This window comes from Aeromonas sp. 600479 (genome assembly GCF_049175515.1).
GTDB lineage: Bacteria > Pseudomonadota > Gammaproteobacteria > Enterobacterales > Aeromonadaceae > Aeromonas > Aeromonas veronii_A.
In genome coordinates, this window is sequence record NZ_JAAKVF010000001.1 from 287,676 (window position 1) to 345,346 (window position 57,671).

At 59.3% G+C, this 57,671-nt stretch carries 48 protein-coding genes, 1 other RNA gene and 1 pseudogene (2 of these 50 cut by a window edge); 23 read left to right on the forward strand and 27 right to left on the reverse strand.

The window, feature by feature from the left end; translation table 11 throughout:
- Positions 1 to 1,003, reverse strand: the 5' portion of a protein-coding gene (gene hybO, locus G5149_RS01280; protein WP_005345182.1) for a hydrogenase 2 small subunit. The gene continues 131 nt to the left of window position 1, outside the view; 1,003 of the gene's 1,134 nt are visible here — the first part of the coding sequence; its start codon is at positions 1,001 to 1,003; its stop codon lies off the left edge, out of view.
- Between the two features lie 1,235 nt (positions 1,004 to 2,238).
- On the opposite strand from hybO, the gene G5149_RS01285 reads away from it, so the two are divergent.
- Positions 2,239 to 3,312, forward strand: a complete 1,074-nt coding sequence (locus G5149_RS01285; RefSeq protein WP_421211456.1) for a GGDEF domain-containing protein — start codon at positions 2,239 to 2,241, stop codon at positions 3,310 to 3,312.
- 44 nt (positions 3,313 to 3,356) lie between these two features.
- On the opposite strand, the gene G5149_RS01290 is transcribed toward G5149_RS01285, so the two are convergent.
- From G5149_RS01290 to G5149_RS01305, 4 genes are read right to left on the reverse strand one after another with little or no spacing between them, the layout of a single operon-like run.
- Positions 3,357 to 4,493, reverse strand: coding sequence for a glycosyltransferase family 4 protein (locus G5149_RS01290; protein WP_374811211.1), 1,137 nt, complete (start codon positions 4,491 to 4,493; stop codon positions 3,357 to 3,359).
- Positions 4,490 to 5,764, reverse strand: a complete 1,275-nt coding sequence (locus G5149_RS01295) for a glycosyltransferase family 4 protein (protein ID WP_421211235.1) — start codon at positions 5,762 to 5,764, stop codon at positions 4,490 to 4,492. The genes G5149_RS01290 and G5149_RS01295 overlap by 4 nt, the downstream gene beginning before the upstream one ends.
- Positions 5,761 to 7,128 carry an O-antigen ligase family protein gene (locus tag G5149_RS01300; protein ID WP_421211237.1) on the reverse strand — a complete coding sequence of 456 codons (1,368 nt, stop codon included), beginning with the start codon at positions 7,126 to 7,128 and terminating at the stop codon, positions 5,761 to 5,763. Before G5149_RS01300 ends, G5149_RS01295 begins: the two co-directional genes overlap by 4 nt.
- Entirely contained in the window at positions 7,116 to 8,435 is a 1,320-nt protein-coding gene (locus tag G5149_RS01305; protein WP_421211239.1) for a lipopolysaccharide biosynthesis protein, read from the reverse strand. Before G5149_RS01305 ends, G5149_RS01300 begins: the two co-directional genes overlap by 13 nt.
- 299 nt (positions 8,436 to 8,734) lie before the next feature.
- Between G5149_RS01305 and G5149_RS01310 the strand changes: the two genes are divergently transcribed.
- Genes G5149_RS01310 through G5149_RS01325 form a run of 4 tightly spaced genes read left to right on the forward strand, consistent with a single transcriptional unit; the run spans position 8,735 to position 13,711 of the window.
- The gene (locus tag G5149_RS01310) at positions 8,735 to 9,490 is read left to right on the forward strand and encodes an acyltransferase (RefSeq protein WP_236267583.1); all 756 of its coding nucleotides are present in this window, start codon (positions 8,735 to 8,737) and stop codon (positions 9,488 to 9,490) included.
- Entirely contained in the window at positions 9,487 to 10,686 is a 1,200-nt protein-coding gene (locus tag G5149_RS01315; RefSeq protein ID WP_337072155.1) for a glycosyltransferase, read from the forward strand. The genes G5149_RS01310 and G5149_RS01315 overlap by 4 nt, the downstream gene beginning before the upstream one ends.
- Positions 10,683 to 13,223 carry a hypothetical protein gene (locus G5149_RS01320; protein WP_337072154.1) on the forward strand — a complete coding sequence of 847 codons (2,541 nt, stop codon included), beginning with the start codon at positions 10,683 to 10,685 and terminating at the stop codon, positions 13,221 to 13,223. The genes G5149_RS01315 and G5149_RS01320 overlap by 4 nt, the downstream gene beginning before the upstream one ends.
- Positions 13,224 to 13,234: 11 nt before the next feature.
- On the forward strand, positions 13,235 to 13,711 hold the full coding sequence (locus tag G5149_RS01325) for a hypothetical protein (RefSeq protein ID WP_159159083.1): 477 nt from the start codon (positions 13,235 to 13,237) through the stop codon (positions 13,709 to 13,711).
- Here the strand turns inward: G5149_RS01325 and G5149_RS01330 are convergent.
- Together G5149_RS01330 and G5149_RS01335 are read right to left on the reverse strand one after the other, a co-directional pair.
- The gene (locus tag G5149_RS01330) at positions 13,689 to 14,135 is read right to left on the reverse strand and encodes a hypothetical protein (RefSeq protein WP_337072153.1); all 447 of its coding nucleotides are present in this window, start codon (positions 14,133 to 14,135) and stop codon (positions 13,689 to 13,691) included. The two genes, G5149_RS01325 and G5149_RS01330, sit on opposite strands and share 23 nt — an antisense overlap.
- Positions 14,122 to 14,889, reverse strand: coding sequence for a hypothetical protein (locus tag G5149_RS01335; protein WP_005351432.1), 768 nt, complete (start codon positions 14,887 to 14,889; stop codon positions 14,122 to 14,124). Before G5149_RS01335 ends, G5149_RS01330 begins: the two co-directional genes overlap by 14 nt.
- Positions 14,890 to 15,056: 167 nt before the next feature.
- Here G5149_RS01335 and G5149_RS01340 point away from each other — a divergent pair, with 167 nt between their 5' ends.
- Positions 15,057 to 15,902, forward strand: a complete 846-nt coding sequence (locus G5149_RS01340) for a DUF1194 domain-containing protein (protein ID WP_337072152.1) — start codon at positions 15,057 to 15,059, stop codon at positions 15,900 to 15,902.
- Positions 15,903 to 16,120: 218 nt separating this feature from the next.
- Here G5149_RS01340 and G5149_RS01345 read toward each other — a convergent pair whose 3' ends face one another.
- From G5149_RS01345 to G5149_RS01355, 3 genes are all read right to left on the reverse strand, one after another.
- The gene (locus tag G5149_RS01345; RefSeq protein ID WP_321537276.1) at positions 16,121 to 16,858 is read right to left on the reverse strand and encodes an HNH endonuclease signature motif containing protein; all 738 of its coding nucleotides are present in this window, start codon (positions 16,856 to 16,858) and stop codon (positions 16,121 to 16,123) included.
- 14 nt (positions 16,859 to 16,872) lie between these two features.
- Positions 16,873 to 17,505 carry an HNH endonuclease gene (locus G5149_RS01350; protein ID WP_421211243.1) on the reverse strand — a complete coding sequence of 211 codons (633 nt, stop codon included), beginning with the start codon at positions 17,503 to 17,505 and terminating at the stop codon, positions 16,873 to 16,875.
- A 544-nt stretch (positions 17,506 to 18,049) separates the two neighbouring features.
- Positions 18,050 to 19,465, reverse strand: a complete 1,416-nt coding sequence (locus G5149_RS01355; RefSeq protein WP_227340669.1) for a GumC family protein — start codon at positions 19,463 to 19,465, stop codon at positions 18,050 to 18,052.
- A gap of 241 nt (positions 19,466 to 19,706) precedes the next feature.
- On the opposite strand from G5149_RS01355, the gene G5149_RS01360 reads away from it, so the two are divergent.
- The 3 genes from G5149_RS01360 to G5149_RS01370 are packed head-to-tail and all read left to right on the forward strand — an operon-like array spanning position 19,707 to position 22,619.
- Positions 19,707 to 20,762 (forward strand): glycosyltransferase, encoded by a 1,056-nt coding sequence (locus G5149_RS01360; protein ID WP_337072151.1) that lies wholly within the window; start codon positions 19,707 to 19,709, stop codon positions 20,760 to 20,762.
- A gap of 31 nt (positions 20,763 to 20,793) precedes the next feature.
- The gene (locus tag G5149_RS01365) at positions 20,794 to 21,987 is read left to right on the forward strand and encodes a glycosyltransferase family 2 protein (RefSeq protein WP_421211245.1); all 1,194 of its coding nucleotides are present in this window, start codon (positions 20,794 to 20,796) and stop codon (positions 21,985 to 21,987) included.
- The gene (locus tag G5149_RS01370; protein ID WP_019445314.1) at positions 21,984 to 22,619 is read left to right on the forward strand and encodes a sugar transferase; all 636 of its coding nucleotides are present in this window, start codon (positions 21,984 to 21,986) and stop codon (positions 22,617 to 22,619) included. The genes G5149_RS01365 and G5149_RS01370 overlap by 4 nt, the downstream gene beginning before the upstream one ends.
- Positions 22,620 to 22,630: 11 nt before the next feature.
- Here G5149_RS01370 and G5149_RS01375 read toward each other — a convergent pair whose 3' ends face one another.
- From G5149_RS01375 to G5149_RS01405, 7 genes are all read right to left on the reverse strand, one after another.
- On the reverse strand, positions 22,631 to 22,816 hold the full coding sequence (locus G5149_RS01375; RefSeq protein ID WP_227340671.1) for a hypothetical protein: 186 nt from the start codon (positions 22,814 to 22,816) through the stop codon (positions 22,631 to 22,633).
- Between the two features lie 91 nt (positions 22,817 to 22,907).
- A complete protein-coding gene (locus G5149_RS01380) occupies positions 22,908 to 23,909 on the reverse strand; it encodes a glycosyltransferase family 4 protein (protein WP_337072149.1) in 1,002 nt (333 codons plus the stop codon).
- An 80-nt stretch (positions 23,910 to 23,989) separates the two neighbouring features.
- Positions 23,990 to 25,480, reverse strand: coding sequence for a SpoIIE family protein phosphatase (locus G5149_RS01385; RefSeq protein WP_227340673.1), 1,491 nt, complete (start codon positions 25,478 to 25,480; stop codon positions 23,990 to 23,992).
- A gap of 23 nt (positions 25,481 to 25,503) precedes the next feature.
- Positions 25,504 to 26,172 carry a tyrosine-protein kinase family protein gene (locus G5149_RS01390; protein ID WP_076493047.1) on the reverse strand — a complete coding sequence of 223 codons (669 nt, stop codon included), beginning with the start codon at positions 26,170 to 26,172 and terminating at the stop codon, positions 25,504 to 25,506.
- Position 26,173: 1 nt separating this feature from the next.
- Positions 26,174 to 28,279, reverse strand: a complete 2,106-nt coding sequence (locus G5149_RS01395; protein ID WP_216953736.1) for an SLBB domain-containing protein — start codon at positions 28,277 to 28,279, stop codon at positions 26,174 to 26,176.
- Positions 28,280 to 28,297: 18 nt separating this feature from the next.
- On the reverse strand, positions 28,298 to 28,714 hold the full coding sequence (locus G5149_RS01400) for a hypothetical protein (RefSeq protein ID WP_216953738.1): 417 nt from the start codon (positions 28,712 to 28,714) through the stop codon (positions 28,298 to 28,300).
- Positions 28,711 to 29,061: an STAS domain-containing protein gene (locus G5149_RS01405; RefSeq protein WP_005333409.1), complete on the reverse strand. Its 351-nt coding sequence runs from the start codon at positions 29,059 to 29,061 to the stop codon at positions 28,711 to 28,713. Before G5149_RS01405 ends, G5149_RS01400 begins: the two co-directional genes overlap by 4 nt.
- Positions 29,062 to 29,399: 338 nt before the next feature.
- On the opposite strand from G5149_RS01405, the gene G5149_RS01410 reads away from it, so the two are divergent.
- Together G5149_RS01410 and G5149_RS01415 are read left to right on the forward strand one after the other, a co-directional pair.
- A complete protein-coding gene (locus G5149_RS01410; RefSeq protein WP_005351410.1) occupies positions 29,400 to 29,891 on the forward strand; it encodes a molybdopterin-dependent oxidoreductase in 492 nt (163 codons plus the stop codon).
- An 8-nt stretch (positions 29,892 to 29,899) separates the two neighbouring features.
- A complete protein-coding gene (locus tag G5149_RS01415) occupies positions 29,900 to 31,723 on the forward strand; it encodes an ATP-binding protein (protein ID WP_337072147.1) in 1,824 nt (607 codons plus the stop codon).
- A 329-nt stretch (positions 31,724 to 32,052) separates the two neighbouring features.
- On the opposite strand, the gene ffs is transcribed toward G5149_RS01415, so the two are convergent.
- From ffs to G5149_RS01455, 8 genes are all read right to left on the reverse strand, one after another.
- Positions 32,053 to 32,149: signal recognition particle sRNA small type (gene ffs, locus G5149_RS01420), an RNA gene on the reverse strand.
- Between the two features lie 102 nt (positions 32,150 to 32,251).
- The gene (locus G5149_RS01425; protein ID WP_421211250.1) at positions 32,252 to 33,040 is read right to left on the reverse strand and encodes a sulfite exporter TauE/SafE family protein; all 789 of its coding nucleotides are present in this window, start codon (positions 33,038 to 33,040) and stop codon (positions 32,252 to 32,254) included.
- A gap of 105 nt (positions 33,041 to 33,145) precedes the next feature.
- Positions 33,146 to 34,582: an arginine-ornithine antiporter gene (gene arcD, locus G5149_RS01430; RefSeq protein WP_005336921.1), complete on the reverse strand. Its 1,437-nt coding sequence runs from the start codon at positions 34,580 to 34,582 to the stop codon at positions 33,146 to 33,148.
- A gap of 358 nt (positions 34,583 to 34,940) precedes the next feature.
- Positions 34,941 to 35,720, reverse strand: a complete 780-nt coding sequence (locus G5149_RS01435) for an SDR family oxidoreductase (RefSeq protein ID WP_421211252.1) — start codon at positions 35,718 to 35,720, stop codon at positions 34,941 to 34,943.
- A 52-nt stretch (positions 35,721 to 35,772) separates the two neighbouring features.
- Entirely contained in the window at positions 35,773 to 36,675 is a 903-nt protein-coding gene (gene mmsB / locus G5149_RS01440) for a 3-hydroxyisobutyrate dehydrogenase (protein WP_058058291.1), read from the reverse strand.
- A 51-nt stretch (positions 36,676 to 36,726) separates the two neighbouring features.
- Positions 36,727 to 37,839: an enoyl-CoA hydratase/isomerase family protein gene (locus tag G5149_RS01445; protein WP_421211254.1), complete on the reverse strand. Its 1,113-nt coding sequence runs from the start codon at positions 37,837 to 37,839 to the stop codon at positions 36,727 to 36,729.
- Between the two features lie 18 nt (positions 37,840 to 37,857).
- Positions 37,858 to 38,640, reverse strand: coding sequence for an enoyl-CoA hydratase (locus G5149_RS01450; RefSeq protein ID WP_421211256.1), 783 nt, complete (start codon positions 38,638 to 38,640; stop codon positions 37,858 to 37,860).
- 140 nt (positions 38,641 to 38,780) lie between these two features.
- Positions 38,781 to 39,938: an acyl-CoA dehydrogenase family protein gene (locus G5149_RS01455; protein ID WP_421211258.1), complete on the reverse strand. Its 1,158-nt coding sequence runs from the start codon at positions 39,936 to 39,938 to the stop codon at positions 38,781 to 38,783.
- A gap of 320 nt (positions 39,939 to 40,258) precedes the next feature.
- Here G5149_RS01455 and G5149_RS01460 point away from each other — a divergent pair, with 320 nt between their 5' ends.
- The 9 genes from G5149_RS01460 to G5149_RS01500 all read left to right on the forward strand — a co-directional run bounded on the left by G5149_RS01460 (position 40,259) and on the right by G5149_RS01500 (position 51,884).
- Positions 40,259 to 41,401, forward strand: coding sequence for an isovaleryl-CoA dehydrogenase (locus G5149_RS01460; protein ID WP_139407787.1), 1,143 nt, complete (start codon positions 40,259 to 40,261; stop codon positions 41,399 to 41,401).
- Positions 41,398 to 42,999: a carboxyl transferase domain-containing protein gene (locus G5149_RS01465; protein WP_421211260.1), complete on the forward strand. Its 1,602-nt coding sequence runs from the start codon at positions 41,398 to 41,400 to the stop codon at positions 42,997 to 42,999. Before G5149_RS01460 ends, G5149_RS01465 begins: the two co-directional genes overlap by 4 nt.
- An 11-nt stretch (positions 43,000 to 43,010) precedes the next feature.
- On the forward strand, positions 43,011 to 43,865 hold the full coding sequence (locus G5149_RS01470) for an enoyl-CoA hydratase-related protein (protein ID WP_058057197.1): 855 nt from the start codon (positions 43,011 to 43,013) through the stop codon (positions 43,863 to 43,865).
- Positions 43,862 to 45,832 carry a biotin carboxylase N-terminal domain-containing protein gene (locus G5149_RS01475; protein WP_421211262.1) on the forward strand — a complete coding sequence of 657 codons (1,971 nt, stop codon included), beginning with the start codon at positions 43,862 to 43,864 and terminating at the stop codon, positions 45,830 to 45,832. The genes G5149_RS01470 and G5149_RS01475 overlap by 4 nt, the downstream gene beginning before the upstream one ends.
- The gene (locus G5149_RS01480; RefSeq protein ID WP_421211264.1) at positions 45,829 to 46,797 is read left to right on the forward strand and encodes a hydroxymethylglutaryl-CoA lyase; all 969 of its coding nucleotides are present in this window, start codon (positions 45,829 to 45,831) and stop codon (positions 46,795 to 46,797) included. Before G5149_RS01475 ends, G5149_RS01480 begins: the two co-directional genes overlap by 4 nt.
- A gap of 2 nt (positions 46,798 to 46,799) precedes the next feature.
- Complete coding sequence (locus G5149_RS01485) at positions 46,800 to 47,210, forward strand: MerR family transcriptional regulator (protein ID WP_266133925.1); 411 nt, start codon at positions 46,800 to 46,802, stop codon at positions 47,208 to 47,210.
- 36 nt (positions 47,211 to 47,246) lie between these two features.
- Positions 47,247 to 48,008: a substrate-binding periplasmic protein gene (locus G5149_RS01490; RefSeq protein ID WP_421211266.1), complete on the forward strand. Its 762-nt coding sequence runs from the start codon at positions 47,247 to 47,249 to the stop codon at positions 48,006 to 48,008.
- Positions 48,009 to 48,060: 52 nt separating this feature from the next.
- Complete coding sequence (locus G5149_RS01495) at positions 48,061 to 51,063, forward strand: DUF748 domain-containing protein (RefSeq protein WP_421211268.1); 3,003 nt, start codon at positions 48,061 to 48,063, stop codon at positions 51,061 to 51,063.
- Between the two features lie 224 nt (positions 51,064 to 51,287).
- A complete protein-coding gene (locus tag G5149_RS01500; RefSeq protein ID WP_005345103.1) occupies positions 51,288 to 51,884 on the forward strand; it encodes an acetate uptake transporter in 597 nt (198 codons plus the stop codon).
- Positions 51,885 to 51,964: 80 nt separating this feature from the next.
- On the opposite strand, the gene G5149_RS01505 is transcribed toward G5149_RS01500, so the two are convergent.
- A complete protein-coding gene (locus G5149_RS01505) occupies positions 51,965 to 52,729 on the reverse strand; it encodes a M90 family metallopeptidase (RefSeq protein ID WP_337072334.1) in 765 nt (254 codons plus the stop codon).
- A gap of 77 nt (positions 52,730 to 52,806) precedes the next feature.
- Positions 52,807 to 53,244 carry a GNAT family N-acetyltransferase gene (locus G5149_RS01510; protein WP_421211270.1) on the reverse strand — a complete coding sequence of 146 codons (438 nt, stop codon included), beginning with the start codon at positions 53,242 to 53,244 and terminating at the stop codon, positions 52,807 to 52,809.
- Positions 53,245 to 53,592: 348 nt separating this feature from the next.
- Between G5149_RS01510 and G5149_RS01515 the strand changes: the two genes are divergently transcribed.
- The 3 genes and pseudogenes from G5149_RS01515 to G5149_RS01525 all read left to right on the forward strand — a co-directional run.
- Positions 53,593 to 55,092, forward strand: coding sequence for an alanine/glycine:cation symporter family protein (locus G5149_RS01515; RefSeq protein ID WP_164536693.1), 1,500 nt, complete (start codon positions 53,593 to 53,595; stop codon positions 55,090 to 55,092).
- A gap of 290 nt (positions 55,093 to 55,382) precedes the next feature.
- Positions 55,383 to 56,660, forward strand: a pseudogene (locus G5149_RS01520) (replication endonuclease); the annotation flags it as partial.
- Between the two features lie 526 nt (positions 56,661 to 57,186).
- Positions 57,187 to 57,671 carry the 5' end (the start) of an AAA family ATPase gene (locus tag G5149_RS01525; protein ID WP_421211273.1) on the forward strand. It continues 958 nt past the right edge of the window, so the window shows 485 of its 1,443 coding nt (coding positions 1-485); the start codon lies at positions 57,187 to 57,189; the stop codon falls past the right edge of the window.

The window sequence follows — 57,671 nt, forward strand, 5'->3', positions numbered from 1 at the left end:
AGGTATAGCCCCCCTCCTGAATTTTCACGTCGGGTTTATCCACCCGCGGGGTCGGGTTCTCGACCTTGGCGAGCTGGAAGATCCCCTTGCTAAAACCGACCCCCTGCTCGTTGCAGCCATAACAGGGGTGACCGATGCCGACCGGCCAGATACCACCGCCCACATCGCAGAACTCCAGAGTCGAGCAGTTGCCGTAGGTCTCCGGCCCTTTGCAGCCAAGATGGTAGAGACACCAACCCTGACGGTGACCCTCATCACCAAACTCCTTGGCAAAACGTCCTGCGTCGAAGTGCGGACGACGCTCGCAGTTCTCGTGGATCAGCCGCTCATAGGCAAACAGCGGGCGCTTCTTGCTATCCAGGGCCGGCAGCTTGCCGTAGGTGATGTAGTAGGCAACCGTGGTGAGGAAGTTGTGGGGATTGGGCGGGCAACCCGGGATATTGATGATGGGAGTACCGATATTGCCCAGCGCCTCTTCCAGACTGACGGCACCGGTCGGGTTGCCACCGCTGGCAGGCACACCGCCCCAGGCGGCGCAGGAGCCGATGGCGATCACCGCAGCCGCGTCGGCGGCAGCACGGCGAATATGGTCGACGATAGGCTCACCGGCCACCATGCAGTAGACGCCACCATCTTTCAGCGGAATGGAGCCATCCACTACCAGCACATACTTGCCTTTATAGCGCTTGATGGCGTTGTGCTTGTTCTCTTCCGCCTGATGACCAAAGGCCGCCGAGAGTACCTCGTGGTACTCCAGCGAAATGGTATTGAGGATCAGGTTCTCGATGGTGGGGTGCGTGGCGCGCAGCAGCGATTCGGTACAACCGGTGCACTCCTGCGCCCCAATCCAGATCACCGGCGGCCGTTCGGGGCTGGTGAGCGCAGTGGCCATCTTGGCGACAGCATGCTGACTTAATCCCAGGGTTGCGGCCATCCCGGCACACAATTTCATAAAATCACGGCGATTAATCCCATGAGCCGATAAAAAATTATCCTCGACCATTCTACTTATTCCCGTAGTGAGCACTTGTTTGATAAATGCTTAATAGCGGAAATGCTAAGGACTCACCCACCCTGCAGTATTGATCTCTATCAATTTCGACCGGCTTACCCCTATTTTCATCGCGAGCCACATCACAAACAAAATTAATTACCCCCAAAGAGATATTTAGCAACTCCGTAAATTTTATGAACTTAATTGGATATTAAATAATTAATCACCGCATATCCTCTCTTTCACTGTGAGCCAAATTAACATGATTGAAATCTTGGCTATACCGCTCATTTAACAATACTGATGCCCGCCCATAAATGATCCATTGAATATATCTTTACTCATCTCATTGCATATTCCATACAGTCATTTACGGGCAACCTCCTGACTTGCCTCCCCACACCAGAGCGGTCTCACGGCCAGCTGCCACCGGTAGCAAGCACGGCCTGCACGGCACGGTTTACCTGCATGTCACTTGGTTTCAGTTTGCATTTTACCTGCGCTTCAGTGCGACACGTTCTACTGTGAGCCCACACAGCACAACCCCGCTTGGCCTCCCTGCCCGTTTAACACAGGTTAATGAAAAGATGCCGCCGAGGTATGCATATCAGTATGACCTCCCCCACTCTTTATTGTCTTGGATGCTGGTGAGTAAAATATCGCGCTCACGGATATGTTTACGCATCATCGTGAATCTGCATTCAAATCATTGGAGAGAGAAAAGGCAAGGTGGAAGGCTGCCTGCAACATAGTGTACATATTTAACTCGCGATGCATTCGCTCACCCAGTTACAGATGTTACCGCCCACCCTCACACTATTTACCTTCACGTCACCCTGCGTAATTAACCAGAGCGTAAATATCCATCTCCATCGATATAGATGATAATTATTCTTGTTCAATAGCAACCAAAAGAAATGAGTTGAGATGACGATGAACATGACAAACGATAAGGGTGTTAATCATCAGCCAAGCAGTGGCTCCAGCCACTACCTTGCCTGATCGAACTCGAACTCGTTGACAGCCCTGCTCCACCTCGTGAAATGCAGCCAGCAGCGGCCGCCGTTGCAGAGAGAAACCTCCCCCTGACTGCCTCTGATAACCACGCCATGGAGCCTTGTTTCTGGCTGGCCCTACGGACACTAGCCAAGTGCGGGAATTGAACATAAAAACGAGAAAAATCAAGATAGATAGCCAATTAAAATGACATAATTGACTATAGTTCAATCGAACGTTTGAAAAACGTGACCACTTCACATGGGCCCAGCGCAATGACCACTGAACGGGAACAGTTGATCCGCTCACTGTTTGATGAGTACATCGAGCTGTATTCATCACGGGATGATCGGCTCACCACTCGGTTTAGCGACAATTTCAGCGGTTTTGCCGGCAGCAGTGATGTTCTGGTTACCGATAGGGATGAGTGGATCCGGATAACCCGCCGCGATTTTGCCCAGATCCCGGGCAGGATCCGCCTGGAAACACTCGATGTGACCCTGCAAGATCTGGCCGCTGATGTGGTAGCAGTCACCGCCTTCTTTCATATCCATCTACCGAAATCAGAACCTATCCTCTCCCGCAGAACCGCCAGACTGGTATTGATTTTTCGACACGAAGCCATGGCGTGGAAAATTGCTCACAGCAGTATCTCCATCCCTTACAGTGCGGCTCGGGAAAGCGAAATTTACCCGATGACCAGTCTGGAGGAGCGCCAACATGAGCTGGAGCTCATTATCGAGCTCAGAACCAAGGAGCTGGCGGAAGCGAACCGGAAACTGGAAGCGCTCAGCAATACCGACGGGCTAACCAATATCGGTAACCGTCGTCTGTTCGACAACTCATTAAACCAGGCCTGGGAGCACTGTATTCAGACAGAGATGCCGATTGCGCTCATCATGCTCGACATCGATCATTTCAAGCAGTTCAACGACCTCTATGGCCACGTTGCCGGTGACGAGTGCCTTCGATTGCTGGCCCATACCCTGGCGCAATCCGGGCGCCGCTCGGGGGAGTTGGTGGCTCGCTACGGTGGAGAGGAATTTGTCATCCTGTTGCCACATGTCGAGCGTCAATCCGCCTACGAGATTGCCCAACATATCCAGCGGCTGATTTTTGCACTCGCGCAGCCACACGCACAGAATGCCACCGGTCTGGTGACCGTTAGCATGGGTGTCGCCTGCCTCAGACCATCGAGTCAATGGCAGCCATCTGAACTGGTAAAACTGGCTGATGCTGCGCTCTACACCGCCAAATCATCCGGCCGTAACTGCATCAGAGTGGCGGAGTCACCCAGCCTTCCGCAACCAGTCTGCCCATAAGTCCCTCATACGCCCCCATCCTCCCCACGGGGAAGCACTGCGCGCTAACCATGCACGGCAAGGCTCAACGCATCCCATCGCAACATACCTTCCCACTGATCCAGTGTGCTTTGATAGGTATCCGCCGCGTTGTAATGGACCATGGCATGCAGGCGGGCATGATGGCCAAGTCGCTTGACCACGTCGGGCATGGCATTGAGGCTGGCCAGCACCCGCGCCAGATCGCCGGGATCGTTTGGCTGATATTTGCGGCAATTCACGTCATCGGTGAGGTGTCGATCCCACCAGGCGCCATCGGCCGGGATCACTACACATAATCCCGCCGCCATGGCCTCCAGAATGGAGAGACCAAAGGGTTCCTGATGACTGGTGGAGACAAAAATGCCGCATTGAGATCGGATCTCGTCAAGATTGGCGGGGTTGGCATACCAGTGCGTGTCTGGCAGCTGTGGCTGAGGCTGGCTACAGGGCTGCAGCGTGCCCTTGGGCTGCAGATAGCACACCATCAGCTCGGGGCGAGCGTCAGGGATCAGTTGATGGGCGGCCAGCATGGTCTCCAGCCCCTTCCAGCGCAACAACGAAGCCGCCCACAAAATGCGGGGACCACCCAGGGTCGCTTTGGGCCAATCAATCTCGCTCAAACCATTGGTAAATGGCTGCCAGTGTGACGGGAACTCGGTCTCGCCAAGCCGGGCCAGCAATGCCGCCAGGGAGCTGCGGGTTGATTCGAGATAAAAGACAAAACTCGCCCGTTGTAAGGCTCTGGCAGAGAGCCCCGAGCACCCCACAGGGCCATGGATCAGCTGAACCACCCGGCACCGCAACCAGCGGGCAGCCCAGTAACAGCAGAGATCCACCCCAGGCCCGGACGCCGCCACCAGGCACTTCACCTCCCCCAGACGCAACACCAGCCAGAGGATCAGCAGGGTCTGCCACCCCTGTTTGAGCAGATAGCCGATGCCGGACTCCCGCCCCTTCAATATGTGGGGCAGCCAAAGAGGATGATGCTGACAACGGGACCAGGAGTCGGGATCCTGGGTCAACACATGGCATGTGAGCCCGGGCATCCGTTTGGCCAACTCATCGAGCAGCACTTCGGTCGCAACCTTGGAGCCCCCGCGAAACGGGATAGGATCCACAACGATGATCTTTCCAAACACCGGCTCAGTTTGCATGCTCATCTTGCTGCTCCCTTACGGCGACCAAACCCCAGTTGCACTTTTTGCGCCACTTTTGCCATCCCACTCGCCAGCATATTGCGCCCTCTGGCAAGGAGTCGTAGCCCCGCCCAATGCATGAGTGGTCGGAAGGGTGTGGGGGCCGTGGCGTGCCAACGACCGGCCAGCGCGGCGTCCCACACCGCCGTGACCCCGTCAACGTAGCGCGCCACCGTGAACAACTGTGCAGCACGCAACTTAGCGGCCCGCCCCATTTCACATCGGCGCTGCGGATTGCTCAATTGCCGCCAGTGATCAGCCATCTCGGCCCAATCCCCCGGGGTTGCCAGCAAGCCGGTCGCCCCCTCCTCCACCACTTCGGGGATGCCGCCCACCCGATAGGCACTGACCGGAAGCCCCAACATGCCCGCCTCCGCCAACGTCAGACCAAACACCTCCTCACGGGCTCCGGAGACCAGCAGATCCACCCCGCCTCGCAAGATAGCGGCACTGTCCGGCCGCTCGCCGAGAAAGTGGACACGCTCGGCCACCCCGAGCTCGACAGCCAACGCCTTCAATGCTTCCCGCTCCGGGCCGCTGCCAATGATCAGCAACTGAGCCTCCTCCCCCGATGCCATCAGGGCAGCCAGCGAGCGGATCAGCAGATCAATCCCCTTGCGTTTGATCAATGAGCCGACGGTTGCGATGATCATATCCCCCGGTGGCAAGCCCAGCATGCCGACGACCGGCCAGTGAGCACCGCCATTCAGGCGAGCGGCATCCACCCCGTTGGGTATCCGGATCAACCGCTCGGCCGTGCAGCCATCCTGGCGCCACCCGGTCAACACCGGCTCGCTCACCCCGATCAGCACGCTTGCCTGATGAACCCGCAGGCTGAATCTGTCTCTTGGCTGGTAACGGGCATGGAGGTGGCACACCAGCGGTACCTGCAACGCCCGACAGATCCCCGCCAGCCACTGACAAGGAGCCGCGCTGTTGGCGTGCACCAGCCCAATCTGCCGCTCGGTGATGAGCTCTCTGGCTCGCCGGGAGAGGCGTCGATGGGCCGCAAGATCAAAATGGGGCGCCTGCCATCCCAGCAGCAGGCTGAACGGCTCGACCATGGTTTCTACCCCGAGGGTGGCCACCTCTGCCGCCAGCGTCGGGCTATTGCACCAGAGCAAGGGCGTAAAGCGGCTGCGATCGAGGTGGGCCAGCAGATCCAGCAGGCAGCGTTCGCTGCCGCGGATCCAGTCCTCTCCGTAGTGAACCAGCAAAACAGGGGTTGCGTTCATCCTCTTGCTCCCTTTGGTGGCACTGCCGGCAACCGGGTTGCCGCCTGCTGCACGTACTTGATGGCGGCGACGGCCAGCGCCAGCTCCAGATAGATGGGCCAGGTAAAGCCCTGAGTCAGGAAGGATCCCGAAATCACAAACCCCACCATGCTGGCCATCACCCCCTGCATCGCCGTGATCACTGCAGGAGGCATGCCAGCAAGCTGGCAACGCCAGCAACTGCGCAGGGTCACCGTCACCATGCCGATAAACAGCGCCAGCCCGACAAAGCCGGTTTCAGCCAGCACCCCGAACCAAGTGGAGTGCACCGCATGATTGAGTCCATCCCAATGGGGGCTGTAGAAGAAGTAGTTGTAATAGAAATTGGACAAGCCCACCCCCACCAGCGGATGGCCCAGCGCCATGCCCCAGGCTGCTTGCCAGGCGTAGATCCGCCCCATGGCCGAGGCATCGACCCCGCTCTCGGCGGCACCGCCAGATGCCCGATCGCTGATCCCGGCGGCGGCAAACAGCACCACCAGTGCGACCATCCCCATCGAGATCAACAGGGTTTTCGACTTCACCCGCTGCCAGGCAAACAGGCCGCTGACCGCACACACGCCAAGCAAACCACCGCGGCTCTGGGTGGCGATAATGGCGGCGGCGGTCAGCGCAAAGCCGAGCCCACCCAGTAAACGCCCCCCCACCCCATTGCCCTGATTGAGCAGCAAGCTCAGCGAAAAACCGGCAGGAAAGAGCAGCACCAACGCCAGATCGTTGGGATCCCCCAGCACAGAGCCCAGCTCGCGCCCTATGGTCACCCGGGTCCCCTCCACCAGCCCGATCCCGCTCGCCTTGTTGTAGAGGGCCACCAGCGCCACCAGACAACCCGCCACAACAAAAGTGCGCACCGCCAGCGCAAAATCCCCCGGGGTGCGCACCAGCCAGGCGGTGGCCAGGGTCATCAGATAGATCTTGCTGTAGCTGCCGGTCCAGGTGGCGATCGCCTCGCCCCGGTTGCTGGCAAACAGCACACCGATGGAGACCATCACAAAGAAGGCCGTCAGCCAGCTCAGGGCAGGACTCCAGTAGGGCTTGATCCGGCCGGTCAGCAAAATGTGCCAGACCAGCGCGCCGATGGCAGCCAGCGAGAAGAGCAGCGGGATCTTGAGGGGATAGAGCTGGGGGAACACCTCATGCAGTCGAAAAAAGGAGAAGGTGACAAACCCCAGCACCATCAAGAAGGGCCAGCGCAGGGCAAACCAGATGGCGGGAATGGCAAGGCCGAGCACCGGCAGCAGCAAGGGATGGGGCAGCCGCCACCAGAGCAGGGCCAGCACCAGACAGATGGTGCTTGCCCAGATGGCTGGCGTTAGACGAGCCATGATCCTGCCCACCATTGGCCGAGCCAGACCATCGCCAGCGCCCCGAGCGAACTGGCCCAGAGGGTCGAGAGGCGATACGGCAGCGGCAGCAACCGCTGGCTCACCAGATAAAAGGCCAGCGCCCGCACCAGATAGACCAGCAGCAGGGTCCAGATCACCCCGGCAACCCCGAAGGGGGGGATGGCGAGCAGAAAGCCTGCCACCCCAAGGGCGCTGCAGCCCAGATTGATCACCATCTGGGCATTGCTCTTCTCGCCGCTAAAGCAGCCGACATTGAGCAAGTCCGAAACATTGCGCACCGCCATACCCAGCACCAGCAGCGGAATATAGGCAATCGCCCCGTGATAGCTCTCCGGGGTCAGCCAGCGAATGAGCAAGGGGGCGGTGAGCCCGACAATCCCCGCGGTAACAAACCCCAGTACCGACCCCATCACGCTGTAGTGGGCATTGAGTCGCAGTCCATCCGGTTCGCGCAGCAGCATGAAACGGCGGGGATACCACCAGAGGGCAAAGGGTTGCAGCAACAGCCCCACCGCCAGCGCCAACTTGCCCGCTACGGCGTAGTAGGCGAGCAGCGCCTCACCCACCACATCGGCCAGCAGCCAGCGATCCAGTCCGCTCAAGGCAAAACCTGCCAGCCCGCTCACCACCAGGGGCAATCCATAGCGCAGCAGCGGCCGATAGTGCTGCCAGTCAAAGCGGATCCCGCTATCTCGCCACTGCCAGAGGCTCAGCAGCAGCGCCAGTGCAACGCAGGTCAGGGTGCCGGAGGCCAGCACCCCGCTCACGCCCCAGCCGAGCCAGAGCCACCAGCCAGTCAGCAGGGACTGGATCACCGCCTTGCCTGCGGTCGCCACGAAAAAGAGCCGCGCCTGATTGCGCATGCGCAGCCATGCCAGCGGCACGCCGATCACCCCTTCAAACGGCAGGGCGCAGAGCACCCAGCGCACATCCGCAAGGCGGGTTTCCACCGGCAGCCAGGCTTGCACCAGAGGTGCCAAGAGCCAGAGCAGCACCAGACTGGCCAGGGCGATCAGCCAGACCAGACCAAACATGCGGGCCACCACCTGCTGGCGCTCCTGCTCATCTTTCGCCAATCCGGCAAAGCGGTAGAGGGCATCCACCAGCCCGAAGCCGAGAATGAGGGAGCCCAAGTTGATGAGGGTCAGCAGCACCTCCAGCTGGCCGTATTCACGAGGCTGCAGCTGATGGGTCAACACTGGCAGCATCAGCAGGGAGATCCCCTTCATCAGGAGCAAGCCGCCGGCGTAATAGAGCATGGCAATCTGGTTCACACCAAGTTTCATAGGGCCTCCCAGCCACCCGAAGCATCCTGCTCTGGGTCAGCTACCGCTAATGCAAAGCCCACGCCACTCACTCCCGCCCTGAAGCGATTGCTCCTCTGCGCGGCTTAACCGTCCAGAACAGGCCCAGAATGAGACTGGCATTTGCGTTTTGCACAACGCCGGCTGCAAATTGCACCGACCGGCGCAATCTGACTCTACTCTTAGCCCCATTTGGCCCGATCTAGCTGGGGCCGTCCTGTTGGCCCGATCCCTGCTTTCTGCTTAGCGAGCAACGGACTGCACCAGAGGGAGAGGTCGCCATGAACACCATCAACCTGCACCGGATGAAAAGCTGGGCCAAACAGGGAGAGACGCCACTGGCTCGCCAGGTATGGCGACTGGCCAAAAGTGCCCGCCACTGGTCATTCCCCGTGATCCCTCCCCTGCATCGGCTGCTTTATCGGCTCTATTTGCTGATCAGCAACGCGCTGGCGACCCTGACCCGCACCCTCTGGTGGACCCCCTTGTTTCAATCTCGCCTGACGGCCCCCGCCCCGCGCCTCTATCTCTATGGCGGCATCCCCTATATCAGCGGTCCGGTCACCATCGAGATTGGTGCCGACTGCCGCCTCAGCGCCGCCATGACCATCAGCGGCCGGGCATCGAGCCAGACACCAAGGCTGGTGATTGGCCGCAATGTCGGGATTGGCTGGCAAACCACCCTGGCGGTAGGCAGCAAGATAGTGCTGGGGGATAACGTCCGGATTGCAGGGCGTGCCTTTCTGGCGGGCTACCCGGGGCACCCGGTCAACGCCCGCGATCGCGCCCGGGGCCTGCCGGATCGCGATGAACAGGTGGGGGCCATTGTGCTGGAGCAGGATGTCTGGCTTGGCACCGGGGTGATGGTGATGGCCGGCGTCACCATAGGCGCCGGCACCATTGTCGCCGCAGGCAGCGTCGTCACCCGGGATCTGCCCGCTGGCGTGCTGGCGGCAGGGGTACCGGCCACCGTACTGCGCACCTTGCAGCCACAGGATCACAGCGACCCCGCACACGCTTCGGAGACCTTTGCATGAAACCACACTCACTGCCGCAACTGGTGGTATTGGGAGAGGATTGGGGCCAGCACCCCTCCAGCACCCAGCACCTGATCAAGCGTCTGTTGCCCGATTATCAAGTGCTCTGGGTCAACTCCATCGGCATGCGTTGCCCCCGCTTTACCCTTCATGATCTCACCCGCATCGTCCGCAAACTGGGGGCCATGCTGCGTGGCGCGCACCATGCTGGTGGCCAGTCGGTTGCGCCATCAGAGGTCAGCAGCCCCCGGGTTCTGCCGCCGCTCGCCTTGCCACTGCCGGGCAGTCGGCTGGCGGGCAAGATCAATGGCCACTGGCTGGCGGCGCAGATCCGGCGCCAGTTGCCCGAGTTGGATCGCCCCTTGCTCTGGATCTCCCTGCCCAGCGCCGTCGATCTGATTGGCAAGCTCGAAGAGCGGGCGGTGATCTACTACTGCGGCGATGACTTCTCGGCGCTGGCGGGGGTGGATCATCAAGCCATTGCCCACTGCGAAGCCCGACTGGTGGAAAAAGCCGATCTCATTCTGGCCGCCAGCCCCGCGTTGGCCAGCCGCTTTCCCCCCCATAAAACCCGGCTCCTCAGCCACGGTGTGGATCTCGAGCTGTTTATGCCCCCCAGAGAGCGTCCGGCAGATCTCCCCTCCGGCCGCCCCATTGCCGGATTTTACGGCAGCCTGAGCGACTGGATTGATATCCCCCTGCTGGCAGAGACGGCCGCCGCCCTGCCCCACTGGGATCTGGTGCTGATTGGCTCGGTCCAGACCGATATCTCCCCCCTCAAGGGGCTCCCCAATATCCATCTGCTGGGGCCCCGTCCCCATCACACGCTGGCGGCCTATGCCCAGCACTGGCAGGTGAGTTTGCTGCCCTTTGTCGACAACGCCCAGATCCGTGCCTGCAATCCGTTGAAATTGCGTGAGTATCTGGCCGCAGGGCGCCCCATCGTCAGCACCGATTTTCCGGCGCTCGATGGCTATCGGGATCAGATCCAGCTCCCCCGCAGTGGGGAGAGCCTGGCCCAGGCCATCAATCGGGCCGCCTTTGATCAACCCAATCCGGGCTGGTTTCAGGAGAGTGGCTGGGAGGGGCTCACCCGCAGCGAAGGGCGCTACACTCGGCAGCAGCAGGTGGCCCTGCAAAGCTGGGATCACAAGGCTGCCGAGCTGAACAACTGGTTGAAGGGGCTAGCCGGATGAGCAAAAGGCTCTGGCTGGTTATCCTGCTCTGCGCCAATGCAGCGATGGGCGCTACCCGGCTGGAGGGGCAGACCCCGCTGCCCCTGACAGGTAACCAGACCCCCCAGCGGCTCGATCTGAGCACCCACAACTGGCCAATAGGCAGCGATGATGAACTGGTGATCGAGGGCCATAACCCCAGCGCCCGCCCGCAAACCCTGATCCTGCGTATCGACGATGAGGCCTCGGTCAACTACCGCAGCCGGGTCAATCTGGAGCGGATTGTCGCCCCCGGCCCCTTCACCCAGCGCTTTGCCTTGAGTGAGTGGCGCACCAGCCAGCCCAGAGCGCTGGCGCTGGACAAACTCACCAAGCTCTATCTCTTTATGGCCGATAACGCCCCCTCAATGACCATTCACCGCTGGTACTGGGAGCCCGGTCTGACTCTGCCTGCGGGCACCATTGCGCTGGATCTGGGGGCGGCGGCTGCGCCCCGCTTTACCGGCTTTGAGCCCCTGAGCCCGGGGGATCCCCGGCTGATTGGCCACCCCACCGCCATCTTGCGCCCCTCCGGCGATGCCCTGGTGCGCGATGGGCTGCGCAATCTGGATGGCGTACGGTTGGAGGTCGCCAAGGGGCGCTACCAGCTCACCCTCTGGCTCGATGACCCCGGCGAGTGGGAGTATCTGCCCCACCCCTTCGAGCGCAGCGTTCTGGTCAATGGCGAGCCCATCTGGGCCGAGCAGTGGCAACCGCAGGAGTGGCTAACGCAGCGCTATCTGGCGGGACAATCCCGCGAGGCACTGCCAAACCCGGATCCCTGGCAGCTGTTCGGGGCACGACAGGGCGGCCCCGTTCATGTCACCCTGAACCACCCAGGCGGCCCGCTCACTATCACACTGGTAGGTCACTCACCGGATGCCAAGTACCTGGCGGGACTGCTGCTTGCCCCCTATCCGGCCCCCACCAGCAAAGAGGCGCTCCCGAATAGTGGGAAAGATCACGCTGTATTGGCCGACGCTACCGCAATCGTGCTGACCAAGCAGCGCCAGCTGTTTTTGGAGAAGTGGACTCTGGCCCCCTATTCCCCAACCCCAGCCCCTGCTTCGCAGCAACTGAGCCTCACGCCGATTACAGATGCCGCCCCAACCCTGCAGATCGCCCCGCTATCTGCGGCCGATGCGTTGCAGCAGGCTTCACAACCGGTGCTGGCGGCCCGTGGCAGCCAGCTGTTGCTGGAGTTTGCCATACACGCCGCCACCGACGATCCGGCCCCCTTGCTGGTGATCCAGCCCCCCGAACAGGCAGGATCACCGCTGGCGCTGATCCCCTATTACGGCAAGTGGCATCTGGTTCGCCCGCAGGCGAGCGGCACCCTGTTGGCCCCCTCGGATCAGGAGCTGGTCGAGGGGATCGCCGGGCTCACCCTACTGGCAGGCGTACCTCGGCGTCTGGTGCTGCAGATCACCGTCCCTCGCGATGCGCCTGCCGGTCACTATCTCGGCAATATTCAGCTGCTCAGCCAACAGCAACTGGTGCAGCTGCCACTGACTATCGAGGTGCTGCCGTTGACCCTGCCCGCGGCCAGCAAGCCGGTCGGCATCTATGTCGAAGCGCCCCCCTATCTCAACTGGCTGAGCCCCAACCCCGAGGCGCTAAAAGAGCAGATCGCCACGGCCAGTCGCTGCGATCTGGCGCGGCTCGCCAAGCTGGGGATCAGCGGCCTCTCGCCCGCCCTGCCACAAGATGAAGCAGGGATGCGGGAGATCATGGGAGAAGCGGCCGGGCTCGGCTTTGTGCCCCCCCTGCTGGCCTATACCCCGCTCAAACGCTGGGGGGGCGACCCTGCCAGCCAGCTTGATCAGTGGCAAGCGCGGCAACAGGGGCTGACCGCCAGCGGCTTGCCCCCGCTTGCATGGAGCCTCTTTGATGAGCCCGATCTTGCCACCCTGCCCGCCATCACCACCTTGGCGCGGGAGATGAAACGGCGGGATCCGGCGGTGATCCGCGCAGGCCACTTCAACCACCCGGGTCAGGTTGGTCTGCTCGCAGAGGTGGAGATTGCCCTGATCAACGCAGGCTTTGGCGCCGACAAGGCCGATGTGGCGCGGGTGCGCCAGCACAAGGTCACCCCCTGGTTTTACAATCTGGGCACCCCGAGAGCCGCCGGGTTCTATCTGTGGCAGAGCGGCGCCGAGGGCTATTTGCAGTGGCATGGCCGCATGCCCACCGCCCTGCCCTATGACCCCACCGATGGGCGGGAGAGCGACTTTATGCTGCTCGGCCCGCAAGCCTGCGAGGCGCACCGACTCTCTCACGATCTGTTGCTGTTGCAGCAAGCCATCGAGGATCTGCGCTGGCTCGCCTGGCTGGAGCAGGAGGCCCGCTATCAAGTGGAAGCCGCCCTGCTGCTGGAGCGTCTGCGGGATCAACTGCCGACCCGCTGGCAGGTGGCAGAGCAACTGCCCTCTGCCGCCTGGATCCAGTGGCGCCGCGAGATTGAACAACTGGCCAAGGGATTGAAAACATTGCAAACTGGTGCCAACTCATCCTCCTGAAGTGACTGCGTATGGCCAACCAGATTCCCCGCTCCACCGCAAAAGACAGCGCCCTGCGCCGCCTGTTGCCCCTGATGCTGCCGCTGCTGATCCTCACCGGTTGCGCCCGTCAGGAGCCGGTCAATGAGACCCTGCCGATCCTCAACCAGCTGCGGGAACAACAGCTGGCCGAACAACCCCAACTGCAACTGCAGTACCAGCAAGCGGAGACACAACTGCCAGCGGATCAGGAGCAGCAGTTGCATCAGTTTTTAGGACGCAAGGATCCGGCCCGGATTGCGCTGGTAAGCGGCCCCGGGCTGCAAACTGACATGCTGGAGAGTGCGCGGATGGCGAGCGTGCGACTGACCGCCCTCACCCGTTTGCTGGGAGCTCGCGCCATTGAGCTGGAGCCCCACTATGACCCCATGCTGGCCCCCAATACCTTGCTGATCCGCATTCTGCCAAGCGGTGAATCGGGGGCTGTCACCCCATCGGCGGCGCAATAAGGCCGAGGCAAGAGGTTGGCAAAGCCACCCGATAGAGGGGATAAGGGGTCAGCCCCCACAATTTGCGCCAACCCTGGGTCAGACGGTACGAGAGCAGCGGCGGACTCTGGTGCAGCTCGCCTAAAAACATCACCCCCTGACTCATCCCTTCACCCGCCAGCGTCACTGACATCGCCTCACTATCCGGCGCCACCAGCATGGCCTGCAACAGGCCGTCACAGCGGGGATGGGCCAGCTGATAGCTGACATAGGTGCCGCCCAATACCGGCGTAGCCACCCGCAAGCGCCATCCCAACTGGACCAGCTCCATCAGCATGGGCTTGGCCCCCTCGTTAACTGCCCGGTTCTGATAACGCCAACCCATGGCGGCAGCACTGAGCAGCGCCACCAGCAACAGCAACAGATATCCCCTAGATAGATGCATCACGGCGTCCCCGGATAAAGAGGATGGTCATCACCAGCAACATGATGGCCCACTGGTAGAGCTGGGCCAGCGAGCCGGTATGCAGCCAACCATACCAGCGCAGATCCAGGCTCATCAGCACCAGCCGCAGCTGATTGGCCCCGATATAGAGCAGGCAAACCAGCAGCAACATGGGCCACTGCCGGTAGAGTGGGCGCTCCGGTGCCAACCAGCAGCAGGAGACCAGCCAGGAGAGCACCACCAGATAGAGTTGAGAAAACGAGGAGCACCCCTTGAGCACAATCAGCGCATGGCCCCCCAACCGCTCGATGCGATTGCCATCAAGGCGAGTCTCCCAGCCCAGCAGTTGCAACCACTGGCCCACCCCCCAGGCATCGAGCGCCAGCACAGGGCCGGAGAGCAGGGCAAACACCTGCTGCCCCCACAACACCGCCACGGTAAAGGCGAGCACAATCTGCAACACCGCCCGCTCATCGCCACTCTGATGACGGCGCCATAGCGAGGCCACCAGCAACAGACAAGCCAGCGCCTTGCAACTGGCGCTGGGGATCAGGATCAGCAGGATAAAGAGGGCGAGCGCTAGTGGATGCGGACGCCAGCTCGGTGCAACCCGCGATGCAATTTGCCACCAGATAGCAATCAGCAACACCACCAGCAGGTTGAAGTGGCCCATATTGAGCCACACCATGCCCCACTGATTGGCCAAACCAAGTAGCAGCCAGTTGGGTGCCCACTGCCAGGGACGGATCTCCATCGCAACTCCTGCCGGTTATCAGCGCTTTTGACCGCTGACGCAAGTTCTCGCAAGTTCCATGCCTGCCCGGCCTCACCCGGACCAAACCAAATCAGAGGATGCAACAAAGCTGGCACGCTTTATTCATTCCCCCTGCTGGCACTAGCGCCAGGGAGAAGGAGTGAGCAATGAAACTCAAACCGTTGGCAGGGCTGCTGGGGATGTTGTTGGTAACCTCCCCCGCATACGCCTTGACCGAAGTCGATACCGAACTGCAACTGCTGATGGATGTGTCGGGCAGCGTCAGTTCATCGGAATTCAATTTGCAGTTACAGGGGTATGTGGACGCCTTTTACAGCCAGGAGGTACAGAGCGCCATCCTCGATACCAGCGGCGGCAAGCTGGGATCCATTGCCGTACAGATGATCATGTGGAGCGGAGCAACCCAACAATCGGTGATGACCGACTGGTTCCACCTTTATGACATGACCTCCATCAACAACTTCGCCGCCACCCTGGATGCCCTGGTACGCCCCTATGCGGGGATGACGGCCCCCGGTTCGGCGATGGCCTTTGGTGCCCAGCAGTTTGATATCAACGACTACACAGCCGCCCGCCAGGTGATGGATGTGTCGGGTGACGGCATCCAGAACGCAGGTCTGGATACCTCCACTGTGCGGGATCAACTGCTTGCCTCCGGCATCGATACCATTAACGGCATAACCATCGGACAGGACTATCCCGATGGGGTACTGCAGGATTGGTATCTCAACAACATCGCCGGTGGTCAGGATGCGTTTGTGATCAACGCCACTACCTTTGCTGACTTTGGCAATGCGCTGGAGCTCAAACTGGCGGCCGAAATTGAGGGGGGCATTATTCCGGAAGGTGCACTGGCCGCCCCCATCGAGGAGATCCCGCTGGCAGCCCAGCTACTGCTCGGTATGCCGCTACTGCTGGCCTGGCGCTATCAACGCCGAACTCAGGGCCGTCCGCAGCAAACCAACTGGCAACAAACGCCTGCCATCGGCTGATTTATCACCCCGTGTGTTGCGATTAGGGAGCTATGGCTCCCTGATTTTTTTGCTGGTGCTATAACCTGACATATCCAAATGACTGATGATTTTCAAACTAGTCACTAACTCTCGTTTGATAAGCAGCAACGAATTATGTACAGACTCTAAAAATTTTTACCATATGTCGCTAGACAGTACTGAAAACCCCATGCGCTATCATCCTCTTGAAACTCTTGCTATCCGAAATGTTTTTCTCGATGACAATTTGGACAAAGTGCAATCACATTATCCAAGGTGTCTTCCCCACCAACCGATAATGGAATAACATGATGAACTTCCAAATATGGCGAGTTATCTTTCTTTCGAACAAATGGAGCTGATTTTTCACATCCTTCACAACAACCTTTAGCCCTAATTAAAGCTTCAGCTACAACATCTGGATTTCTTTTATAAACCGATATAGCAACTGTTACTTTTTGAGGGTGTTTCTCTGCATTTTCAAGCCGCTTCCTACGCTCACTAGGACTAACAGCCAGAGCACGTGCCACCTCATCGTTGAAGTTTTCATTAAACTCTTGGATTGAGGTAGATGCATAGTCTTCTATAGCCTTTAAAAAAAGATCAAGAGATAGATCATCCCCTTTATTCATCCATGCATTTACTTTTTCGTTTTTATACGTATCTATTGCATTTGGAGAAGGGAAGTTATTTAGCCTAAACAAGGGTGATGTGTTACCTGTTGTTATGCCGATTTCACAACTTACGTCATCAGAAAGCTGCTTCAAATAGAATTTCTTTGCTCTATTTTTTTCTCCTGCCAAAGCGAACCTCTCTTCAAGCACTGGGTGAAAAAATTTCAATTCTTTATCACGTTTATTCTGAAAATGTGGCTGTTGTTCCCTTTCAAATACAAACCCGACTCTTTCCATTCGCTTACGCAATTCTGAATAAATAATCTCTCTATCATTTCCCATAAACTATCTCTATTTCAACTATTACTGTGCTTGACCTTGAGGTCTTCAATGGCAAATGGCGGACGGCGCTTGTGTAACATGCGATGGCAATTAGCGCATACAGGCCGTAAATCTTCCACCGGATCTATGAGGTACTCCTTGCCAATGTCAGCAAGCTGGCGAAGGTGGTGAACCTCTATATAACCACGCCCAATATCTCCATATGCAGACTCAAAGTTGAAATTACATATTTCACAACTGTAACCATAGTACTCTAGACATGCTTGTCTCGCATGTGGGCTTCTGTCATATGTTTTTGCTGTCACTGTTTTAGATTTCCCCTCTGCATATTTTATGATCGAGGATGGCGATTCTGGTGCGAACCCAAAACATTGGCTTCCTTGAATTTCAGCAAATATTTCACTCGCAATTGAGTCTGGTACTGTCAGACCTCCAGCCTCAGGAGTCCACTTAAAACTAGGGAATTTATCCTGAAGAACTGATAAGGATATAATTGGCTCTTCGGATAGGGCTTTGAAAAGCAAATCAGTACGAAGAGCCATTTTCCCCTGGATGGCTTTTTCTTTATCCCAATGTGGTAATAGGTAAGGGGTAGACGATACATACCCACACCCAATTATTCCTTTTGGTTCTACCCCGAGCTTCATGAGAAAAAAACATCCCCAGTTACGATCTTTTTTGTGTTTCCACAACTCCAATGTATATCATAAGGCTTACCATTATTCACCCGGTATATAGCATCGCTCTGATCTACCCAACGCCAGCGCTTCGGATTCCATGTATAAAGATATGAATTCATAAATTTTTCATCCATAATTAGAGTTAGCCAGAAGGTAACATTACTATTTTTTAGTAAAACCTTTATTCAGGCCCGTATCATTCTACATAAATACCATTAACAAATATTTTTAGAATGATTACATAAACAACCAGCTGAAATTCATTGGTGGCCTAATCATCAACGTCTTTCGTGGGCTCATCTTTTACCTCTGTGTAAAATAACAGTCAATAAACGGAATTGGATATCTCTACCAAAGCTAATCTTTGTCAACACATCTGAACAGTGCTTGACGTAAATCATATCAAATGCTGTAGCTGACCAAGAAGATGACAAAGTCTTATAAAAAAGCCTCATCATGAGGCCTTTTCAGAAATATTCAAGTTCCGGCTGATAGCCAGCTTTTGTGGCAATCACCCCGGCTCTGGTGACATGGGCAACACCTGCCCATCGAGCGCCTGATCACTATGGGATGGATAGTCCGGCATCGGCTCGCAGTAGGGAATACGGCTTAGTACCGGTGCCTTGACCAGGGCGGCCAGTTGATCGGAGCGGCGCAGGCTGGCATCCGCCAGTTCGGCCACCAGCGCCAGACCGCAGCCCAGCCCCAGCCCGCCAACAATGCCCGCCAGCAGAAACAGCCAGAGCGGGTAGTTGCTCGGCTTGCTGGGGGCAAAGGGTTTGTCGATCACCTTGATCCGCTCCCCCTGCTCGAAGTTGCCCAGATCGCCGGTCACCTTGGCCTTCTCGTAGCGCAGCAGCAAATCCTGATAGAGGGTGCGTTTAACCGCCAGATCCCGCTCCAGCTCGGCGAGCTGGCGCTCGGTATCTCCCTGGGAGTCGACCACCTTGTCCAGCCCATCCAGCTGGCTCTTCAGGCCGGCGGCGTTTTGCTCCGCCTCCGTCAGCTGCGTCTGGGCCAACTGCCACTCGGGCCCGCGGGCCATATCCGGTTGAGATTTGAGCTGCTCAAACTCCTGCTGCAACTGGTCAATCTGATAGCGCAGGCTCTGAACCTTGCTGTGCTCGTCGCTGTAGCGGGCCCGCAGCAACACCAGCTCGGTGCGCATCAGTTGCAGCTTCTCATCCAGTTGGCGGGCCAGCTGGCTCTCCTGCCCCAGCGATAGCTGATCGACCCGTGCCTTGGCCTGCTGCAGGGTGATCAGGCTCTCGGCATAACGCTCCTGCAAGCCATAGAGACGGGCGACGTTGGTACTCTGCTGCTGGGGCAAGGCGCTGGCATGCTCCCGTTTAAAATCGGCGAGCAGCTGCTCGGCCTCTTGCAGTTCGCTGCGGCGGCTGTCGAGCTGGCTTTGCAGGAAACGTTCGGACGATTCCGCCGACTGGCGCCCCTTGCTGAGCAGGTTGAAGAAAAAGCGCCGCGAAATGGCTTCGAGCAAACCGGCGCTGTTGGCCGCCGAATCCGCTTTGACCTTTATCTCGATCACCTCATCGCCGATCAACCGCAGCGAGACGGCACTCGAGAGCCAGTCCATGATGGCATCGCGCTGGGCTGGCGGGGTCTCGTCATTGACCAGACCGCGGTCCCGCGCTACCCCGTCCAGCACATAGCGGCTGCGCAGCAGGGCTTCGAGCACCGCAAAGCGATCCTTGAGACTCTCCTGAGTGATCAGATCCTTGAGGGTCGGGGTCTGGTTGGCATCTTGCGGCACCATAAAGGTGGTGCGGCTCTCATACTCCTTGGGGGTGAGCAGACCGACCGTCACGCCCACCAGCGGCATCACCAGTACCGGGATCACCAGCAGATAGCGACGGCGCCAGGCGGCAAAGAGAATGATGTAGAGGTTGTAATAGAACTGAACAGGCATGGCATCACTCCCTGAGAAAAGCCCTCCCCCCGCTCGATGCAAGGGCAGTGCCACCAGAGGTGCTGATCGCCTCTGTGGGCAGATCGCAAGAGTGGTACAAGATTCGCATTCTCCCGCTATCCGGGGTGTCACCCCTTCCCTTGCCGGAGCGCGAACCATGTTGTCATCAACCCCGTCGCACAGACCCCATCCCCGCAGGGGCGCCTGCGCCCAGCCCGTCTTACAACCTGTCGTGCAAATCGTGCAGCACCTGCAGCCCGGCGGGCTGGAGACCATGGTGCTCAACCTCACTCAGGCAAGCCCGGCCGAGCAACCGGTGCATATCATCTCCCTCGAAGGGCACAAAGGGGATGTGCTAAGGGCATGGCCCGCCCTGTATCCCTTCGCGGGCAATATTCACTGTCTGGAAAAGCCCGCGGGCTGGTCGCTGGCGACCCTCTGGCGGCTCACCCGACTGCTGCGCCAACTCAAGCCAGCCGCGGTACATACCCACCATCTTGGGCCCATGCTCTATGGCGGCCTCGCCAGTCGGCTGGCCCGGGTGCCCACCCTGATCCACACAGAGCACGATGCCTGGTATCTCGATGATCCCCATCAGCGCACGCTGGCCCTGTGGGGGCTGCGCGCCTTCAAACCCATTCTGGTGGCCGATGCCACGCCGGTGGCCAACCAGCTGCTGGTCAAGCTGGGCCAGCTGTCGCCAACCGTGATCCCCAACGGCATCGATGAACAGCGTTTTGCCCCGGGCGCCGCCGCCCTCGCCCGTCAGGAGATGGGGCTGCCACAAGGGGTCAAGTTGATTGGCTGCGCCGCCCGCCTTGAGTCGGTCAAGGGTCACACCTTGCTGCTGGAGGCGATCCGCGCCCTGCCGGAGGAGGTGCATCTTGCGTTGGCAGGGGTCGGCAGTTTGCAAAATGCGTTGCAACAACAGTGTCAGCAGCTGGGGATCGCCCATCGGGTCCATTTTCTGGGGCTGGTCGAAAACATGCCGCGCTTCTATCAGGGGCTGGATATCTTCTGCCTCCCCTCGCTGGCAGAGGGGATGCCGCTCTGCGTGCTGGAAGCACAGGCGTGCGGGGTACCGGTGGTGATGAGCGATGTGGGGGCGGCCAGAGAGATCGTCTGCCAGGCCAGCGGCCATATCCTGTCGGAGCGGGATCCCGGCCGCCTTGCCCAGCTTCTGGCACAAGGGTTGCTGCAGTGCCATAGCCTGCGTGCCGTCACCCGTGAGTTTGTGTGCCAGCAAAGCAGCTTGAGCCGGATGGCTCAGGCCTATCAGCAGCTTTACAGCCGCTGATCAAGCGACCCGATGACCAGAGGAGCATCCCATGGAATGGATCATGATCGTGTTCTGGCTGTGCGCTGTACTGGTGGTCTACCACCATGTCGGCTATCCCCTGCTACTCAAATTCGGTGGTCGGCAGGCGCGCAAGGTAGCCAATCCACCCCGCCCTCTGGATCGAGGGTTCAAAACAGACGCCACCGATGAAGCGCTGCCGACCATCACCCTGTTGATGCCGGTCTACAACGAGGCGGCGACCATCGCGGCCAAGCTGCAAAACCTCGCCAGCCTCGATTACCCCGCCGACAAGCTGTGGGTGCATGTGCATTTCGACGGTTGCAGCGACAACAGCTACCCCATTGCGCTAAGCCAGCTCGGAGATCCCGCCCTGCAGCAGTTGCAGATCAGGCTGTTTGATCACCCCCGCAATCGCGGCAAGGTCGCCGTGCTCAACGAGGCCATGACACGGGTGCACAGCGATCTGGTAGCCCTCACCGATGTCTCGGCCCTGCTGCCCATCGACAGCCTGCTGCTGGCGGTCGCCCATTTTGCCGATCCCAAGGTAGGGGTGGTCGGGGAGGCATACCGGTTCTGGCAACCGGGCTCCCAGGGCGAGGAGAGCTACTGGCAGTATCAAAGCCAGATCAAGCTCTGCGAATCGGCCCTTGGCGGCATGCTGGGTGCCCACGGTGCCTTTTATATGATGCGCCGGGAGTGCCTCACCCCGCTGGCCGCCGATACCATCAACGACGATTTCATCCTGCCGATGCAGGCCATCGCCAAGGGGTATCGGGCTGTCTATGACAATCGCTGCGCCGCACTGGAGCTGGAAGTTTCCGATGCCGCGCTGGAGGCGACACGACGCAAGCGGATCGGGGCTGGCAACACCCAGCAGCTGCTGCGGTTGCTGCCCCTGCTGCACCCCAAGTTCGGCTGGGTTGCCTTCAACTTTGCCAGTGGCAAGGGGCTGCGGGTGTTGATGCCGCTCTGCCTGACCCTGCTTTGGCTCTGCGCCATCCCGCTGGCCACCCAATCCCTGCTGTTTCAACTGCTGCTGGGGCTGCAACTGCTGGGGTATCTGCTGGTCATCTTGATCCAGCTGACCCCTGTGCACCCCTGGCCCAATCTGTTTCGCAAAATCCACTATCTGGTACTCGGACACTGGTACAACGGCATGGGCACCCTGCGCTACTGCCTGCGCGCCCCCATACGTTTCATGTCACAGGAGAAAGCCGTATGACACACCCCATTCCAAGATTGACCCTGGTGGTCAAACGCAGCATGGATCTGCTCGGTGCCACTTTTGGCCTGCTGCTGACGCTGCCACTGTGGCCGCTGATCATGCTGGCCATCCGGCTCGATAGCCCGGGGCCGGTGTTCTTTCGTCAGCTGCGGATCGGGCGCAGCCACGCCACCCATACCGAGCTCTTTTTCATGATCAAGTTTCGCACCATGCGCGCCGACGCCGAGGCGGCCACCGGGCCGGTCTGGTGTGGCAAGGGGGACAGCCGGATCACCCGCAGCGGCGACTTCCTGCGCAAAACCCGGCTCGATGAGCTGCCGCAGTTTATCAATGTGCTCAAGGGGGAGATGTCGCTGATCGGCCCCCGCCCGGAGCGACCCGGTATCGCCAATCGGCTGGAAGATGCGGTGCCGTACTTTATCGAACGCACCTATGAAGTGGCCCCCGGCATTACCGGTCTGGCGCAGGTCAATCAGGGTTACGACGAGTCGCTGGATGATGTGCGCAGCAAGCTCGCGTTCGATCTGGCCTACTCGGTTGCTCTGCTCCACCCCTGGCGCTGGCTGGTGCAGGATGTGCATATCATCGGCAAGACGATCGCCATCATGGTCGGCAAGAAGGGGCGCTAATCCCGCCAATCTCAGCCACATCTCAACCCCATCAGGCCATTGCCACTGCAATGGCCTTTTTTTATGGCGCATCCTTGTTGCAAATCAATGGTGATCACAGAGAAGTCAGCGATCTGATCGCCATCATCTTGCCCCATCCATCCAAAGGCCTGATGCCAGATTAACCAACCGCAGGAACCCAAGCGTTGCGTGATCACAGAAGCAATCCGCCCCCTGCTTCCCATAACACCGGCACATAAAAAACGAGTGGCCAGCAGCCACTCGTTTTGGCGGGTTTCGCTTTGTGATTCAGACGCCGTAGACAGCCAGAATATCGGTCACCCTGTTGTTGACGCTGTACCCGCGGGCGATGGTGTTGCGCGCCGCCTGACTCATTTTGCTGCGCGCTATCTCATCGCTGCGCAGCCAGTAGTTGACCAGCTCCGCCATGTCCCGCACATGGCCGGGCTCCACCAGCCAGCCATTGGATTTATGGTCGATCAGGTTGACCAGGCCCCCCACCGCAAAGGTACAGACCGGTATGCCGTGGGCCATCGCCTCCAGGGCCACCAGCGGCAACCCTTCAAAGCGGGAAGTGATGCAGAGCAGGTCGATGTTGTGCCACTCATTGGCCATGTTCTGGAAACCATGAAGCTGGACGCGATCACCGTACTGCTGCCATAGAGCCCTTTTCATGGGGCCATCCCCGTAGAGATGAAACGCGCCCTCCGAGCAGAAGGCGGCCAGCTGGCAGAATGCCTCCGGCCCCTTTTCCGGCGAGAGGCGGCCGACAAAGGCAATCCGGTTGCCAGTTACCGCTGCCGGCGTCGCAGGCATGGGGACAAAGTTGCTGATCACCGTGCTTGGCACAGGCAATTTGCGAGCGATGGGCTCGCTCACTGCAATACACTTCGCAAAACGCGCTGTGGTACGATCCAGCCAGCTGTAAAACTTCAGCACCCCCTCCCCGTCATCCCCGCTGTGAAAAGTCGAGACCACCGATTTACCGGTGAACCAGGCTGTCAGCCGCCCCAGCACCCCGGCCTTGTAGCCGTGGGTATGGATCAGCACAGAAGCAGGCTGGCGAGCCAGACGGCGCATAAAGTCGCGGCTGTTGTGGCACACCTCATAGGGCAAACCCTGCTGTTTGAGCAGGGTCGTAAAGGGGGTCATGCCGTGGTTGCTCACCAGCACTATGGTGGGGCGAAATCCCCTGGCCAGCAGATCGTTGGCCAAGTGGATAATGTGAACTTCTATTCCACCGACCTGACGCGCATCGATGGCCAGCCAGATCTGCTGCATGGGTAACATAGGCACCTCCTCCCGTGGCTCCATGCCACCTGAAATGAGGCGTTGCATAGAGCGGGCCAGTCAGGCAAAGAGGGGCTGGATCAGGCGCCGGGACAGGCGACCAGCAGGAGGGTCATGTCATCGAGGGCGGCATCATTGATGCGCTCATCAAACCAGCGGGCAATGCGATGAGCCAGTTGCTCAAGACCGGGCCCCGAAGTCAGGCAGATCTCCTTGAGCTGAGCCTCCCAGCACTGGCGCTCTGCGGCATCACGGCTATCGAGCAGGCCGTCGGTCCAGAACAGCAGGATCTCGCCGGGCTTGAGCTGACGCTCATTGGTCACGAAGTGGGGATCCGGGCGCAAACCGGGCAAGGGGCCGGTCACGCCGACCTGACGGATGGTGCCGGGCCCGATCAACCAGGGCGCAGGGTGGCCCGCGCTGGCCCACTGCACCCGCCCCTCGTTGCCGAGCTCAATACAGAGGGTGGTGAGCAGGGTAGCCCCGAGGAGCGGATCACTGTGAACCGCATTGGACAAGATGGTCAGCAAACGGGCGGGGGCGCGCTCCAGATCGTGCGCCGTCAGCAAGCCGCGCAGATAACCGGCATAGGCATGGGCAAAAAACTTGGCTTCCGCGTCGTGGCCCATCACATCCCCGAGCCACAGCACCCGATCCTTGACCAGCAGAAAGTCCCCGCCCCCCACGGTGGCCGCGCGGGTTTGCAAAGCCAGCTGGTATCCCCCAATGGAGGTGGAGGGCAATAACGGGCGCAGCGCCGAGGTCATGCGCTGATCCAGCTGCTCGCCCCATTGCGACTTGAGCTGCTCCGATCGTTGTAGCACCCGCGAAACCGCCAGCAACAGGTCCTGCTTGGTGATGGGTTTGACCAGAAAGTCATCGATCCCCAGCGCCCCCGCCCGACTCTGGGTCCACTGATCCTGATGACCGGTCAGGAAGATAAAGGGCACCCCCTTCATCTTGGGATCCTTCATCAACTGCTGGCGCAGCCCAAAGCCATCGATCCCCTCCATCTCGATATCGGAGAGCACCAGCGCGGGGGGCTGCTTTCCAAGCGCCAGCAGGGCGGCATGGGAGTCGGCATAACTTTCAACCCGGTAGTGCTCATGGAGATAGGCGGTGAGCAGGGCACGCATCACCTTGTCATCGTCGATCACCGCGAGCACCGGCAGCTGGTTGACCGGGCCCTGCTGGCGAAGAGTCACGCGATTGCGCTCACCGTCGCGAGAGAAGTGCACCTCGGCAAACAGCTGGTGCACCAGCGCCAGCCCGTATCCCCCCTCCTGCAGTTCATCGGGTAACGGCGCACTGGCAAGACTGGGTTGCGGGCCGCCATCATCCTCCAGTATCAAACTCAAGCCCGTTTCATCTTCTTTCAGAGTGAGCCAGAGCCGGGTCGCGGGAGGAGCTGTGTGCTTGACGCTATTGGTGGCCAGCTCACTGAAACAGAGCAGCCAGTTGGCTTGATCCTTTGGGGAGACCTGAAACAGGGAGAGTCCCTGTGCCAGCCGGTTGCGCAGTTCGCGCACCGCCTGCAGGGTTGCCGGAGCAGATCGCAACCAGTCATCCATATCGGGCCTCCATCAGCGAGCGATCAGATCCGGAAATTGAGCAAGGCGCTGCGCCGACACCAGCGCTTGAGCCATTCGGTCACCCGGTTACTGGGCAGCCGGTTGAGTTCGCGCAGGATCTCGCTGGCCAGCCCCGGGTTGAGTTTGTCGTTATAGACAGCGCCAACCAGATTGGCCTCGGCACGGGTCAGTTTATCCACCGCACTTTGTACCACGGTCGTCGGGGTCACCCCGGCCAATACCACCAGCAGCGCCCCTTCACAGGCCCCACACACCTGATCGGCCGGAATATTGCCCCGATTGAGGGCGGTGAGCGGCGAGGTATCGAAGATCACCACATCGTAATGCTCCAGCCAGCGAACCAGCAGCTGACGCAAGGTATCCTTGTTGCGAAAGGCCATCAGATCCTTGCCCGGCGCCGGGAGCAAGGACAAGGAGCGGCCAGTGGCCACAGGCTCGGGCACATCATTGGGACCCCAGGCAACCGCCGTGGCGCGGCCGGGGTGATAGAGATTGAGATCCACCAGCAGGGTGCGCAGCCCATCCGCCTCCGAGCGCCTTGCCAGCGCATCGCAGATGGAGCTCACCCCCTCTCCCCCTTCTGACGAGGTGACCGCCAGCGAGCGGATCCCCCGGGCGACCGTCGCCGCGTAGAGGGATTCGAGCTCCAGATATTGAATGGGGATGCTCATATCAAAGCGTCCCGACCAGGGCCACCACCGAAATCGTGGTCAAAATGTCGCGCATGCCATCCATGAAAATGGCCCAGTTGCTGCTCTTGCTGTCAGGGATAAAGACGGTGTCCCCTGCGCGCAGCACCGGTAACTGGCTAAAGTCGGGCTCTTTGGCAAAGCCGTCGAGATCGAAGCTGCGGGCCTGATCCCCCTGACCACTGGTGGCCATGTTGATCACCACAATCTTCTTGATATAGGCGCTGCTGGTCGGGCCCCCTGCCTCGGCCAGCAGATCCAGCAGGGTCATGGAGGAGTCAAAGCGGTAGCGACCGGGACGGGCTATCGCTCCCAGCACCCGAATGGTGTTCTCCTTCGGCTCGTCGAGCCAGGGACGATTCTTCTCCGGCAGGTAGATGGAGTCGCCGGGCAGCACCTTGGGCAGCAAGGTTTCATCGCCGGTTTCAAAGTAGAGAGCAAGGTCGAGCTTGCTGACCCGCGCAGTGCTGCCACTGCGATGGGCGATACGCACATTGCGCAGATCCGCCGCTGCAGTCGGGCCATCGGCGGCCGACAGGATGTCGATAAAGCCCATCTGCTCATTGAAGGCATAGCGACCAGGGGCTCCGACCTGACCGAAGATATAGATGGAACTGTCCGGTGACTGGCGCACCCACTGGGACTTGTTGTCACTGGGATCGGTGGGCAGCTCGGGGATCATGATGGTGAATCCGGCCCGGATCTTCGGCAGGCTGGCGAGCGCCCCCCCCTGATGGAGAAACTTGTCGAGATCAAACAGGGTCGGCGTGGCCTGCCCCCCTTCGGCGGTCAGGATCTGCACCTTGGCGATATCGGCCCGCTCGTTGGGGCCACCGGCGTGGGCAATCAGATCCAGCAGCGACATCTCGTCAGACCATTCATAACGCCCCGGGATCCGCACCGCCCCCATCACCATCACCGCCCGCCCGGGTGCCACTTTCAACCAGGACTTCTCGTTGATATCAGTTTTTTCCGGCACAAAGATGGCATCACCGGGTTTGACTTGGGGCAGCGCCTTTTGCATCCCTTCGGTATAGGCCTGCAAGTCGATGGGTTCGATCGTGCCATCGGTGCGCAGCAAACGGATCTGGCGACTCTCGGCATAGCGGGTCGGGCCGCCGGCATTGGCCAGAATATCGAGGAAGGAGTCCCCTTCCCGCCCCTCATAGGCGCCGGGTTTGAACACCTCGCCCATGATGTAGATGGTGCGCGCCCCCCGTTTTATCTGCTCTTCATCCTTGGGCACGAAGATGGTGGCGCCCGGCGCCAGATTGGGCAGCAGCTTGTTGTTGCCGGAGTCGAGATAGGCTTTGAGATCGAACAGCTCGGGGGCATCACCATTGATCACCCGGATCCGCTCCACCCCGGCAAAACGGGTCACCCCACCGGCTCGCATCAGCAGATCCACGATGGAGTTGCCACTCTTGAAACTGAAGGCGCCGGGGCTGTTGACCTCGCCAAACACCTTGATCGCCTTGCCGGTATCGCCATCCCCACCTGCCGCCAGGGTTGCCGCATCAAAATCAATCTGCACGTTGCCGATCAAAGGGGATGCTGGCACGAACACCACATCAAGGGATTGCAATGGCGGCAACACGCTGGCATCGCCGGTATCGAGATAACGCTTGTAGTCGAAGCTAGAGACCGTGCTGCCACGCCGCACCTGCATATTGTTGAGCTGGGCACCAGGCACCAGACCGCCAGCGGCATCGAGGGCCATCTGCACGTTGCCATCGGGCGCCAGATCATAACTGCCGGGTTTTTTGACATAGCCCATCACGCTGATCAGCAGCCGCTTTTCCAGCAAGGTGACGGTCAATTGAGAGAGGTTGTTGTAAACAGGTTTGAGGGCGGTACGGATCAGTTCATCCGCCTGTGGCAGGGTCTTCCCCCCCACCACGACATTGCCAACTTCAGGCAGTGCAATCTCTCCCTGCTTGTTGATCTGGAAAGGTTGGTCAAAAGCAGGCTCACCGGGTTGCACTATGGCCAACCGATCACCGGGAGCCAACAAGGTGGAAGCCAGTAACGGGCAGGTGAACAACAGCAAGAGAACACAGATCAATCCTTCGAGAGAGCCCCGTTTCATAGACATCCTTTTCGTCTGTTACGTCTGCCCCCATTGGCGTAAGGGGTGCCCTGACCAATCAGCACGACAGCCATCCGCTGTTGTCTGTTGCAGCCGCAAACGTACTTGTTGTAGTGATTGTGCCAACACGGTCTGACGCCAGGCTACATCCGACCAGAGCCGTCCGTGCATATCCCGTTCGATATCAATACGTTGAGATTGTAGTCTTTTCAACTCGGCAGGCATACACCCCTGCAGACTCGCTTGCTTTAATTCCGTCAGCTGCAAGTCGAGTTCCTTCTGACGCTCATCATAACGAGACCAGACCCGCCGTTCATCCTCATTGACCGGAATTCGGGTGGGTCTTGCCTCGGCCATGCCGCCATACCCCTCCGGCGGCCACTGCGCGCAACCCGACAGCAGGATGGATGAGAGCAGGATACCAACCCGCTTCATGATGCAGCGGCCATCATGCCGCGAGAGCGCATATAGGCTTTGATGCTCTCATGGCAGGGGATCACCCGGTCGATATGCAGCATCTCCAGCAGGTCATGAGGTTGGCCAGGCCCACAGACAAGCGCCATCTGATGCCCGTTCATAATCAATCTTTTATAGAGAAATACCAAGGCTCCGATCCCCGACGAGTCGATAAAATGAACATCGCTGATATCGGCCAGGATATCTCCTGGGTGGGTCGAGAGGGTTTCAAACAACGGGCGGAGCTCACTGACGGCCATCGCGTCAAACTCGTTTTCCAGTACCACTACCTGGATATCATTAAGGGTGTAAGTCATGCTTTCCATCGCTAGCTCCTTGTCGATTCTCAGACTATTTGCTGTCACGGCATTCAGCACGCTGCAAATGTTATGCCGGGCAGTGCCACGGCTCTTGTTCTCCAAATGATACTCTTTGCGCCTTATTCGCCGACACCCACTCCTCGTTTTGATTGCCAAATTGCAATTAACCTCCCCCGCACGTTGCAAACTGCAATTCACCTTGGCCGAGATCGCCCGATAACAGGCTAAATAGCTGATAATTCAAGCCCATTAGACCGGGCCCGATTATTGCTTGCCTTTGGACACACTTCACAAGCCACCGTTGGCTCGGCCCCCATGCCGCCATTTTCCAGGAAGGAGAGATCATGAAAGCAGGCCTTTACATCGCACCACTGCTGGCAGCCCTTTGCGGCACCGCATACGCAGCCCCCTCCCCTGACAGCGCCGTGTTGAAGGTTGAAGGCGCCATCAGCAGCCCCACTCATCAGGCTCTGGCCCTGTGGGACAGCGCCATGCTGGATCAACTGCCGGTACACGAAATCAAAACCCATACCCCCTGGTATGACGAAGCCAAGACTTTTCGCGGCCCGCTGCTGCAAGATGTATTGGCCAAGGTCGGGGCAACCGGCAAACAGCTCACTATTACCGCGCTCAATGACTACTCGGTACAGGTGCCGACAAGCGATGCCGAGCAGTATCGGGTCATCCTCGCCCGCACGATCAATGGCAAGCCACTGTCGGTGCGTGACAAAGGGCCGCTGTTCCTTGTCTATCCGTTCGATCAATATCCCGAACTGCAAAACAAGCTCTATTACGGTCGGGCTATCTGGCAGATCAGCGCGATAAAAGTGGAGTAGATCCCATCATGCGTTCCATGGCGGCCAGTCAACGTTTCTTGTTTGTGGTGCTTTGTGTGCTGCTCCTTGCCTTTGCCGGTATTGGTACCATCCAGTACCGGCAATTTCAGGATCTGCAGCGCAGTACCAGCCAGGGCGAAGACAACGTGATGTGGAACTATTTCCAGCTCTATAACGAAGCGCTGCGTTTTCAAAGCTCGCTGCTCCATGAGTCGCAACCGACCTTCCAGCTCAGATACGATATTCTGGTCAGCCGCATGGATCTGGTGTTGGAGAGCAAGGATCGCAGCCTGCTTCAGCAAACAGAGATCTACCAGCAGGCAAGCAAAGCCATTCGATCCTACATCTCTCTGGCGGATATCTGGCTCGGCCCGGAAGCCACCAAGCCGCTGGACAATCTTGCCCATCAGGAGCTGCGCCAACAGCTTGCCTCCCTGCTCCCCCTGCTCCATCAGCTGACTCTGGAGGTGAACCAGCAGGCGACCCTGTTTGATGTGGCGCGTCGCGACAGCGTGAGGGAGCAGATCATCACGACGACACTCATCGCGACCCTGCAATTTGCGCTGCTCTTTGTGCTCGCCCTGCTGATCTGGCGGCAAATGAATATCTCGTTTCTGCAACACAAACTGATGCAGCAGCTCAATGACAAACTGCTGCGGGCAAATCAGGCGGCAGAGGCAGGCACAAGAGCCAAAAGCAGCTTTTTGGCCAACATGAGCCATGAAATTCGCACCCCCATGAATGGCATTCTCGGCATGCTCTCACTGCTGGCCGACCGGGATATGGATCCGAGGGAGCGAGACTATCTGGAGACGGCACGCGAATCGGCAAACCATCTGCTCGGTCTGCTCAACGACATTCTGGATGTATCCAAGCTGGAAGAGGGCAAGATCGAGCTGCAACTGGCCCCCCATCACTTGCCCCAGCTGCTGGAGGATATCCGGGCCCTGATGCAGAGCAACTGCGATGCGAAAGGGATCAAACTGACCCTGACTGTTGCCCCCGATACGCCGGAATGGTTGATGATCGACCCGCTGAGGGTGCGCCAGGTCCTCTTCAACCTGGTGAGCAATGCCATCAAGTTCACCCATCAGGGGGAAGTAAAGATCCACGTTGATAGCACCCTGTTGGAGCAGGATCGCCACTCGATACGCATCTCGATCCAGGACACCGGGATCGGCATGAGCAAAAGTCAGTTAAAGAACCTGTTTCAACGTTTCGCTCAGGCGGATGTCTCGATCACCCGCCAATATGGCGGATCGGGCCTGGGACTTGAAATATCCCGTAACCTCGCACGCCTGATGGGCGGCGATATCTCGGTAGAGAGCAGCGAGGGACATGGCAGTACTTTTACCTACATCTGGCCCGCCAGAGCCACGACCCCCTCGATTGTTTGCCTGCCGTCCAAACCGCTGGATCAGGAGAGTTATCGCATCTTGCTGGTTGATGACAATGCCACCAACCGCAAGGTGATCGGCGCCATGCTCGACTCCGTGGGCCATCAGGTCACACTGGCCGTTCAGGGAGAAGAGGCGCTGGAGAAACTGGGTCACACCGAATTTGATCTGGTGTTGATGGATGTCCAGATGCCAGTGATGGATGGCCTGGTGGCCACCACCCGGATCCGCACCTCCCAGATGCCTTGGGCAGATATCCCCATCATCGCCCTGACGGCTGATGCGATGCCGGAATCCAAGCAATACTACCTCTCCCATGGCATGAACGGGTATATCACCAAGCCCATCAATAAAGAGACGCTGCTAAGCGAGATAAACAGACATATTTCCCATGGTCGGCTCAAATACAACGCCACCCTGCGTGTCACCAAGTAATAAAAACCCGCGGATTCCGGGCTACTGATTGCTCATCTGGGGCTGCATTGTCGTCTGCAGGCCACTGCATGGGCTTGGGTCTCGAACGCACGCAGTTTCACAACAGCTGCACGGGCCGTCAGCTTGTCTCGGGGACGCAGGAATTTTTTTGGATCTCCTTACGATGACCACAGGGGAGCACTGTCACCTTGCGGTAGTACCAGATACCTTGCGGAGAGAGCCAGAGATTCACAGAGAAGACTCCTGATTCATCCACACAAAGTGGATTACCAAGAGGTCTGAAGGGGGAAATTAGCTGTAACTTATTGAATGGCAGAAACAAGTGGTGGCCCTACCAGCCACATCCCGGCACTCGAGTCCCCCGCCTTGGCTGCTACCTTCCGGTCCTGACCAGGTCGACGGGTTATCAATGCGAGAGGACCAATAGGACCACCGGCGAGGAGAATAGGCAAACTGGCCTCTCAATGCAATGGCTTTCTTCCCTTCGATTGTTCGTCTGCCTTATTTTTCAACAATCTGCCGAATGAATCAGCTAAACAGCATAAATTTCGCCCCCACCAGCAGCATCAGCAGGGCAAATGCTTGCTTGAGGCGTTTTGGTGACAGGCGATGCGCCAGCTTGGCACCAATGCGGGCGAACTGGGTACTGGTCAGCACAATGCCCAGCAGGGCGGGCAGATAGATGTAGCCCACACTCCACTCGGGCAGATCGGCATGATCCCAACCCGCATAGAGGTAGCTGAGGCTCCCCGCCAGCGCGATGGGTATGCTGCAGGCTGCAGAGGCCGCTACCGCATTGCGCATTGGCACCGAGTTCCAGCTCAGATAAGGGACAGTGAGCGAGCCACCGCCAATACCAAACAGGGCTGACATCCAGCCAATGATGGTACCGGCAATGCCTGTGCCGAGCGGCCCCGGCATATGGCGCTCCGCTTTGGGTTTAAGGTTGAGCCCCATCTGTAGCGCCATGCTCCAGGCGAAGCAGCCGATAATGATATTGAGGGTGCTGGTGCTGAGCAGATTGGCGGTCATGCCGCCGAGCCAACCCCCGATCAGCATGCCGGCGCCGAGTCGGCGGATCATCACCCAATCGACGGCGCCCGCCTCCCGGTGGGCCCGCAGCGAGCTGAATCCGGTAAAGATCATGGTGGGCAACGAGGTGCCAAGGGCCAGATGAGTAATGATTTCAGGGTCGATGCCCTGGGCGCGAAAGGTAATGACCAGCACGGGGACAATGATAAGACCGCCGCCGATCCCGAACAGTCCCGCCAGCATACCGGCAAAGGCGCCCAGCAGGAGGTAACCCATAAACAGCATAAAAATTCCTGTGTTAAACAAAAACTGGCCAACACGGCCGGGCAACAGTGGATATCTGCATGAAAAAAAAGAGATGGCGCGAGGGCCATCTCTTCATTGTGCCGGTTAGTGCAGTGGAATGGTACCGTCCATCACCTTGTAGAAGGCCAGCACGGCACAGCCGAGCAGGGCCGCCGTCATCCCCTGCTCCAATCGGTTAAGGCCGCGCAGACCGTGATGCTGACGCGCCTTCCAGTAGATGAAGATGCCCGGACTATAAAGCAGCGCCACCAGCAGCAGGTACTCCACACCGGCAGCATAGACCAGCCAGCAGCCGTAAACGGTCGCCACCAGGGCCAGCAGCAGGTCACGCTTGCGCTGATGAGGTTGACCCTGATAGGTCTCCCCTTTCAATGCCAGCTTCAGGCCATAAGCGCCCGAAAAGACGTAAGGCACCAGCGCCGCCGAGGTGGCGATGTTGACCAGCGCCAGATAGGTGCTGCTCTGGAAGTAGATGATGATCAGGAAGATCTGCACCAGACAGGTGGAGCACCAGAGGGACACCTGCGGCGAGCCGTTCTTGTTCTCCTTGGCAAACCAGCCCGGGAACACACCGGTCTTGCCCGCGATGTAGGGCACTTCAGCGGCCAGCACGGTCCAGCTGAGCAGAGCACCCATCACAGACACCACCAGACCAATGTTGATAAGCCAGGCGCCCCAGGGGCCGACCACGGCTTCAAGGATCATGGCGGTCGAAGGGTTCTTGAGCGCCGCCAGTTGCGGCTGGCTCATGACACCCAGCGAGAACAGGGTCACCATCACGTAAAGCGTCAGGGCGCCGAGCAGCGCCAGCACGGTAGCTCGGCCCACATCCTTGCGATGACGGGCACGGGCAGAGACCACCACGGCCCCTTCAATCCCGATAAAGACCCAGAGGGTCACCTTCATGGTGGACTTGACCTGATCCATCACGGAGCCAAGCTCCATGTTGTTCTGGCCCCAGATATCCAGAGTGAAGGTATCCATGTTGAAGGCCAGCAGGATCGCGACACAGAAGACGATGAGCGGCACCATCTTGGCGATGGTGGTGACGATATTCACCAGCGCAGCGACCTGCACCCCGCGCAGCACCAGCGCATGCACCGACCAGATCAGGATGGAGGCCAGCGTGATGGCCACCGGCGTATTGCCGTCACCGAAGATGACGTTGTCAGGCGTATCGAAGAAGTAGCTCAGGGCGCTGAACACTACGATGGCGTAAGAGACGTTGGCCAGCAGTTGGCAGAGCCAGTAACCCCAGGCGGCGTTGAAACCGATGAAATCGCCGAAACCGGCCTTGGCATAGCTGAAGATACCGCCATCGAGATCAGGGCGGCGCATGGAGAGGTTCTGATAGACCAGCGCGAGACAGATCATGCCCAGACCGGTGATGGCCCAACCCAGGGCGACCGCCCCGGCACTGGCATGTGCAGCAATGTTTTGTGGCAGACTGAAGACCCCGGCGCCGACCATGGAGCCGATCACCAGCGAAATGAGGGCGCCCAGCCCTAGTTTCTTGTCCATTTCAATCCTGTTTATTTAGGCGGCGGCAGAGCGTCCGTATTCATACTGCGCGCAATATGGGAGGGGCTGGGAATCCTGACCCCGTGAAAAAGGCGGCAACTATATTGCATGACTATTCCGACCGCAATCCCTCGTCCCGTCAATCATGCACCGCCTTGACCGCGCGCAATTTTACAGCACTGACCCATATGGCCTGTGAGCTGGCTCAAATTAACCAAGACCCATTGATATTTCACATTTTTCTGCCAACACAACCTGACTCGCATGATTCCCATGCATCGCCATTCAAACGCTCTCTGTATAAATAATCTGCATAAAAAAGCCCCGGTGGAAACACCGGGGCCCATTATGTAAATCCCTATAAACGCAAACCGCCATCCAGTTCTATCATCCGTCCCGACAGATAGTCGTTGGCAAAAATAAAGCTCACCGTCTCGGCCAGCTGTTGCGCCTCGCCAAGGGTGCCGACCGGAATGGCCTGCAGCATCCGCGCCATCGCCTCCGGCTTCATCGCCGCCGTCATGTCGGTGGCAAACACCCCGGGGGCAATCCCCATCACCCGAATGCCATGGCGCGCCAGCTCCCGCGCCCAGGTCACCACCAGCGAGGCAACCCCCGCCTTGCTGGCGGCATAGTTGCTCTGGCCAATATTGCCAGCGCGGGCGATGGAGGAGATGTTGATGATGACGCCCCCCTGGCCCCCTTGCGCCATCAGCGCCGCCCCCTCGCGAGCGCAGAGGAAGGTACCGGTGAGGTTGACGTCAATCACGCTCTGCCACTGGGCCAGCGTCATCTTCTCCACCAGCTCACCCTCTTTCACCTTGATCAGCATGCCATCGCGCAAAATGCCGGCGCAGTTGATAAGACCGTGCAGCACGCCAAAACGCTCCTTGATAGCAGCAAACACGGCCTCGACCTCGGCTTCGCTCGCCACATTGCAGACAAACAGCTCGCACTGGCTATCTTGATCGCACTGACCATTCTGGCTGCGAACCATGGCGGCGGTCGCCTCCAGATCGGCGCGATTGATGTCGAGCAGTGCCAGCGTCGCCCCCTGTGCGCCCAGGGCCAGCGCAATGGCCCGTCCCAAGCCACGTCCGGCGCCGGTAATAACGATGACCTTATCTTTGATATCCATCAATGCTCCTTGTAGCTGGTCGAAGGGAGATGCCTTGAAGAGAGGTGGCCCGTCAGGCGGGATCCTGTTTATCCAGATAGAGTTCGACGATGCTGGAGAAATCGCGGCTCCCCTGCCCCTGAGCGGCATGCAGGTTGAACAGGTTACGCGCGAGCGCCCCCATCGGCACAGCGCTGTGGCCATGCTCAGCCAGCGCCATGGCCAATCCCAAATCTTTCACCATCAAACGGGTCATAAAGCCCCCCTGATAGTTGCGGGCGGCAGGGACATTCTCCATCACCCCGGGCCAGGGGTTGTAGCGCTCCAGACTCCAGTTGTTGCCGGAGCTCTTGCCCATGATGGTGGAGAGCACGGCGGGATCCAGCCCCTCCTTCACCCCGAGGGCCAGTGCCTCGGCAGTGCCCGCCATATGGATCGCAAGCAGCATGTTGTTGCACATCTTGGCGATCTGCCCCGCCCCCAGCGTCCCTGCGTGAAACAGGTTCTGCCCCATGCAGGCGAGCAGAGGTTTCGCCGCCTCGAAATCCGCCGCGTCGCCGCCAACGATAAAGGTGAGCGTCCCGGCGGCTGCACCGGCGACACCGCCCGATACGGGGGCATCGATAAAGCGCAAACCGCGGGCGCGGGCCGCCTCCCCGACCTGACGGGCAGAGTCGACATCGATAGTTGAGCAGTCGATCACCAGTGCGCCAACCGGCAGGGCTGCCAGCAGATCCTGCCCCTCAGACAACCAAAGATCGCGCACATGCTCCCCCGCAGGTAGCATGCTGATCACCACCTCGCAGCCGGTCACCGCCTCTCGGGCATCCCCCGCGGCGATGCAGCCAGCGGCGATAGCTCGCTCAATGTTTTGGGCAACAAGATCAAACACCTGCACCGTGTGCCCGGCCCTGGCCAGATTGGCCGCCATGGGGCCCCCCATGTTGCCGAGCCCGATAAACCCTATCCTTGTCATCCCGCTTGCTCCTTGCGTTGCTGATGGCGGCGTCCGCCGGTTGCCAACCTGTTATTCCTTGCAGATCAACGGATTGCTCCCCTGCGGCCAGCGATAGAACTCATCCAGCCACTCCCCCTCCGGTGGCAACTGTTGCCAGCGGGGATCTTTATCCTTGTCGATCAGCAGTGCCCGTACCCCTTCCACAAAATCCCCCTTGAGCACGCAGTTGACCGAGAGGGTCAGCTCCTCGGCAAATACCTCTGCCAGGGAGTTGCGGCGAGCCTGCCAATATTGACGCCACAAAATGGCGCGGCTGATGGGGCTGCCGGTGCGGCAGAGCTGCTGCGCCTGCTGGAGTACCGCCTCCTGCTCATCGAACTGAGCCTCGAACAACCGAGCCAATACCCCTTGCAGCGTGCGCCCCGCCAGCAGGGCATCGATCCTCTGTTGATGGGGCAACAATACTGGCGCAGGCAAGCGGGCCGCCACCTCACCATGCAACCCCGTGAGCAGCAGATCGATCTGCTCGCGGGGATCACCACTGCCAGCCCACTCGAGCACGGCGAGGCGTGACAACAGCGCACTGCGCTTGCCACTGGCGATGGCGTGATCCGCCAGCCCAAGACCGATGGCATCACTCCCGTTGAAGCGGGCGCCAGTCAGACCGAGCCAGAGCCCGAGCCGCCCTGGCATCCGGCTTAAAAACCAGCTCGCCCCCACGTCTGGGTAGAGGCCAATGGTCACCTCCGGCATGGCAAACAGGCTTCTTTCGGTGACAACCCGAAAATCGGCTCCAGCAAACAGGCCAATGCCGCCCCCCATGCAGATACCGTCCGCCACGCAGATCAGGGGCTTGCGGTAAGAGTGGATGTGGTGGTCGAGCCGGTACTCCTGCTCGAAAAAGTCGCGGGCATATTCGAACAGTTCCGATCCGCTTGCCTCCTGCTTGCGGTAATAGAAGGAGCGGATATCGCCACCGGCACAAAATGCCTTCTCACCCGCCCCCTGCAGCAGCACACAGACGATGGCGGGATCCTGCTCCCAACGGGTCAGCGTCTGTTGCAGGATCTGGATCATCGGCAGGCTTAATGCGTTGAGAGACGCAGGGCTGTCGAGGGTCAACACCCCGATCTGATGGCCATCTTCGGTGGGATAACAGCTAACCTTGACCGGCTCACTCATAAACGGCTCCGTATGGATTTATTTTGTTGGGCCATATTGCCAGCGCGGTAAGCGTTTCTCCAGGAAGGCGGCCACCCCTTCACGCTGATTGGCATCGCTAAAGAGATCGAGAAACAGCGACCGCTCAAGGGGCAAGGCGGCATCCCGCGGGCCACTGCGGCCCTGATTGATCAGGGTTTTGCAGGCGCGCAGGGCGCTCGGGCTCTGGCGCTCCACCAGATGGGCCATCTGGTGCGCGGCCTCCCACGCCTGACCGGTTTTCACCACCTCCTCCACCAGCCCCATCTCGTAGGCCAGCGAGGCACTCACCTTCTCGCCGCAGAGGATCATCCGCTTGGCCCAACCCGGCCCCACCAGCTCGGTCAGGCGCTGGGTGCCACCGGCACAGGGAAGCAAGCCCACCGAAGCTTCCGGCAGTCCCAGCAACGCCTGCTGCTCGGCGATGCGGATATCACAAGCCAGCGCCACTTCCAGCCCGCCTCCCATGGCATAACCATTGATGGCGGCGATACTGACGCCGTGAAAACGGGCCAGCGCCTCGAAGGCCTTGCCAAAGGCCTCGGCTACTTCGCGGGCCAGCTCGACATTCCCCTCGACAAACATATTGAGGTCGGCACCGGCGCAGAAAAATTTGTCGCCCGCACCACGGATCACCAGTGCCACCACATCGGGACGATTGTCGAGCTCCACCATCATCTGCAAAAAGGCCTGCAGGCTGGCGAGGGTCCAGGTATTGGCAGGGGGATGGTCGAGGGTGATATAGGCCACGTGGCCATGATATTCGAGTCTGATCCTTGTCATAACATTGTCCTTGTCGATGAAGCTGCCGCCATGATGACAGGCTTGAATGACACCAACCTGTGGCTGGCTCACAAAGCCGAAACCGGCATGGCATGGTGCAAATCGGGTGGCAGGCAACACGCCCTTGATGCGACCACCGGTTAGCCCAGCGACAAACCGGGATCGGCAAGCATGCGGCGCGCGATGATGAGTCGCATCACCTCGTTGGTGCCCTCCAGAATGCGGTGTACCCGGGTATCGCGCAGATAGCGCTCGAGCGGATACTCGCGGATAAAACCATAGCCGCCAAAGAGTTGCAGAGCCTCATCGCACACCCGATAACCGACATCGGTGGCAAACCGTTTGGCCATGGCGCACCAGGCACTCTTGTCGGGATCCCCGCGATCCAGCTTGTCAGCCGCCTGACGCACCAGCAGGCGAGCTGCAGCCAGCTCGGTCGCCATATCGGCCAGGCGAAACTGCACGCTCTGGAATTCGCTGATCGGGTGACCAAATTGCTGGCGCTGCTGCACATAGGCCAGGGCATCGTCCAGTGCCTGCTGGGCAGTGCCCACCGAGCAGGTGGCAATATTGATGCGCCCCCCATCAAGGGCCTGCATGGCGAACTTGAATCCTTCCCCCTCTTCGCCCAACCGATAGCAGGCAGGAATGCGAACCCCATTAAAGACAACCTCCCGGGTCGGCTGGCTGTTCCAGCCCATCTTCTCTTCTGCCTTGCCATAGCTCACGCCGGGGGCATTAGCCGGTACCATAAAGGCAGAGATCCCCTTCGCACCTTCACCACCGGTACGGGCCATCACCACCAGCACGTCAGTGCTGCCCGCTCCCGAGATAAAGACCTTGGTTCCCTCAATAAGATAATTGTCACCCTCGCGCACCGCCCGGGTCTTGAGGGCCGCCGCATCGGAACCCGCACCCGGTTCGGTGAGGCAATAGGAGCCCAGCAGCTCGCCACTGGCCAGCTTGGGCACCCACTCTTTGGCAACCTCGGTGGGCAACCAGCTACCCAGCATCCAGCTCACCATGTTGTGGATGGTCAGATACGCAGTGGTCGAGGTACACCCCATTGCGAGGCGTTCGAAGATGAGGCTCGCATCAAGGCGAGGCAGCCCCAATCCGCCAAACTGCTCCGGGGTATAGAGGCCACAAAAACCTAGCCCGGCCGCCTGCTTGATGGTCGGGATCGGAAACTCATGATCCTTGTCCCAGCGCGCGGCATGGGGTTTGAGCGCCTCATCGGCAAAGGCGGCGGCCGCCTCCACATACGCCTGTTGATCATCGGTCAGGGTAAAATCCATCTCGTCTTTCACTCCCTTGTTGCCCCACGCTTATTTTCCCGCGCTTACTTACCTGAGTTAGTGCTTTATGACGCGACGCCCACACGCTGCGTCAGTCGGATCTGCCACTATGGCGCTGTTGTCGTGGTAGCTGATGACGCTCTCATAACTACCTCTCTATCGACACACAACAGATTAACAATTAATTTACGTTTACGCTAACGTAAACTTGTGGCAGAAGTGAAGTACAAAAATGGACCGACCACTGCCAGCAGTAACGCCGAGTCAGCCGGTCGAGCCCACCTTCCTACCCGACTGTCATATCCGCAAGGAGAGCATGGATGCAGATGGATGAGACCCTGAATGCCCTGACCGAACAGGTTGCGGCCTTCTGCCAGAAAGTGATCGCCCCGCGCGCCAGCGAGATCGATCAGAGCAACGCCTTTCCCCGTGATCTCTGGCCCCGGATGGGTGAACTGGGGCTGCACGGCATCACGGTGGCGGAGGAGTATGATGGGGTGAACCTCGGCTATCTGGCCCACGTGCTGGTGATGGAACAGGTAAGCCGCGCCAGCGCCTCGGTCGGCCTCTCCTACGGCGCCCACTCCAATCTCTGCATCAATCAAATCCACCGCCACGGCACGGCGGAACAGAAAGCGCGCTACCTGCCCCCGCTGGTAAGCGGCGAACATGTGGGAGCGCTGGCCATGAGCGAGCCGGGCGCCGGGTCCGATGTGGTGAGCATGCGCCTCACCGCGGAGCGCGAGGGGGATCACTTCGTGCTGAACGGCAACAAGATGTGGATCACCAACGGGCCCGATGCCGACACCTTCGTCATCTATGCCAAGACAGATACCAGTGCGGGCCCCAAAGGAATTTCTGCCTTTATCGTTGAAGCCGGCACTCCCGGTTTTTCTACCGCCCAGAAGCTCGACAAGCTGGGGATGCGCGGCTCCAGCACCTGCGAGCTGGTGTTCGACAACTGCCGAGTGCCGCAGGAGAACCTGCTGGGCACCCTGCACGGCGGGGTCAAGGTGCTGATGAGCGGGCTCGATTACGAGCGGGTGGTGCTGGCTGCGGGCCCCCTTGGCATCATGCAGGCCTGCATGGATGTAGTACTCCCCTATGTGCGCGAGCGCAAACAGTTCGGCCAAGCCATCGGCGAGTTCCAACTGGTGCAGGGCAAGCTCGCCGACATGTATACCCGCCTCGCCAGCAGCCGGGCTCTGGTCTACTCGGTGGCGAGCGCCTGCGATCAGGGGCGCACCAGCCGTAAAGATTGCGCCGCCGCTATCCTGTTTGCCGCCGAAAATGCCACCCAGATGGCCCTCGATGCCATCCAGTTGCTCGGCGGCAACGGTTACATCAACGAATACCCCACCGGCCGCCTGCTGCGGGACGCCAAACTCTACGAGATCGGCGCCGGCACCTCGGAGATCCGCCGCTGGCTCATCGGCCGCGAGCTGATGGGGGATAACGCATGAGCAGGCTCCACTCCCGTCTCGACACGGCGAGCCCGGAATATGCGGCCAATCGGGCTGCAATGCAGGTGCTGGTCGACGATCTCCACGCCCGCATTGCCGAGATCGCGCTAGGGGGCGGCGCGGCCAACAACGCCCGCCATCAGGCCCGTGGCAAGCTGCTGCCCCGCGAGCGCATCTATCAGCTGCTGGACCCGGGCTCCCCGTTTCTCGAACTGTCGGCGCTGGCTGGCTGGCAGGTCTATGACGAGCCGGTACCCGCCGCCGGTATCATCACCGGCATCGGCCGGGTCTCGGGCAGGCTCTGCATGCTGGTGGTGAACGACGCCACCGTGAAGGGTGGTACCTACTACCCGCTCACCGTGAAAAAACACCTGCGTGCCCAGACCATCGCCGAGCGGCTGCGTCTCCCCTGCCTCTATCTGGTGGATTCCGGCGGCGCCTTTCTGCCGATGCAGGATGAGGTGTTCCCCGACCGGGATCACTTTGGTCGCATCTTCTACAACCAGGCCCGCATGTCGGCCCAGAATATCCCGCAGCTGGCGGTGGTGATGGGGCTCTGCACCGCAGGCGGCGCCTACGTGCCCGCCATGGCGGATGAATCCATCATGGTCAGGGAGCAGGCCACCATCTTTCTGGCGGGTCCGCCGCTGGTCAAGGCCGCCACCGGCGAGGAGATCAGCGCCGAGGCCCTGGGCGGCGCTGAAGTGCACTGTGCCCACTCCGGCGTTGCTGATCATATGGCCCGTGACGATGCCCATGCGCTGGCCATCGCCCGCACGCTGGTTACTCATCTGGGTAACGAGCCGATAGAGAGCAGCCCCGGCTACGAGCCCCCCTGCTACCCGATCGAGGAGCTCTACGGTCTGGTGGGCACCAGTCTCAAACGCCCTTACGACGCCCGCGAACTGATTGCCCGACTGGTGGATGGCTCTGACTTTGACGAGTTCAAGGCGCTGTTCGGCACCACACTGGTGACCGGCTTTGCCCGTATTTGCGGCATGGAAGTGGGTATCCTCGCCAACAACGGCGTGCTGCACAGCGACAGTGCCCAGAAGGGGGCCCACTTTATCCAACTCTGTAACCGGCGTGCCATCCCGCTGCTCTTTTTGCAGAACATCACCGGATTTATGGTGGGGAGTAGCGCAGAAAAAGAGGGGATCGCCAAGCACGGCGCCAAGCTGGTCACAGCAGTGGCCTGCAGCCGGGTGCCCAAGATCACCCTGATTGTCGGCGGCAGCTTTGGCGCTGGCAACTACGGCATGTGCGGCCGCGCTTATGAGCCCGATTTTCTCTTTAGCTGGCCCAACAGCCGTATCTCTGTCATGGGTGGCGAACAAGCTGCCGGAGTGCTGGTGCAGGTGCGTCGGGACAAGCTGACTGCCGAGGGCAAAGATTTGAGCGAGCAGGAAGCGGCCGCCATCCGCGCCCCGGTGATCGAACAGTATGAGCGCCAGGGTCACCCCTACTACGCCAGCGCCCGCCTGTGGGATGATGGCGTCATTGACCCGGCCCAGAGCCGCACCGTGCTGGCGCTGGCGCTCGCCGCCTGTCAGGGTGCCCACATTGAACCCGAGCAGTACGGCATCTTTCGGATGTAAGGAGCAAAACGATGTCAGATCCACTTACTTCCTCAGCACTTGGCTCTTCAACACAGGGCCCGTTTCGGCTGGAGCGGCACGGCCCGCTGGCCGAGCTGGTGCTGTCGCGCCCGGCCCGCCACAACGCCTTTGATGCCGACCTGATGCTGGGGTTGCTCGACTGCCTCGATGATCTGGCCCATCTCCATGGTCATGATCTCGCCGAACGCCCTCACGCCCTGCTGCTACGTGCCGAAGGCAAACACTTTTGCGCGGGCGCCGACCTCAACTGGATGCGTAATCTGGCCCACGCCGATTTCGAGCACAATCGCGAAGACGCCCGGGTACTGGCGCGGCTGATGCAGACCCTCGATGAGCTTCCCTTCCCTACGGTGGCGCTGGTGCAAGGGGCCGCCTACGGCGGGGCGCTGGGCCTCATCTGCGCCTGCGATCTGGTGCTGGCCAGCGACGATGCCCGCTTCTGCCTCTCTGAGGTGAGCCTGGGTCTGGTGCCTGCGGTGATTAGCCCCTACGTGGTACGTGCCATGGGAATGCGTCAGGCGCGCCGCTACATGCTCAGTGCCGAGCCGTTCGATGCCATTACCGCCTGTCGGCTCAATGTGGCGCACCAACTCTGCAAACCGGATCAACTGCTGGCGGAGGGACGGGCGCAGGCCCTTCGTCTGTGCCGCAACGGGCCGGAAGCGATGAAAGAGACCAAACGGCTGCTGGCGGCGATAGAGGCCCATCCTTCCCGCCTGCACGAAGAGAAAACTGTCGAGACCATTGCCCGGGTTCGGGTGGGGCTTGAAGCCCAGGAGGGGATGCAGGCCTTCTTTGACAAACGCCCTCCCGCCTGGCGTCCCCGTTTCAAGGATGAGACATGACCCATCACACTCAGATTAAACGCCTGCTGATTGCCAATCGCGGCGAAATCGCCGTGCGCATCATCAAGACGGCGAAACGCCTCGGCATTCACACCGTCGCCCTCTACTCCGATGCCGACGCCCATGCCATGCACACCCGTCTGGCCGATGAGGCCTGGCATCTGGGGCCCGCACCGGCCAGAGAGAGCTATCTCGACACCGGCAAGGTGCTGAAGATTGCCAAAGAGGCGCGCGCCGATGCCATCCATCCCGGTTACGGCTTTCTGTCGGAAAACAGCGATTTTGCCACCGCCTGCGAACAGCGCGGCCTGCGCTTTGTCGGCCCAAGCGGCGCCGCCATTCTCGCCATGGGCGACAAATCGGGCGCCAAGGCGCTGATGCAGTCCGCCGGCGTACCTGTACTGCCTGGCTATCACGGCACGGATCAGCGGCCGGACTTCTTGCGCGATCAGGCGAGCCAGATTGGCTTCCCGCTACTTATCAAGGCCGCCAGCGGCGGCGGTGGCAAGGGGATGCGCCGGGTCGATCAGCTGGCTGACTTTGACGAGTCGCTGGCGGCAGTCAAGCGGGAGGCCAAGGCTGCCTTTGGCGACGATCTGGTGCTGCTGGAGCGCTATCTGCCCCAGGCTCGCCATGTGGAAGTACAGGTCTTTGCCGATAGCCTCGGCAACGCCATCTATCTGGGGGACAGGGACTGCTCCTTGCAGCGACGCCATCAGAAGGTGATCGAAGAGGCGCCCGCCCCCGACATCCCTCCGGCTCTGCGCCGCGCCATGGGGGAGGCAGCCGTGGCCGCAGCCAAAGCCATCCACTATCAGGGGGCGGGCACTATCGAGTTTCTGCTCTGCAAGGATGAGTTCTTCTTTATGGAGATGAACACCCGGCTGCAGGTAGAGCATCCGGTCACCGAAGCGGTGACCGGGCAGGATCTGGTGGCCTGGCAACTGGCCGTGGCAGAAGGCAAGCCGCTACCACTCACCCAGGAGGAAGTGGTGCTGCGCGGCCATGCAGTGGAGGCGCGCCTCTACGCCGAGGATGTGGCGGCCGGTTTTCTGCCCGCCAGCGGGCCTATCCACTGGCTCCACTGGCCCGTTGGCGTGCGCATCGACACCGGCGTTACCGCTGGCGATGAGGTGAGCCCCTATTACGATCCCATGATCGCCAAGCTGATCGCCCACGGCCAGAACCGCGCCGAAGCGTTCGCCAAACTGGCAGATGCGCTGGCGGCACTGGATCTCGGGCCGCTGGTGCACAACGGCCCGTTGCTGCTGCGCCTGTGTGAAGAGCCCGACGTCCTGGCCATGGGCCACCATACCCAGTGGCCCATTCCCACCACATCACAGCCCATTCCTGAGCTCGCCTGGCCGCTGGCAACCCTCTGGCTGGCGAGCCGCCCTGCGGGCACCTCCCCCTGGCAGCAAGCCTGCGGATTTCGGCTAGGGCCGGCTCGCTGCTGGACAGCGGCGGTGCGCATCGGTGATGAGCACCGGGTATTGACCCTTCACGATCATGGCGGCCAGTTTGAGTGGCAAGGAGAGACCCGTTGCCACCAGAGAGGTGACGACCATATCCGACTACAACAGGGTGGCGGCTGGCAACAGATCCCCATTCAGACGGTCGCAGGCTCGGAGGCAGCCTTCATCATGACCCTGGGGGGCCAGCGCATCCGTTTCACTGCTGATGATCAGCAGCACAGCCACCACCATGAGCAGGCAAACGAGAAGGCGCAGGGCGCCATCGCGCCCATGCACGGCATAGTGGTAGCCGTACTGGTCGAGCAGGGGCAAACGGTCAGCAAGGGGCACCCCCTGCTGGTACTGGAGGCGATGAAGATGGAGCACCAGTTGCGCGCAGAGCGGGACGGGGTAATTGAAGCCCTGCAGTGCAAACAGGGCGAGCAGGTAAGCCAGGGGACCGTGCTGGTGCGCTTTGCCGAAGAGACAACTTCACTGGAGGATCACCCATGAACCGATCACAGGACGTCCGTGACGACAGGGTCAGTCTGGTGGAGATGGGGCCGCGAGATGGCCTGCAAAATGAAGCTGCGCCCCTCTCCCTGGTACAGCGGCTGGAGCTGATCCAGCGCCTTACCGACAGCGGCCTGCAACGCATCGAGGTGGGTGCCTTTGTCTCTGCCAAAAAAGTGCCGCAGATGGCGGACTCCGCAGCGCTGTTCGAGGCACTGACGCGCAAGGGCTCAACCCGTTACGGCGCTCTGGTGCCCAATCTGCAAGGCTTGCAGGCAGCCATTGCCGCCCGCGCCGACGAGATTGGCCTCTTCACCGCCTGCTCCGACGGTTTTACCCGAGCCAATATCGGCATCAGCGTGGAGGAGTCGCTGGTGCGCTTCGCCCCGCTGGTGCAGGAAGCTCGCCGCCTCGGCATCAAGGTGCGCGGCTACCTCTCCACCGTCATCGCCTGCCCGTTCGATGGCCCGACCCGCCCGAAACGGGTCGCAACCATGGCCGAGCAACTGCTGGATCTCGGCTGCCACGAAATTTCGTTGGGGGACACCATAGGCGTTGGCACCCCGGGCACGGTGGCGCCCATGCTGGATGCGGTGCTGCACGAGATCCCGGCCGGCCGGCTGGCGGTCCATTTTCACGACACCTACGGCCAGGGGTTGGCCAACCTGCTACCCGCGCTGGAGCGCGGCATTCGCACCATAGACTGCTCGGTAGCGGGCCTTGGCGGCTGCCCCTATGCGCCGGGCGCCTCCGGCAATGTGGCGTCAGAAGAGGTGGTTTACCTGCTGCACGGCCTTGGCATGACAACCGGAGTGGATCTCGACAAACTGGCGGCCACCGGCCAGTGGGTCTGCGAGCAGCTCGGTCGCCCCAACGGCTCACGGGTCGGTCAGGCCTTGCACGCCAATGCCGAGCGGCTGCGCGCCCGCCTCTGCCAGCCACACGCCCAGCGACAGGAGTCATAACCATGTCGCGTTCCCTGTCCGGCAAGGAGATCACCTACAGCATTTCGGAGCTGGCCCACGAGTTCGATGTCACGCCGCGCACCATCCGCTACTACGAGGACGAGGGTCTGCTCACTCCCCAGCGGGAGGGTCAAACCCGCATCTACAGTCATCGGGACAAGATCCGGCTCAAGTTGACCCTGCGCGGCAAACGGCTGGGGTTTAGCCTGGCGGAGATCCGCGAGCTGTTCGAGATGTATGACACCGACCGGTCAAGCAAAACCCAGCTCCACTCCATGATCCAGCTGATCGAGGCAAAACGCGGTGTGCTGCACCAGCAACTGGAAGATATCCAGATGGTGATGGCCGAGCTGGAAGCCGCCGAACAACGCTGTGTTAATTCCCTTAACAGCTTGAAAACCGACACAGATTAACCGAATCTGGGATCATGTCATTACCTTGGTGATCTCATGAAATATTGGTGCTGGTTATTGTTGTTCCTCAGCCTGCCCGGTTGGTGCCATTCCCTCGTCAAAGTTGGTGGCTATCCCTATGCGCCCTTCGTGGTCAAACTCTCAGATGCGCACTATGAAGGGCTGACACTGGATCTTATCGAGCAGCTCAACGCGGTGCAAAAAGAGGTGACCTTCGTCTTTGTCCCCACCTCGGCTGCCAACCGCTACAAAGCGCTTGATATGGGTCGCTTTTCGTTGATGCTGTTTGAAGACAGCAACTGGGGCTGGCAAACGGAGAAACTCAAGATGACTGCGCCTTTTCTCGGTGGTGGCGAAGTCTATGTGGCCCTGAGCAAAGAGGGCCGGGATCAGCGCTTTTTCGATGACCCCTCTCGGCACCACCTTATCGGGGTGACCGGCTACCACTACGGCATCGGCCAGTTCAATGCCGATCCCATCTACCTGCAGCGCAAGCTCAATATCACCCTGGTCAAAGACAATGTCAGCGCCCTGCAAGCACTGCTCAAAGGGCGTGGTGAGGTGGCCATTATCAACGTCTCTTACCTTAACCAGTATCTGCTGGCCCATCCCGACACAGCCAACCAGCTGCTGATCTCGAAAAAATGGGATCAACAGTATCAACACCGCGCCATTCTTCACCCTGCGGCACCCATTACTCCTGCCCAGCTGGAACAATGGCTGGCAGCCCTGCAACAAAAGGGTGAACTGGATCGCCTTTGGACAAAGTACGGCGTACAACAGTACGCAACCCCATGATTACTATCCAGCTTTTCTGTACCATGGTGGGAACCAAATGGGAGTGCACCAAATGAACACTACCGAGCCAGCGTCCCACAAACCCCGCTTTCTGCGCTACCTTGCCTACGCTTTCCTGCTGCTTCTTATCCTGATCACACTGCTGCTGTGGCAGACCCCCCGTCTGATCCAACGCTATCTGCCAGGCTGGCTGGCCGAGCACTACGGCCTGCAACTGACGCTGGGGGAGATTGATGTTGGACTGCGCACCCCTTCTCTTACCCTCGGCGCGACTGCCCTGCTCGATGCCAAACAGCAACCTATCATCCGTTTTGAGCAGCTCTTTATCACCCCCGACCTACAAGCCAGCTGGCAGCAGAAAGGGGTCGTGCTTTCCGCCGTCACCCTGATCAAACCCGTAGTGCTGCTGCAACGGCTGGCAGACAAAAAGGGGGATGTTCGACTCAATCTGACCGATGCGCTGGCGACCGTGCTCACTTCTGCCCCCTCCCCCGAGCCCGAGACAGCCAGCGCCCCGCTACTGGTCGACATCGCCAGCATCGCTGTCACTGATGGGCATGTGCGCTATCAGGATCAACGCAAGGAGAGCGAACCCGGCTGGTTGCCGCCTCTCTATATGGAAAAAGTGACCATCAAGCTCGATAACCTGCGCACCAAGGCAAACCATCCGACTGCCTATCAGCTGAGTGCCGCCATCAACGGCAAAAGCAGCCTCGCCGCTCACGGCAAGCTCGATGTGATGAGCGGCATGGGTCAGGGCAAGGTGAGCCTCAAGCTGGTCGAGCTGAAACCCTTCGCCCCGCTCTGGGCACCCTATCTCAAGCTGGATCTGGCCAAGGGCCACGCTAATGCGGAGGTGGAGTACCAGCTCAAAGAGGGCAAGCAAGGGGTGCAGTGGCAATTGTCCAAAGGCAAGCTGACCCTGGACAACTGGCAGCTTAAAAAACTCAAGGGCGACGAGTTTGCCCGCTTCGGCCAGCTGGCTCTTAGCGATCTGGCTGTCGATGGCCAGAAACAGTCGCTCCAGATCGGCAAGATCACCATGCAACAACCCCTGATCAAGGCCACCCTCAACCCACAGCAGGAGCTGGATCTGGCCGACTTGCTGATTGAACAGGCTCCCGCCAAGCCCGTCAAAGAAGCCTACGCCGCAAACGAGGTGGCCAACAATGCGGCGCCCAAGTCGGCACAAAAAACAAAGGCTGCAGGTAACGGCAAGAAACACAGGGCAGACAAACCCTGGCAGTGGCAGATCAAGCAGATCCTTATCGACAAGGGTGATCTCACCCTCACCGAATCGAGCAGCGGCAAACCGCAGGCACGTCAGATCTCAGGCCTCAAGCTAGCGCTGGGGCCACTGGGCAGCAAGGGGGAGCAACCGAGCAAACTGACTCTGGCCACCCAGTTCAACCAGAGCAGCCCCCTCGCCTTTGATGGCCAACTGACCCTGAGCCCCTTCACCCTAAGCGGCGACATCAACCAGCAGGGGCTGCCCCTGACGCTGGCGCAACCCTATCTGGCTGATCTGGTGCGTATCAAGGTGCAAAACGGGCTGCTGAGCAGCAAGACCCGACTCGATCTCGCCACCACCGCCCAGGGAGATCTCAGCAAGCTGACCCTGCAAGGGGGGCTCGATGTCAACGGGCTCAAAGTGGTCGATCGGGCAGACAATCAACGGCTGCTGGAGTTCAACACCCTGGCCCTCACCGGTCTGACGTACGACGGCATCAGCCAGCAGATGCGGATCAAGGACATTGCCCTTAACAAGCCCTTCGCCCGCATCGAGATCAACGAGGATGGCACCACCAACCTGCAACAGCTGCTGCTGCCACAACCGGCGTCAGCCAAAAGCACTCAAGCGGCGGCAGGCAGCAAGGCTCCCGACTTTCGTTTCACCATCGACCAGCTGCGCACCGAGCAGGGCAACCTGCGCTTTGCCGATCGCAGCCTGAGTCAGGATTTCGTGGCCGATATTGCCTCGCTGGGCGGCCAGAGCCGCCATATCAGCAATATTCCGGGGCAACGCTCCGATCTCGCCTTCAACGGCAAGGTGGATCGCTATGCGCCGGTGACCATTCGTGGCGGCACCAACCTGCTGGTCGCCAACCCGATCCTCGACATCGCGGTGGCCTTCCACAATCTGGAGCTCACCACCTTCACCCCCTACTCGGGCACTTATGCCGGTTATGCCATCGACAAGGGGCAGCTCTCCATGAAGCTGCACTACAAGCTGGAAGGCAACCGACTGGAGGGGGATAACGACATCACCATCAAGAAGCTGCAACTGGGCGAGAAGATCAAGAGCGATCAGGCCAAGGATCTGCCGCTGGGGCTGGCCATCGCCCTGCTGAGCGATGCCAACGGGGTGATACAGATGAACCTCAAGGTGAAGGGAGATCTCGATCAACCGGACTTCAGTATCGGCAATATCTTCTGGGATGTGCTGGGCAACACCCTGAGCAAGGCGATCACCTCCCCCTTCTCCCTGCTCGCCTCGCTGGCCGATGGCACCGACGATCTCGACGAACTTCCCTTCCTGCCGGGGGAGCCCGATCTCACCCCCACCCAGCAGGAGAAACTGGTCAAGCTGGCACAGGCCCTCAAGGAGAGACCCAAGCTCAGCATGAACATTCGCGGCAAGGTCAACTTCAACGAGGAGCGCCCCATCCTGCAACGGCAAAAGCTGGAGCGGGTACTGGCCAAGCTCACCGGCAATCAGGCGGATCTCGACCTGCTGGAACAGGATCCCGCACTGCAAGAGGCGCTGGCCCAAGCCTATGAAGAGCGCTTTGGCGAAGATCTAAATGATCTGGCGGACCGCCTCCATCTGGATGAAGAGAGCGCGGCACTGCGGGCACAAGCAGTGATCCTGCTGCGGGATCAACAGCTCATCACCGCCAAATCCCTGCGCAATCTTGCCATGCGCCGGGCGCAAAATACCAAAGAGTTTCTGGTCGACAACCAGGGGATCGCTCCGGAGCGGCTGTTCGTGCTCGACAGCCAGGTCAAGGAAGAGGACAAGGAAGCCAAAGTGATCCTGACACTGGATCAGTGACGCCGCCGCACTGCGCAAAAGCGTAATAAAAATACACCCCCTCAACTATTTTGACACCTTTTGCTCACCAAACAGCCTGCTTTGGTGAGCGTTTGGCCTCTGATGCAAATAATCACGTAGTTTTTTTACGATTTATCCCCCTTGCCCCCTTGCGGGCGCGCCGCAGCCTGCCTAAAATCGCGCGTCTTTTGTTAACCCCCACCTCTATTTTTGGAGAACGCCACGTGAGCGAAAAATTGGCCAACCCTGCCCCTCTGGGTCTGATGGGTTTCGGTATGACCACCATCCTGCTGAACATCCATAACGCAGGTTTCTTCCCCATCAGCGCCATGATCCTGGCCATGGGCCTGTGCTACGGTGGTCTGGCCCAGATCATCGCCGGCATCATGGAGTACAAGCGTGGCAACACCTTCGGTGTGACCGCCTTCATCTCCTACGGCACCTTCTGGTGGAGCCTGGTGTTCCTGCTGGTGATGCCGACCATGGGTCTGGCCGAAGCCACTCCGCACGCTTACATGGGTTGGTATCTGCTGATGTGGGGCATGTTCACCCTGTTCATGCTGGTTGGCACCGTCAACTACCCGCGCGTGAAGCAGTTCGTGTTCGCTTCCCTGACCGTGTTGTTCTTCCTGCTGGCCGCCCGTGACTTCACCGGCAGCACCCTGATCGGCACCATCGCCGGTTTCGAAGGGATCATCTGTGGTGCCAGCGCCATCTACCTGGCCATGGCCACCGTGATCAACGAGCAGTTCGGCCGCACCGTAATGCCGATCGGCGATCACAAGAAAGCCGCCGCCGTACAGCTGAAAGCCGCTGCCTGATAGGCAAGCCCTCAGATTGTGAAAAAGGCACCCGAGGGTGCCTTTTTGCTATCTCGAATAACCGTTCAACAGATCGGTTATCAGCCAAGTGACCCGGCGTCCCCCTCCCCCGCCAGCAAGCGGGTTGCGGGGAAACGCAGTGCAGGATCCTGACTGAAGAACTGGCTCAGTTGTCGGTATACCGCCGGATAAACCTGCTGCAACCGCAGCGGGTCGGTAAAGAAACACTCGCAGCAGACGGCGAAAAACTCCGCGGGATGTTCAGCAGCATAGGGATCGATGGCCGTCACTTCGTCCCGGTCGAGTTGCTGGCACAGCTCATCGAAGGCGGCCTGAAAGGCCTGTTGCCACTGCTGGCTGCTCATCTGCCCCGGCAACGGCGGCGCACCGTCCGCCTCACCGCCCAGCATATCGAGCTTGTGGGCCAGCTCGTGGATCACCAGATTAAAACCGTCCCAGTCGCCATCTTGCTGCAGTTCGCTCCAGGCCAGCACCAGCGGCCCTTGCGGCCAGGATTCGCCAACGTTCTCCTCTTCAAACTCGCTCACCAGCCCGAACTCATCTTGTACCTCCTGCCTGCGCGTGACAGGTTCGGGAATGATGATGATTTCGTGAAAGCCGCGATACCAGTCAGCCCCAAGATGCAAGATGGGCAGCGCCGCCTGCAGCGCCAGCACCGCCTGTTGACGGCGGCTGAGCTCGACCCCGATCAGGGTCAGGGTCTTGCGCTTGAGCAGCTGTTGCCCCAAGCCGATAAGCGTCGTCTGTTCGGCGTCGCTGAGCCCTTGTAAGATGGGTACAGCCGCCAGCGCCTGACGCCACAATGCCAACTCATCCTCACTCATGGACGTTTGCGGGCGACCACCCAGCCATTTGAACCATCCCAGCACGCCTACTCCTTCTTTATGATGCAAAAAACAGGTTACAGCAGTTTGACGAACCGTTTCGGCCGCTCCAGATAATCCTGCGCCAGATAGAAACGGTGGGCCGCCTCGCGCTTGAGACTGCTGGAGAGCTCCAGCTGGACGCAACCTGCGGCCCGCGCCATCGCTTCGGCGCCCTTGAGCAAGGCTGCGCCCACTCCCGCCCCTCTTGCCCCTTCATCGACAACCAGCGCCGAGATCAGGCCCCACGCTGGTGCAACATGCAGTGGTGCCAGCTTGTGCCACACCAGCACGCCGACCACCTTGTCGCCCTGAGAGGCGAGCAGCACAACGCTCGCGGGATCCGGCGCCAACAGGCGCGCCGTCACGTCAGCGCCTTCGGCAGGATACCCCAATTGGGTGAACAGGTGGGCGATGGCGCTCCCGTCGTCGGCCTCAGGGGGACGGATCGTCAACGTCTCAGAATCATTTTTCATTGTTGGCCTCATGTTTGCTTTCCATTGTGTTACGCCCGTCACATTGTCTGGCGCAGATCAACAAGGAGGATCTCATCTTTACTCATAGAAAACGCTGCCTGCCATTATCCCCCCACCCTTGTCAATTCACAAATTTGCAACAAGGCAACATTTTTCGCTGGGAAGCACCGATACAACTCGATATGTTACAAGCCATGCATGGCGCCTGTTTGCGCTCTGCTTAACCCCTCAACCTCGCGCTCATTTGTTAACTGGATTGTTAACAAACAGGGCCAAAAACAGTGACAGAGAGCGAGGCCAAGATCTCGCCAAGACAGCGCCACAAACACAACAAAGGAGTTGTTGTACATGAATGAAATCGTCAATGCCATCAATGGTGTAATCTGGAGCCCTGCGCTCATCTACCTGTGTCTGGGGGTTGGTCTTTACTTCTCCCTGCGTACCCGTTTTTTGCAACTGCGTCATATCAAAGAGATGGTGCGCCTGATGTTTGATGGCAAGAGCACCGATGCCGGTGTCTCCTCATTCCAGGCGCTGGCCATGACCCTGGCCGGTCGTGTGGGGACCGGTAACATCGCCGGTGTGGCCACCGCCATCACCTTCGGTGGCCCGGGCGCCCTGTTCTGGATGTGGATGGTCGCCTTCCTCGGCGCCAGCTCCGCCTTCGTGGAGTCCACCCTGGGTCAGGTTTACAAAGAGAAGATCAACGGTGAATACCGCGGTGGCCCAGCCTTCTATATCGAGAAAGGGCTTGGCATGAAGTGGTACGCCTGGACCTTCGCCATCGCCACCGTCTTCGCCTGCGGCGTGCTGCTGCCAGGCGTGCAGGCCAACTCCATCGGCTCCAGCCTGCAGACCGCCTTTAATATCGATCCGAACGTCACCGCCGCCGGTCTGGCGCTGCTGCTCGGCTTTATTATCTTCGGCGGCGTCAAGCGTATCGCCAGCTTCGCCAGTACCGTGGTGCCCTTTATGGCGCTGGGCTACATCATCGTGGCTTGCGTCATCATCGCCCTCAATATCGGCCAGCTGCCGGGCGTGATCCTGCTGATCTGGAAGAGCGCCTTCGGTCTGGATGCCGGTTTCGGTGCCATTCTGGGTCTAGCCATCATGTGGGGGGTAAAACGCGGGGTCTACTCCAACGAAGCCGGTCAGGGTACCGGGCCGCACGCCTCCTCTGCTGCGGCAGTGAGTCACCCGGCGAAGCAGGGTCTGGTGCAGGCGTTCTCCGTCTATATCGACACCCTGTTCGTCTGCTCCGCCACCGGCTTTATGCTGCTGATCACCGGTCTCTATAACGTACAAGGGCCAGACGGCGCCGCCATCTACACGGGTATTGCCGGTATCGCAGCAGGCCCGGGCTATGTGCAGACCGCCATGGAGAGCATGATGCCGGGCTTTGGCAGCATTTTCGTGGCCATCGCGCTGTTCTTCTTCGCGTTCACCACCATCGTTGCCTACTACTACATCGCCGAAACCAACATCGCCTACATCAACCGCAAGATAAATCGCCCCTGGCTCACCTTCTTGCTGAAGATTGCGCTGATGGCTGCCACCGTCTACGGCACCGTCAAGACGGCGGATCTGGCCTGGGGCATGGGTGATATCGGGGTCGGCCTGATGGCCTGGCTCAACATCATCGCCATTCTGCTGCTGCAAAAGACCGCCTTCACCTGTCTGAAGGATTATGAAGCGCAGCAGGCACTAGGGATTGACCCCGTATTCCACCCGGAGAAGCTCGGCATCAAGAACGCCGATTACTGGGTGGGCAAACGCTCCGAAGAGAACCTGGAGCGGGAGAAATCAGGCCATCAGTTCGAGCCGGATCAGGATCGCAAGACCTCCTGAACCAGAACGACATAAGACATCAATAAAAAATGGCAGCCTCGGCTGCCATTTTTTATTTAATTAATTTCAAAAAGTTATATTCAAACCAAGGAGTTAAGTGCCACACAAGGGGACACTTTGGGACGTGAAAAGACACCAAAATTGGCAAAATGTGGACACTTTTTTCTGCCCATTCCCGGGGGAAATCACGCTGGTTGAAGATGGTTTTCCAACGGGTTAAAGCGGACAGCGTCATTGAGATAATCCGGTGCAAAGTGGGCGTATGTCATCGTCTGATGAAATATCAAGTGGCCGCCCTCAAACGGCGGAACGCCCCCGTTTATGGATTTCGCGTGTGCGAGGCTCACCACGACGGCACCCCGCACTGGCATCTGCTGCTATTTATGCGCCCGGAAGATCGCAACCGGGTGATCGGCATCCTGCAACGCTATGCGCTGACCGATGACCACGAAGAGCTGGTACGGGATATCAAGGGAGCCCCACCCTTTACCGATTTTACTCCCCGCTTTGACTGGAAAGAGATAGACCCGGCCAAGGGCGATGCCGCGGGCTATATCGCCAAATACATTGCCAAGAACATCGACGGCGCCTACCTGGACGACGACGAAGAGGCTGGCACCGCCGCCGATGAGGGCGCCCTGCATGCCGTGGCCTGGGCCAGTTGGTGGGGCATTCGCACCTTCCAGCAGATCGGCGGCGCCCCGGTCGGGGTATGGCGCGAGCTGCGCCGCATCAGCAATGCCAAGAAGAATGCCGAACTGGTTGGCCCACCCAAGCCCGTGCTGCAAGACCCGCGCTTTGAGGCAGCCCGCTTTGCCGCAGATAACGGCATCTTTCGCTGCTACCTGCACGCCATGGGCGGCGCACTGGCCACCCGTGCCGAACACCCCATCAAGCTAGCCCACCTTATTGAGGAGCAAGCAAACAGCTATGGCGAAGACATCAAGCGCCTGATGGGCATTACCTCCGCTCGCCTGGGCATCAAGACCCGCCTGCAAGGGTGGGAAATTGTGCCTGCCGGCACCCATGAAGCCAGGAAAGCCGCAGAGGCTGCAGCGAGGGGGGTTGGGGTTAAGACGGGCGACAGCCCGGCACCTTGGAGCTCTGACAATAACTGTACGCTACCGGATCCTTGTGCCTTCGCAGACTAGGTCATGAGGGAGCAATGGGGGTTATCGCCCTTCTCCATCGACCGTTTGCGGGCTGGTTCCAGCGTAAATACGGACGGTTTCACCCTCTGGCTTGAGAACGGACAAGTGCAGTCGAGCCGCTTGACCCCATCGGGCAATGACGACCCACTTATCGAGCTGGAATGGCTGCGTGCCTTGGTCGGTGTACCAGAACCGGACGAGCAGCCCGACACCGTTCCCCCCTATGATGAGCATTGGCCGACACTGGTGATGGATTGCTACGAGCTGTTCAACACCTGCGGATTTGAGGCATGCCATCAGTGGATCACGGCTTTGCCAAATCCGTATCGGTGTGAGCTCTGGCGCGTGCTTGATAAATTAGACTGGGCAGACCGACATGAAGTGGAAAGTCCATTTTTTGACGAACGGATGAGCTAAGTAGCGTGTGACTAATCTTTTTGCCAAGCTGGAAGACCTACAAGACGAATTGCCCGATACATCTCATACCCACAAACTACTGGTGGCACACCTGCCTGGCGTCTGAAGAGGTGCTTGAGTGGCTGCAACAGCAAGCCATAGCAATGATCGCTGGGTATACCGGCAGGAACGGATAGCCCCCCCGACCTCAAACCATTTCCGGCGGCCAGAAAACCCGCGCGTAAAATGAAACCCCTCTGAATCACATCAGGCAAATAGCCTGCTATCGCCAATCAAGGAACATACAGAATAACCTACTAATTCTTACATACTGCCTGGTTAATGTCGTATAACCCTTTGCCAGAATCCCCACCCATTAAAAAGTTACACAATGAGCATTTAAACACCAGAAGATGCAGCTCATATGACACAAGCAAATAACTGCGAATGTAGCTTTTAAGCACCGCCTCATTTGAAGCTTTTTATGGACAAATGACACAAAATTGTATAAAACTCAAATTATTAGCGCACTACACAGAGAGGCCATATGGAGTTTACAGTATTAGAACGAAATGAAAATTTTCCTAAAAATGCAAAAAATCTTGCATGTTTAAGAATTGATCATTGGAATGATTTTTCGTTCGTTACAATGTTCTACTTATCAGTTTTAGATGAAACAGGCATAGAACATAATATCGGATATATTAAAATTGGCTTTAAAGGTCAGACTACAGAAACACCAACCTACGAAAAGCTAAATAATAACTTCTTAAAACTATCCCCTAACTTCTTTTCTGTAGGTGCGGATATTGATTTTTATAAAAATTTATTTTTACTAGATGAGCAAGTAGCAAAAAATATCTTGGTTTCATTAAATGATGTTGCATTCAACCAGGACATTATAAATAGAGTGAAGGATGAAGAGGTTTTTGGCACTTCGTTACTTAGAGATTCAAGCTTAACTTCAATAAGAGGACAATACGCCAGAATTATTTATGGAAAGCCTGAGCTCACAGATTTTAAGTTTTCATT

Excerpts from the sequence above, each read along its gene's own strand:
- G5149_RS01290 (WP_374811211.1), bottom strand. The coding sequence starts at position 4,493 with ATGAGCATGCAAACTGAGCCGGTGTTTGGAAAGATCATCGTTGTGGAT.
- G5149_RS01295 (WP_421211235.1), bottom strand. The coding sequence starts at position 5,764 with ATGAACGCAACCCCTGTTTTGCTGGTTCACTACGGAGAGGACTGGATC.
- G5149_RS01300 (WP_421211237.1), bottom strand. The coding sequence starts at position 7,128 with ATGGCTCGTCTAACGCCAGCCATCTGGGCAAGCACCATCTGTCTGGTG.
- G5149_RS01305 (WP_421211239.1), bottom strand. The coding sequence starts at position 8,435 with ATGAAACTTGGTGTGAACCAGATTGCCATGCTCTATTACGCCGGCGGC.
- G5149_RS01310 (WP_236267583.1), top strand. The coding sequence starts at position 8,735 with ATGAACACCATCAACCTGCACCGGATGAAAAGCTGGGCCAAACAGGGA.
- G5149_RS01315 (WP_337072155.1), top strand. The coding sequence starts at position 9,487 with ATGAAACCACACTCACTGCCGCAACTGGTGGTATTGGGAGAGGATTGG.
- G5149_RS01320 (WP_337072154.1), top strand. The coding sequence starts at position 10,683 with ATGAGCAAAAGGCTCTGGCTGGTTATCCTGCTCTGCGCCAATGCAGCG.
- G5149_RS01325 (WP_159159083.1), top strand. The coding sequence starts at position 13,235 with ATGGCCAACCAGATTCCCCGCTCCACCGCAAAAGACAGCGCCCTGCGC.
- G5149_RS01330 (WP_337072153.1), bottom strand. The coding sequence starts at position 14,135 with ATGCATCTATCTAGGGGATATCTGTTGCTGTTGCTGGTGGCGCTGCTC.
- G5149_RS01335 (WP_005351432.1), bottom strand. The coding sequence starts at position 14,889 with ATGGAGATCCGTCCCTGGCAGTGGGCACCCAACTGGCTGCTACTTGGT.
- G5149_RS01340 (WP_337072152.1), top strand. The coding sequence starts at position 15,057 with ATGAAACTCAAACCGTTGGCAGGGCTGCTGGGGATGTTGTTGGTAACC.
- G5149_RS01345 (WP_321537276.1), bottom strand. The coding sequence starts at position 16,858 with ATGGGAAATGATAGAGAGATTATTTATTCAGAATTGCGTAAGCGAATG.
- G5149_RS01350 (WP_421211243.1), bottom strand. The coding sequence starts at position 17,505 with ATGAAGCTCGGGGTAGAACCAAAAGGAATAATTGGGTGTGGGTATGTA.
- G5149_RS01355 (WP_227340669.1), bottom strand. The coding sequence starts at position 19,465 with ATGCCTGTTCAGTTCTATTACAACCTCTACATCATTCTCTTTGCCGCC.
- G5149_RS01365 (WP_421211245.1), top strand. The coding sequence starts at position 20,794 with ATGGAATGGATCATGATCGTGTTCTGGCTGTGCGCTGTACTGGTGGTC.
- G5149_RS01370 (WP_019445314.1), top strand. The coding sequence starts at position 21,984 with ATGACACACCCCATTCCAAGATTGACCCTGGTGGTCAAACGCAGCATG.
- G5149_RS01380 (WP_337072149.1), bottom strand. The coding sequence starts at position 23,909 with ATGTTACCCATGCAGCAGATCTGGCTGGCCATCGATGCGCGTCAGGTC.
- G5149_RS01385 (WP_227340673.1), bottom strand. The coding sequence starts at position 25,480 with ATGGATGACTGGTTGCGATCTGCTCCGGCAACCCTGCAGGCGGTGCGC.
- G5149_RS01390 (WP_076493047.1), bottom strand. The coding sequence starts at position 26,172 with ATGAGCATCCCCATTCAATATCTGGAGCTCGAATCCCTCTACGCGGCG.
- G5149_RS01395 (WP_216953736.1), bottom strand. The coding sequence starts at position 28,279 with ATGAAACGGGGCTCTCTCGAAGGATTGATCTGTGTTCTCTTGCTGTTG.
- G5149_RS01400 (WP_216953738.1), bottom strand. The coding sequence starts at position 28,714 with ATGAAGCGGGTTGGTATCCTGCTCTCATCCATCCTGCTGTCGGGTTGC.
- G5149_RS01405 (WP_005333409.1), bottom strand. The coding sequence starts at position 29,061 with ATGGAAAGCATGACTTACACCCTTAATGATATCCAGGTAGTGGTACTG.
- G5149_RS01410 (WP_005351410.1), top strand. The coding sequence starts at position 29,400 with ATGAAAGCAGGCCTTTACATCGCACCACTGCTGGCAGCCCTTTGCGGC.
- G5149_RS01415 (WP_337072147.1), top strand. The coding sequence starts at position 29,900 with ATGCGTTCCATGGCGGCCAGTCAACGTTTCTTGTTTGTGGTGCTTTGT.
- G5149_RS01425 (WP_421211250.1), bottom strand. The coding sequence starts at position 33,040 with ATGCTGTTTATGGGTTACCTCCTGCTGGGCGCCTTTGCCGGTATGCTG.
- arcD (WP_005336921.1), bottom strand. The coding sequence starts at position 34,582 with ATGGACAAGAAACTAGGGCTGGGCGCCCTCATTTCGCTGGTGATCGGC.
- G5149_RS01435 (WP_421211252.1), bottom strand. The coding sequence starts at position 35,720 with ATGGATATCAAAGATAAGGTCATCGTTATTACCGGCGCCGGACGTGGC.
- mmsB (WP_058058291.1), bottom strand. The coding sequence starts at position 36,675 with ATGACAAGGATAGGGTTTATCGGGCTCGGCAACATGGGGGGCCCCATG.
- G5149_RS01445 (WP_421211254.1), bottom strand. The coding sequence starts at position 37,839 with ATGAGTGAGCCGGTCAAGGTTAGCTGTTATCCCACCGAAGATGGCCAT.
- G5149_RS01450 (WP_421211256.1), bottom strand. The coding sequence starts at position 38,640 with ATGACAAGGATCAGACTCGAATATCATGGCCACGTGGCCTATATCACC.
- G5149_RS01455 (WP_421211258.1), bottom strand. The coding sequence starts at position 39,938 with ATGGATTTTACCCTGACCGATGATCAACAGGCGTATGTGGAGGCGGCC.
- G5149_RS01460 (WP_139407787.1), top strand. The coding sequence starts at position 40,259 with ATGCAGATGGATGAGACCCTGAATGCCCTGACCGAACAGGTTGCGGCC.
- G5149_RS01465 (WP_421211260.1), top strand. The coding sequence starts at position 41,398 with ATGAGCAGGCTCCACTCCCGTCTCGACACGGCGAGCCCGGAATATGCG.
- G5149_RS01470 (WP_058057197.1), top strand. The coding sequence starts at position 43,011 with ATGTCAGATCCACTTACTTCCTCAGCACTTGGCTCTTCAACACAGGGC.
- G5149_RS01475 (WP_421211262.1), top strand. The coding sequence starts at position 43,862 with ATGACCCATCACACTCAGATTAAACGCCTGCTGATTGCCAATCGCGGC.
- G5149_RS01480 (WP_421211264.1), top strand. The coding sequence starts at position 45,829 with ATGAACCGATCACAGGACGTCCGTGACGACAGGGTCAGTCTGGTGGAG.
- G5149_RS01485 (WP_266133925.1), top strand. The coding sequence starts at position 46,800 with ATGTCGCGTTCCCTGTCCGGCAAGGAGATCACCTACAGCATTTCGGAG.
- G5149_RS01490 (WP_421211266.1), top strand. The coding sequence starts at position 47,247 with ATGAAATATTGGTGCTGGTTATTGTTGTTCCTCAGCCTGCCCGGTTGG.
- G5149_RS01495 (WP_421211268.1), top strand. The coding sequence starts at position 48,061 with ATGAACACTACCGAGCCAGCGTCCCACAAACCCCGCTTTCTGCGCTAC.
- G5149_RS01505 (WP_337072334.1), bottom strand. The coding sequence starts at position 52,729 with ATGAGTGAGGATGAGTTGGCATTGTGGCGTCAGGCGCTGGCGGCTGTA.
- G5149_RS01510 (WP_421211270.1), bottom strand. The coding sequence starts at position 53,244 with ATGAAAAATGATTCTGAGACGTTGACGATCCGTCCCCCTGAGGCCGAC.
- G5149_RS01515 (WP_164536693.1), top strand. The coding sequence starts at position 53,593 with ATGAATGAAATCGTCAATGCCATCAATGGTGTAATCTGGAGCCCTGCG.